We start from the raw sequence: 55993 nt of genomic DNA on the forward strand, positions 1-55993 counted from the left end.
TTCTAAGGACGCCTCAAGCGCGAGGAGTTGTTTGAACGTCTTAGGACTCGCCTTGTAGCTTTCCTGCCACTCCTCGGCTCCTGAGATGGCAGCGCGCAGTTGTTCGCGGGCGCTAAGCAGCTCTTGACGTGTTGCCATATAGCCGCCTCGTTATTGACGCGTGTACTTCCTTGGCCTTTTCGAGATCGGCCTTAGCGTCGTCGGTCTTGGTAGATTCGGCCGGTTTGTCTGCCTCCAGCTCTTCAATCTCATCCTCAGTCAGCTCGGACCAGCCGATCATCTTGCGCGTACTGTTCTCATCGTTGGCGTGTGGATGTAGCACACCTGCGTCAACAAACTTTTTAATCGCTTCACTCAGGACAGGAATGTTGTCGTCACTGATGTTGCCGACACGGAGCGTTGGATACTCACGGTCAGTGAAGTTGAGATCAACAAGGGTTCGAACCACAGTGTTCTGCAGCACCTGCACGACACGTCGAGCGACTGATTGAACCGCAAGCTCAAACAGCCGGCTATGGTCCTCGCTAGTGGAACGAGTGCCGCTGCCACCTGATGCACCGATCTCTAGGAATTGAGCCAAGACGTTCTTCATGATCTGGCGGTCGTGGTGGTTGATCGACGGTTCTACGTCCTTGAGTGAGTTTGCCTTCATATCGAGGAACTGAACGAGCCAGCCTTCTGGATGCTCGATGTAGGACTCTTCATTGGCGCGGAGATTGCGAACCAAGGTGCGCATCTTCTTCTTGTCGGCTTCAGTTGCACCTATGGGCGTAGTGACATCGATGATGCCCAGTGCATGACGTTCATGGCCGACGGCATCGATACGGTACAGCTTGTCCTTGATGTACCAGTGTTTGTACGCAGCGCGAAGCAGGGAGATTCCCTCATAGTTGTCACCCTCTTGCTTGTGAGTGAAGCGGACTAGTTTCTCTGCTGGGATGGAGAAGGTGTGCCCAGTGTTGTCCTGCTGCTGGATGCCGGGCTTGCCCTCAGTGGTTTCCCACTTCTGGATGGTCGTCTGCTTGCGGTAGCCCAGCTTCGCCAGGGCGATGCGGAGCGTGCCGTTGATCTCACGCGGTTCAAAGACCATCTCATGCACGTCATGGCCGAAGTCGAGGAAGGTAAGGGCTTCACCCAGGAACTGGTCCCAGTCCACAATGTGAAAGAGGCAGTCTTTGACGAACTCGGCGACTTCCTTGTCGGCGTCATCGTCGGAGGCTGGATCAACCTCGTAGTCTGCGCTCAGGACTGGAAGCTTCACCGCATTCAGTGCGGCATTCACTGTGGCATCGCTTCGTCGCATCTGGTCGTAGGCGTCAATCGCCTTCTTGCCCGTCAGCTTTGGGTTGTACTCTTCCCCTGTGATAATGCCACTAGTAATAGAAACTCCAGAATTTCCTATTTCTTTTGTTTGAAGTTTCTTTGTATCCATCTACTACTAAAAGTACGACAATTAGAAGTTTTCGTCTAGCAATCCAGACGTTATTGATTCATAGTCGTCATCGTCATATGAATCGATAGGTGGCGGCGTGTTATTGTAGAAGCACATAATGAGGGCATCAGCATTGTCCGGTGATCGGTATCCGCGCTTCTTGTAGTCAGCTTTGCCTTCTACACCGCGGCGCCCTTTGGAATCCATCTTCCACTGCCGAGTGGATAGCTCCATTAGCAGGTCGTCGTTCATCTCAATGTGGATAGTATCGATGACACTCGCTAAGTAGAACCAGGCTTCGCTGATGAGGTTCGGATACTTATCTGGGTCAGACGCCTTCGCACCAAAGTTGATCGGCATGACGCGGTAGCCTCTGCGCATCATCTCGTCAGTTACTCCCCCACCGACGCCAGTGTCATCCACCTTGATCAGAACCGACTTGTCGTAGTCGACGAACAGTTCGAGCTTGTCGGAGACTTCTGTCGTCCTCAACTTGGTGTAGGACTTCGTGGCGATGTCATTGAGCCCTTTGCGCATCTTGAACACCGTGCGGTCATCCCCCATGCGGGCAACGTCAACACCGACTTCAATCGCACCCTCTGAGCTCACACTTCGTTCCATGGCTTCAAGGATTGCGGTGCGGCTGAGAATTGCCGTGTCAGCCTGGGTAACTGGTTCGCCGAGCCAGACATGCGCGTAGAGGTCCAGGCTTGCTGCTTTGTCTGCTTCCATCTCTTCCAGAAGCTCAGCCGGCAACAGTCCTGCACGTTCAAGAACGTCGTAGTTGACCTTGCGGACATAGGTTCTGGGGCGGTCTGCCTTCACGTAGCGGACATAGACAGGATCGAGCTCATTCTGACGGTTGAACGTGTAGATCAGCTGACTGCCTGGCTTACGCACCGTCGGGATCAAGACCTTCAAGCTGGCTTCGCTGATGCTCTGGGCTTCTTCCACCCAGGCAATATCGATGCCTTCTGTGGACTTCACCTCAGTTGAGTTATGCCGTAGTCCCTTGAAGAAGAACTCGGTACCGGTGATGGTGTTGCGAATTGACTTCTCAGTGATCTCGTAGTCAGTAAAGCCATTGTTGTAGATGATGTCGGACAGCAGCTTGTGCACGGAATCAGCGATGGTGTTCTGCAGCTCACGGGTACACAGGATACGCAGCTTCTTCTGCCGTCCACGAAGGATAAGTGCCAGGGCGACATGCTGAGACTTGCCAGAGCCGCGGCCACCGTAGAAGACGATGTTGCGCCACTCTTCATTGAACAGCTCCTCATACTCTTCGAGGAACTTAATCCTTACTTGGTTGGTCCCCACTTCGGACGATCTCCACAAGCGCCTGCATAGGCTTACCGTCAGTCGTGTGGTCTATCTCCTGACGTTCCTTCCAACCCCAGTTGTTCTTGAGGCTGAAGGAGGCGCCTGAGGCACTCTTTGAGTAGAGGGCATTCTCTGCCCATTCGTGGCAACGCTCGTAAGCAAGCATCACCGGGTCAGAAAACCGGTCGCCGTTCTTGTACTGGACGAGCGTCTCGCGAGTGATACCTAGTGCCCTGGCGAGACCTGAAACGGTGTACGGCTTCTGCTCTGTCATTACCTTGCGCTGGGCAAAGATGGTCTCGCCGCGCTCGTTGATACCCGACTCCACCAGGCGTGACTCAAGATGTGGATCACACGCATCGAAGTACGAGTCGATCGCTACTTGAAGCTCATCAACGGTCTTGAACTTGAGCGGTCGTCCGCCCTTGTTCTTCTCTGCTGGTTGTTCCGGTGAGTCAGTGTCTGCCATATGTGCCCCTATTTATGCACAAACGCGTCGAATTTAAAAGAGGCAACCAAGTCCGTATAGGGTCAGCTTCATGCAATTCACCGACAGTTACGCCAATACGAGGGTAGTTCCACAACATATTGCTAGGCGCTACGCGTGGATGGAGACCGGCAATGCCGCCGCCATACTCAACGCCGTTGCTCGTGATGAGTACAACGAGTTCCTCGATGTACTTGAAAACTTCTACCTATCGCCGAACTCATGGCTTGTAGCAGGCGGCAACAAAGGGGACATTGCACAGGATTTGGACGACCGGTTCCGGGCTTTGGGCTGGAAGGAGACTCGGATTGATACGGAGATAAGGGGCTACTTCCTGACAGACATCAGCGGCCCCAAGGACAATCAGACTGCCCACATAGAGGAAGCGCCAGTCATCTTCAGCGAGGGTTTCAAAGTCGACAACCGTAAAGGCCGGATGATCGTCGACATCGAGTGGAACGCAAAAGACGGCAACTTGGATCGTGACCTGGCTGCGTACCGCTCCTGGTACGAATATGGCCTCATCGACGGCGCCGTCATCATCACCAAGGATCGTCACTCACTGCTCGAATTGGCACGGCACGTATGGGGCGAGTATCAGGCATCTATCGGAGGGAACCCTAGGACAAGGCTGCCGATCGACTTGAGCAGTTCTACAACGACTTCGTTCGATAAAGCTGCAATCAGACTTCAGCGGCGAGAGGCTGGCAACTGCCCGGTGCTCATCGTGGGAGTCTCGTCCGCCACTTGGGATGGGACGGCTTTCACCCTGCATCCCCAAGACGTCGAAGTGCTGGTTAGAGAAGCGAGGGCCGGCCAGACGACCGAGGATGAAGAAGAGCTGAGCTAGGTTCGCCTCTACTCTTGCGTGGTCGTCCGAGCTTTGTCGGCGGTCACTACTAGAGTCATCGACATGGACTTGACCTACTCATTCAAAGACGTCTTCTCGCAAGACATACTCGACCGATATACGTTCCTCGAGACCCGCAACGCAGCGGCCGTCTTCAAGGCCAGCAACCCTGATCACTTTAAGGAGTTGGCTGAAGTCCTCAGCGACTTCAAGCTGTACGACGCGGACATCATCATCCCTGGCGGTAACCGCGGCAAGATCGCTTACCGGTTGGACAAGCACTTCGAAGAGCTCGGGTGGAGAGCCGTACGCGTTACAACGGAGTCAAAGCTCCTGGGCCAGATGAAAGCCAGCATGAACGCGAAGACCTACGACGTTGAGTTCATGAACACCAGTGTGGTCAACCCCGGCTTTGAAGTGGACAACATGAAGGATCGCGTGGCCATTGATGTTGAGTGGAACGCCAAGGACGGCAACCTGGATCGTGACTTGGCGGCTTACCGTTCCCTGTATGACATGGGCCTCATTGACGTAACGACTCTGATCACTCGTGATCACGCAGGTATCCGACGATTGGCAGGCGAAGATCTGGAGAGCCCCGACTCGTACCGTCGCCTGGGAACGAGTACCACCACGAATATGGCCAAGCTGGAAGACCGTATGACGCGTGGTGACTCGGGTGGTTGCCCGCTCCTCGGCATCGGCATGACTCAAACGACGTGGGCAGGCAAGGGCGTACCTCGCCCTGGCGAAGAGCACACCACGGTCGACGAACTCTATGAGGCGTATCTCAAAGCCAAAGCAGAGCGAGAAAAGGCCAAGGGTGGTAAGGCTGAGCTGAGTGACGAGGAGATCGACGAGGTACTCGAGTCGGTCGAAGAAGAGCACACGAACAACGACTAGAATTGCCTGATCATGACTAACACCCCCCGCCCTGCCCCCCTGCGTGCTGACGTCTCTCCGACGCCATTCACCCCCCTGCCTACAGTTGAGGGAGGTTTCCAGACGGTCCTTGCCGATCCGCCCTGGCGCTTCACGAACCGCACCGGCAAAGTAGCTCCTGAACACCGCCGACTCGATCGCTACGACACCATGTCTTTTGACGAGATCATGGCGCTTCCTGTTGGCGAGACCATGTCGAAGAACGCGCACCTCTACCTGTGGGTTCCGAATGCACTGCTGCCTGAAGGACTCGAAGTCATGAAGGCTTGGGGCTTCCGGTATGTCAGCAACGTCATTTGGGCCAAGCGTCGTAAAGACGGCGGCCCGGATGGTCGCGGCGTGGGCTTCTACTTCCGCAACGTCACCGAGATTCTGCTGTTCGGTGTTCGTGGCTCCATGCGTACGCTGCCGCCGGCTCGCAGCCAGGTAAACATGATTGAGACGCGCAAGCGCGAACACTCTCGTAAGCCTGATGAACAGTACGACTTCATTGAGAGCTGCTCGCCTGGTCCGCGCCTGGAGATGTTTGCTCGCTACCCTCGTGATGGTTGGCACGTCTGGGGTAATGAAGCCCAATCAGAAGACGAGGTCCGCGGTAAGGTCCACAAGGGCTATGAAGGCGGCGCCATCGAGCGTCCTGTTGTCGTCTATGAAGAGTCTGACGACTACGAGATCGCCGAGATCGAAGAATTAGTTCGCCAGTAATAAAAGTGAAAGCCATGTCGGAGAGTCACATTCCGGCATGGCTTTTCTTTTGCGCGTGTAATGTCGCCCCTTGTAGATAGACTGCGGCCATATCTTCATCAGACATTGGGGGCAGCACAATGACGTACCAGCAACCTGACATGCAGCAGGCAGCACCGAAGCGCAAAGGCGGGCTCTGGTGGAAAATAGTTATTGCGGTGGTAGGCATTCTGGCAATTGGCGCCGCAGTCGTCGGCTCTATCGCACTTAGTTCAATGAACGCCGCAGCGGAAGCCAGTGCATCGGCATCAGTCAGCGCCGCAGCCAGTCGGTCGGCAGAAGCATCGCAGAAGGCGGCTAAGGCGAAAGCCGAGGCTGACCTGGATCGCTCGATCAAAGACCTCGCGACTGCCATGGATAAGTCCCTCAAGGATGCCGCAAAAGCTGATCGGGTAGCTATGGAGAAAGGCGACTGGACCTACGTCTCTGACTACCTGTACTACGCCATGCCAACCGAACGCTATACGTGTCCCGGACGCAATGCCTGCGCGTCCATGGTTGTCACCACTACCAAGCAGCCTGACGGCTGTCCCAGGGGATTGAGTGTAAACGTCAGCTTCTTATCGTCCACCGGAGTATCCGTCTATAACGCCGTTCGGACAACGGGAGCGCTTCACTATGAAGAACAGGCGCAACTGGACTTCACCGATCTATCTGGTAATGGGAAGACCATACGCGTTGATTCGATGCGCTGCTACTAGCGAAGCGTCGTCCCGAAGTGTCCAACCACGTAATCGCAGTTGTCCCGGTCATTGTGTTGTAGACCGAACCCTGCGTCTGCGTAATCAGCCACGAGCACTGCTTGATGAGTTGGACTGGCGATCCAGGCTGTCACAACCGTATCTGCTGAGTCGTAGCACTTAGCTAGGTTCTCTCCAGCTGTCTGGTAGTCGTAGCCGGCCCCTTGAATGAAATCCCAGGGTGTCTGGCCGTCAGGTGCTATGTGGCTCCAGTACTGGGATGTCACTAAGTCGTGAGCCTTAGCCTGTGAAGAGCTGTTGAGCTTGTCGTTCAGGACTAGCGGTGACAGGTGCTTGGTTGATCGGTACTCGTTCACCGCTGCGAGGATGCCAGGGACACGCTCTGTGGGCCGTATGGATGTGGTTACGGACGAGGCCGCTTCATTGCCGGGACTTTCCAATGAACGGACCGCATGGCCCACTACGAAGCTCCAGGCTGCTATTAGGGCTATCAATAGAATCAAACCAATTGTATTTTTACGCATCACCTTCTCTTTCCTTATTAGTTTCCTATGATCTAAGAGGGCTCTCGCATGGCCCTCTTAGATCTTCTATTTGCATTCCCAGAGCTTGCTCGCCCCGTCTCTGAACATCCCAGCAGTTACGTTGGCATTTGCCGTCGCGTCAAAGACGCTTGCCCCTGGGTAGCCGTACTTGGCAGCTCGTGCCGGCCAGTAGCCAGACAGGTGTTGGAAGAGACCGCTAGGGTTGCCGTTCTCGCTATACCCGTAGTTGATGGCAGCAGGATTCATCGTGGACTCACACATGGCGATACTGACGAAGTGGTTCTCATCCAGGCCGAACTTACGAGCTGCTTCACGAACGATCTCTTCGACACTGCCTGTGGCTTGCGGTGGGGCCGGCTGTGGCTGTTCTGCCACGATTACCGGCTCATCAACCGTCTTTGGTTCTGGTGCTTCAACTGGAAGCTCTGGCGTTGCTACCGTCGTTATTGGAACAGCGCTGGTAGCGACTACTGCTCGACTGTTTTTGAAACCAATGTCATGTCCTGGACGACTGCTGCGCGAGCCTCGCTATGGATGTTCGTGTACAGGAACCAGTTAGCGACGGTGACGACTACCAATGTCGTGAAGAACGTCAGTGCGATCGTCAGGATGAACGTGGTTCGGTTCACTGTCTTAGGTACTGGGACGTCTTGTGGTTTTGGTGCTGCTTCTTTGCTTGTCATGATTTTTCTTACCCTTGCCCATAGTGGGCGTTATATATGTTTGTTTGGCTTATAGAGCCAGTTCCGAGCAGGTAAGGGTGGGCATCACCTACTCAGAACTGGACCTACAGGTTCATACAGTTACATGGCTGCTAGTAGTAAGACTGTGAATCACTCTCCTACTGGCTAGTTGCTGTAATCACTTCACAGGGTAAATTGACTTAGAGTCATAGATTACGTTTACGCCCCTACTACTAGCTGACTACACAAGCAGATAACTCGTCGCCCCTTCATACCGTCGTAGGAAAAGCGTTATCGTTGCACTGGACACTCATGTAGCCGTGTTGAACATATAAGGCAGGGATTTGCCGAGCTGGAGCGCCAGCCATTGTCTCCAATTTATTTATGGCTATCATTTTGGTACTCGTATAGTCACCCTGCATGGAGATACTTGAAGGCACCGAAGTCTCTATCCGAAGAGAGAGTCCCACTGGTGATACTCCTTACCAACGTCCTAAGCGTCTACCTATTCCGCCACTTATATGTCCATGTAACTGTATGAATTGTGAATGTTCTCAGTTCAACCGCTTCGTTCCATAAGCTTACGACGATGATACGAGCTACGACTTATTTCTCTAACTCGCTCGCGATTGCGATTAGCCCAAGCAGTGTTGCGTATTCGTTTACATTCTTTGCAGTTTCGAGATCCCGGCTTGTAGGATGCGTACCCTACAATGCTCAGATCATGCCCGTTGTTACAGTGGGTTCCATACACGTTAGCGCCCTTGCCTCTGTTTAGATTCTCTGCGTTGGTAACCGGTTCAAGATGATCAACATTGATACAGATCCGATTGCCGCACAGATGATCCAGAACTAGACCGTCCGGTATATCTCCCACTAGGGCTATATACATCTCGCGGTGAAGCAGTCTGAGCTTCCATACCCCGTCTATCTTCACATTTCGCCTTGCATATCCTTTTGTAGAAGGAGGTGAGGCGGATAACATACAGTCTTTATCCATGTATGACATTATGAAGCTATTCGACATAAATGTAAACGATATTCTTTCATGCGCACTCGTCAGAGGCTCTAAGGATTCTTACCATGCCCGGTGAGCGGTATTGCGCCGCCAGCTTTCGCTTTATCCAGCATCCCCTGAAGGGTGCGCATGAATGGTTGAATTGTTTATGTGCTAGTTCTTATTGAACTGCTTATAGTTAAACACACATCGTCATAATAAGCAATACTATTTTTACGTAAAGCTGTGGATAACTAGCGCTCTATAGGGGTCATATCACGAAAGATTCTTTTGCTTATTCAGACGCCTCAATCCGCATACGGTCTACAAAGCGACTAAACAGCTCTACGATGATCCGATCTGAATCTTCATATAGGCGATCAACATAAGCTTCGAGCCGGGAATTATCCGCAGGCTCGTGCTCGCTCATTCCACCTGGTCCCGCATCATGATCTCGAAGGTGAGCCGGCCCAGGATCTTCTGCACGTCGCCCTGGGCGCGAGGGGTAAGGTTGCCTGCTTGCTCCAGCTGCGCGAAGTACAAAGCCCTATTGAAGAGCGCCTCATCGTCCATCGTGGTGTAGTCACCTGTTGATTGAAGTTCGCCGTAGATAGAACGCATTTCACTCATTTGTCCTGATAATGCGCTTTTGGGTGGTGGTCGTCAATAGCTATCGTCTTGTAGTGCCCTTTATCCAGTACCAAAAACGGTGATACCAAGAGTGATGATAACCGATCCAGTTGTTGCGCTCATCACCATGTGGAGCTACATCGCCACATAGGTCACACGTTGGCTCACTCATAGTTGTTCAACCTTGCCGTCACTCCAAATAACTTTTGTGCCGTAGTCAGGATGAGCGTATATATGGACGTTGCATAAAGACTCCCACTTGTCCCACCAAACCATTGAACCTGTCTCTGTAAGCCATCGTTGAGCCGTGGAACCATCAGAGAACACGCATGCTTCAAACTGCGGCTCGTCAGCATTGTTATAGTTGCTCTTTTCGAGGTCAGCCTTCAACTGCTGCGCTTCTGTCCTATACACCACACACGTTCTTATTGCTTCATCCATATCACCTTCCTTCCATTGACTGCTGTTATTATGCTCAGATACTTAGTCGGCTTCTTACCATAGGGCCCCCCTTCCCTAGCTCTAGGGGTAGTGGGCTGACTGGCGCTTTACAACTGGTACCTATGACCTTTTGGCTTCCCAACCTACTCAGTGATACCGCCGAACTACTTGTGAGCACCGCATAGACCAGGTTGACGTGATAGGGGGCAATGTATCAGAGCCTGGGTTTAGCGCTACTAGCAAGTTCATTCATGGAGTTTTTATACATGATCTCCGAACAATTCTCTGTAAAAGTATTTACACAATCGACGTAATGGTTCATAATCAAGGCCAGCAAGAAGCGTGTATCACCCACTAGAAATAGTGGGTATTCCTTTGTCTGAAATCCCTAGTCTAACTGTATGGCTCTACTCGCATCGCAAGAAGCGTGTAAAGCTGTTCACCATTATGAAGCGTCGCGCCTATAAGTCAATAAAAAAGTGAACAATCTTACAAAAACACACTAGGCAAAAAGATAGCCATCCAGCATAATACGGGGCAATGGGCACACCTACACAAAAACCACTCTCGCTATTCCGGACCATACAAGTACCAGTTCTAGTCATGCCGCGTCCTAAGTCCTCAATCCTGGCCGACCTAAAAGAAAACGCTAAACGCAAAATCTATCTGCCCCGCCCGAAAGTTTAGTGTTACAATCAGGGCAGATTACTAGCTTGGGTCAACTCGCTGATAATCTCGCACCTTCTATGGATGCGGCAGCGATGCCGCTGGGATCTCCTCCCACTCAGTTACAACAACACAACCAACACACTCCACACAAAAGAAGCCGCCCATCTTGGGCGGCTTTACTTATGTGCTTAGTTGGTGAGGCTTATCCACATACCGAGAGTGCTGGCCAGGGCAATGAACGACCAGGAGTTGAGTATGTGTTCATCTTTGCGGCGGTAGCTACGCGCAGGGCGACTCACACGGCCACGCGGCTTATTGCGGAGTGGTGACAAGTCGATGATCTCGCCGGTTCGCGTTTCTGTTAGGCCTACTGAAGTGCTAACAAGCATGCAACGAGTCCTCACCGTCTATAGGGACATACTTCAAATTGAGACACGCGAAGTCCCCATGAAGTGCCAAAGCGTACTGATCCCGCATCCACGCAGCTTCCAGCTCCGTTGGGAAGTATCCGATATTTATCTGATAACCAGATACCTTGATCCTGGCGATCCATCGACTCGTGATCGGATAGTAGGCCACGCCCACATAGCGAGAGGAAGAACCCGAACGACTGCCCCGGTTCCACATATTCTGCTGATTGGTTGCTGGCCTCAGATTGGCACGACGATTATCAAGTTTGTCGCCGTTGATGTGATCTACCTGTTCCGATGACAAGAGTACCCTTCCGACCATGCGCTGAACGATGATTCTATGCATCGATCGGAGTTTTGATTCGGGCGTCGACTTTATCCATACGCTGCGCTGCGCGTATCCCCCTTTTACGTACCACTTGTAATACGACAGATCATAGTCTTGCCGATCAACTTTGATAATAGATTCGTCGTCTATATATATCACCATGTTCTAGAGTTTCCGTTTAGTTTGATATGAGCAGTTTGGAGACTTGCTCGGGTCGGATAGATCCTAGCTACGGAATGTTACTTTTGGAGATTTGCCCTCGCCGTTTTCGGTTAGCCCTACATCTATAGTCATCCAGTTACCGTTTATGAAATAGCCGCCGTGCATACTTGCATTTGCATCTATCTTGAAGTTTGCGTCGTGGGCTTGATACTGAGTCGTGTAGTGGTCTGTTACTTTCAATACCACTTCTGGGTCTGTATCAATACGGGCCTGGATTGTTTGAAGGTTTGCAACTAGTTCTGAAAGTTTCATCTTAGACCTCCTCCCAGTTCTTCATGAAGCCATCTCGGTCGATCCATTTGCTCATCTCGCCGTTTCTTTTAGCGATGCAAGTTATATGGATTTTAGTTGCTCCTTCGATGCCAAGGTCTTTTGCTGGGTAGCAAGGGTAGGTCTGTCCTTCTGCAAGTCCCTTGTTGTTATGCCCTGTGATTGTCCAGATTACATTGCTACCTTTGCGCTGTACTTTCTTGCCGGTTGTAAGTTCAATTGTCTTCATGTGATTGATTCCTTGCTTATCTTTATGTCCGTATTATGCGCCAATTAGCGCTAATAAGCAACACTTTAGTATAAGAAAGGGTTGTGATTATGACAGCAGTAGCTGTGGAAAACTCTCTTGCCTTTGGACCCTGAACAGTTCCTTAGCCTCTTCAGGTCCGTTATTGATCAGCCAGGTCAGTTCTTTCAGTCGCTCATCATCGGACACCAGGAAGAGCACACGCGGGTAGACGGTCATGTCTGCCTCGGTTGCATGTTGGTAAGCGTGCCAGTAACGGGCGAGCTTTTCCTTCAGCTGCTTCTGGCGTTCTGTGCCCATATCTATCTCGATCCACAGACTGATGCTCATCCGCTTGCTAGGGATGCCGAGCTCAACGTAGAGGTCAGGTCGCAGATCAGCGCCCGCGATAACGCGCCACGTGTCAGGCTCCGTTGCCATCCCGATCACTTCAATAGTTCCCTCACGTTCCAGCCGCTTGAGTCCAATGAACGCATCAGCTATAGCGAGCGTGTGATAGTGAACCGCCCTATACGGGTAGCCAGCATCCCGACCCACGTACTTCCGCCCCTGCGTTCCGAGCTGGTAGACGAAGTGACCGGAGCCGGCCCCCGTGCCACCTATGAGCCGGCGCTCAATCCTGGAGAGGTGTCGCGACTTGAGGAGTCTATTCAGTGCACGACTAGGACGAGTGGGGCTAGAACCATCATGAAAAAGAAGTTCCGAAATTTGCCCGGAAGTGAGCTGTCCGAAGCGGGAAACGGCTTGGACAATTTGGCGGTCGCGATCGGTCGCAAACATGCTCTCAGTGTATACGTGAGTAGTACGCGCGCCTAGGACGAAGTTTGCGCAGGTCAGCTGCCGTTTTGGCGGTAGCGACTTCCACATCACGTGCACATCCAAAACCACACCACGGATAGTGCGGCCTATTTATACACAGGCACGGGCAAAAATAGTATTGACTATTAAATGCTTCTGGCTCATAGTGATGCACAGCGAAAGCAAGCCAAACAATTACTAGGGCTTATGCGACTAGCTGCAAGAGATCATTACTAACGAAAGGGTAAGTATTCATCATCATAAAGGATTCACATCATGGTAAAACCAATCACGTTCAAACAACCACCAAAGGTCAAAGGCCGAACAATGGTCCCGCTGCAACTCAAGGTTGATCCAATCGATAAGGTCATCATCCAAGAGTTCGCAGCTCGTATGACCGAGACATCAGGCATCAAAGTCGCAGCAAGCAACGTCCTGATCACGACCTTCTACCAACGATGGCCGGAGGAACGCAAAAGAAAACTAACTCTCGAGAAGGAGGCGATACATGGCCGAAAGTACATCGACGGCATCACTAGAAAGTAGTACTCCTACTCCCCCATCAACGACGATGGAGATCCCAGCCGACATAGCGAAGGCGCTCGTCGCTCTCCAGGCAGAAGTGCAAGGGCTTGGCAAAACCGCTAAGAACGACCACTTCAAGAACACGTACGCGCCTTTAGACGAGGTAATGGACGCAGCGCTGCCACTCCTCACGAAGAACAAGCTGTCGCTCATGCAGTGGCCTATCACGGTAGGAACCGAACACTTCCTGCACAGCGTCCTGGCTCACGAGAGCGGCGTTTCGATGCAAAGCGACATCAAGCTCCTTCTCGTAAAGCAAGACCCCCAGGGACTTGGCTCAGCACTGACCTACACGAGGCGACAGTCGGTTATGGCTATTCTGGGGCTCTCCGCTAAGGATGAAGACGATGACGGCAATAAGGCAAGCAATCACCTTCCACCACCTACCCAGGAACACTTAGACGAGATCGCTGCTATATGCAAGAGCCTCAAGTTCCCTGAAGAAGAAGTTGATAGAAAGCTCCGCGGCCTACGAACCGACGATCAAGCAGTCATTGCATTAGACGATCTGGATAAGATCATGGCCGGGCGAGCTGCCGCTGTAAGGGCGCGGAAAGCTGCTGACAACGCGCAGACTATCCCCGTTGGCGATGAACCATCTCACGTATCAACGGAAGCAATAGCAAAGCGTCTTCAGGCGCTACAGCTCAGAGACAACGCCACCATACGTCAATTCATCAAAGTGCATACAGGCAAAACGCTTATCGGGGCATGTAAGGCGGATGATCTCGCCAAACTAGATGAGGTATTAGCTCGCGTCGAAAGTGGCGAGGAAAAGCTCCCCGGTGACTGGTACGGATCGACAGATCATGAGCAGATTGTCCAGGAGGACGTCGCATGACCCCTCGTGAACGCGCTCAGGAAACGCTCTACATGATTACAAGGGATATGAGCACGGAGCGTTTGCGAGAAATCGCCGCTCCCCTGTCAGCCGACGTAGGTGAAGCAGCTAAAGACTTCGCTCTGGAGTTCCTGCCTGGCGTGGCCCAGCAGTTCATAGACGAGATGACGACTACCAACGTCAGCGTCCCATACGAGCTGTTGGCCATCGCCAAGGGGCGAGAGCTGGCGGAAAACGAAATAACTAATGAGGTGACAACCTCGGAGAACCACTAAATGTCCAAACGAACACGGCTCAATAAAACAAAGTTCTACGCGATCAACCGCGATCTAAAACTTCCAGGCAGCAAGGTGAAAGCCGTTGCCGCTGTCCACGCAGTTAGCGAAGAGAGTGTCCGCACCGTCAAACGTGCCAAGACGTGGCCCCGCTTCGAAGCAATGAAGAAGCTAAAGAATGAACAGCGCCGGCCAGCCGCACCTAGTGCTCCTCTAGAGGCAGTGCAAGTCCACTCAGGTCTAGGCGAACCGATGCGGCAACTGGATAAGATCACTCAAGCACCAGAGAACCAGATCCGGCCTGTGCCTTCTGAAGAGGTCAAGATTGTGACGGTCGGTGAATGGGAAGCCCTCAACCGCAAGCTTGGGCGTCTCTACCAACTGCTTGAGCAGAAGCAGCGCAAACCGCTCCTAAGTATCCTTGGGAGGCGAAAGTAATGGCGGGCACGATTGCCGGGGGAAGAAAGGCTGCAGCAAAGAACCTAGCCAACGACCCCGACTTCTACAGGCGCATCGGCGCTAAGGGTGGTCAGAATGGCCGTACTGGCGGATTTGCCGCTAATCCTGATCTAGCACGCATCGCAGGCGCGAAGGGTGGCCGTATCAGCAAGCGGGAGAAAGTGGCTGAAGTATGATCGCCGTGGATTACCGAGAGACGCTAGTCACCTACCTCAATAGCGATTCGATTGAAAGTGCAGCCAAGAACCTGAACATCACGATTGCAAGCTTGAAGCAGCGCATCAACGTACTGCGGAAGGCTGGCGTAAATGTCCCTAAGAAGACTCGTAAGGCAGCGCTAACCCCACTTGACGTTGCTCAGCTTAATTCGCTTGTGAAGAAGCACCTAAGGGACTCTGCCTAATACGGCAAAAAGCGGCACAGTCGAACGCCTAGGCACCTGGACGTTCGACTGCGAAAAACGCACCTCGAAAAATTGGTTGGGTCCGACAACATATATTTTACGACCCAACCATCAGGGGTGAGCCCAGAAAGCTAGCCAGACCATCACCAGCCCAGAAGTCAATGAACAGGGGTAGGGGTCTAGCGAAGTAACAGAATCATGGTGATGTATCTAGACAAGACGTGTATCTCATGTTGTAACTAGGAAACGCCCAAATTGATACATTTTCGCCGCTCATGCCGTCTGCTGGAACTTATATAAGTGATTTACAACCAGCAGGCGGCTTGGGTTACGACCCACAACATAAGGACGGTTAGCCGTCAAGGAAACACAGTCACATGAACTCAAGACCTAAGATAAGTAGGAGGCAGGTATTTAATAGCTTCATGGTCGGATCGCTGGCTCAGGGCGGTAGGAAGAACCTGGATGAAGACGCTCCAAGCAAACGTGCATGGTTCGGTACCAGACGACCGCTTTTCAAGTTCTTCAGAAATCGCCAATGGAAAGAAGCAAAGCGACTCAGGTCTAAGTATGGCAATACTACGTACCGTAGTCGGAGTTCCAAGTCATGAGCGAGTCACTTACCCAGACCGCTCGCATCCTCAAGCTCTTGAAGACTAACGGCGAAGCTACGAACGGACAGCTCAACAAGATTTGCTTCCGCTACGGTGCCAGGATTCATGATCTACGGGCAGAAGGCTGGAACATCCTCAGTATCCGCGAGAAGGACGGCCTCTGGCGTTTCGTTCTACAAGGGCACCGGGATGACAAGTGAGCGATACCCCGACCTAACAGGCGGCGCTTGCACTGAGCTGGCCCCTGGCATTGCTGAGAAGTACTTTGAAGCCAACGCCCACACAGAGTCCTTCCTAGCTAAGACAGCCAAAGCTATCTGCGCCCGATGTGTCATCCAGCCCCAGTGCCTAGAAGCGGCACTCAAGCGTTCATATCCAGAGCGCGGTGTCGTCGGTGGTATGTCGGCTAGTTCAATCCGAGCTGCTAAAGAGTGGGACGCCTACGACAAAGGTCTGAGAGGCAATCCACCTAAGCAATCACGGCCAGAGATGCCCAACTACTACCAGTCGTCGCCGGCCAGCGAGTTCGCCACAGAGCTACGTCGCCAGGAAGAGCTGACCTTTGAGGAACGCGTCTATGGAGTCTTCCTCGATGTGAAGAGTGGCAAGTACGAGAAATTGAATCAAGCCATTGCAGAGATCGCCCTGATCCACAGCCAGATCGTCGAGAACATGACGTCATGAGCGAACGACTGACCTTAGACAGATCATTGTACGAGTGCTGGAAGTCAATGAAGAAGCGCTGTTACAACGAGAATTGCAAGAGCTTCAAGAACTATGGGGCCAGAGGAATATGGGTATGCCAAGGTTGGCGGAACTCATACGCGAGCTTTCTTGAGGACATGGGCGGACGTCCCCAAGGCATGTCTATAGATCGACTAAACAACGATAGCGGATACACATGCGGACACTGTGACGAATGTATTAACGAAGGTTGGAGTAAAAACCTCAGATGGGCCACCCGATTAGAGCAATCCCATAACAGCACCGCATCACGTCTACTCACCTTCCAGGGCATCACTAGGACCGTTGGCGAGTGGAACAAAGAGTGTGGATTTAGTGACGGACTCATCTCTCACCGATTGGGACGCGGGTGGACTGTCGAGCAAGCCATCACGACACCGCGTTACCGCACCAACAGATATTTGCTTAAGCGCAGTATGGGGACACGCTGATGTCCGAGCGTTTACAGCATCCCCCACACTGGGAACAAGTACTAGAGACGGCGCTCAACCTCCCAGGGCGTGCAGGAGAGACGTACAGCCGCTTCCGCACACTTAGTCTTGGCAACCAGGCACTCCTGTTGATGCAGGGCGTCATAGAGCCCGTACACACCTTCAAGGGCTGGCCCGACTTGAACCGCCACGTGAAGAAGGGCAGCAAGGCCAAATCCATCTACGTGCCGATGTTCCGTAGACAAGAAAATGAAAGCGGAGACGAAGAGCGCCGGCTATCCGGATTCAAGCTGGTCAACTGCATGTTCGCCGTCTCCGACACCGAGGGTGACGATCTACCGGAGTACGAAGCGCCAACGTGGAGCAAGGAGCGGGCTTTAGGGTCACTGGCTATCAGTGAAATCGCCTACGAGAGCATCAACGGCAATGCCCAGGGCTACTCACACGGCCGCGAGTTCGCCGTCAATCCCGTTGCTGTCTACCCGTTCAAGACGATGCAGCACGAGCTGTCGCATATCGTGCACGGCCACACCACTGAAGAACGGCTGCAAGAGTACCGAGTCCACCGTGGGCTGTACGAGTTCGAGGCTGAGGGATCTGCCTACCTGATCATGAACGAGCTGGGCGCCACAGATCAGTTCGACGCTGACGAGAGCCGTCACTACATCCAGTCCTGGCTACGGGATCAGCAACCGGACGAGAAAAGCATCCGCAGCGTCTTTAGTACGGCGGACAAGATCATCAAGGTCGGAAGGCCAACCGAAACTAAGGAAGGAGATGAAGCATGAGCAAGCGAATAATGATTGGCTCTAGGGTCCGACACGACTTCAGCAAAACGACTGGCGTAGTTACTGGCTACCGACGTGATCCAAAAGGCTATAACTATGAAGTTCAATGGGACGATCGAGGCTCCAAGATTGATTGGTACAAGCGCCAAGTACTGGAGCTGATATGAACCAACCCAATAACGCAGTACAGGAAGAACTAAAGAAGAAAATAGTCGGCACATTACTCTTTCATACTGGATGGGATGATTTAAGTACAGAAAGTCCTGAAGTTCGAGATTGGTTGCAACTCATCGAAGCGGAAACCTCACGACGAGAGCAGGAGGCGGTTAAGCGATTTGCCGATGACATATACCCTGATGTGACAAGTGCCTTTATGTTGAATGAAAATCATAGCACCAACTCACTTTTGAAGACAGTCGAAGCTGCATTGAACGCAAACCTGCCCAAACACCAGTCACTACAAGAGAGGAGCAACCAAGATGAATAAAGATGTTTTTGTACCATATACACTACAGAAGATTGGTATTTATCCATACCCAGAGTTTGTCAAACTGTTCACTGACTTTTTTGAGAATCGCGCAACTAAAGAACAGCTTGATGAAGTCGAAAAGCATATTAGTGCCACCAAAAGTAGGAACAAAGTTACAAAAGCATACGAAGCCTATCAATCACTGCAAGAGAGGAATAAATAAAATGGCTATGATTTGTGAAAACTGCGGGATGCTAACCGAGCCGTACAATGATGGTGGCTGTGAGTTTGGCGGACATTCAGTGCTGCAAGAGAGGAAAGACTAGATGAGCGATCAGGTACTATTCACCGTCATGGCAGTACTCTCTTTCGCAAGCATCGGGGTGGCTTTGTGGGCTATGCAGGATAACGGAGGGCGGCGGCGATGACCCCTCCCGAAGTTCCCTACGAAATATTAGAAGTTCCAATAAAGACCTTGAATAAATAGCAGATTGCTTCATAATGTGCGGCAGAAGATGAACAGTTTACAGAAGCTAAGAATTTACTACGAATGGCAAGAGTCAGACGATCACCACGATGCGTCTAAAGCCCGTATCAAAGCGAAGAAGAAAATGAGTAGCAAGTTGCCCGACTAAGTTCGCTTAGGACCAACGCGTTAGACCGAGTACCAATTCTGCTGGTACGGCAACCTTACCCTCGCACCTTGCACGCTCATCTCTACTGCCGGTGCGGTCATGGCGGCAGCTACGAATCCCCAGTATGTCCTAGAGACATCGACCCAACGGAGATGAGCAACAGAATTTATTAAAGGAGGTGATGCGTGAGTGTCTCAAGCGAAAAAGGAAAGACCTTAGAGAACGAAGTAGCCAAGCTACTCAAGAAGAAGCTCGGCGCACGAGTATCCAGGGACAAGCGCAGCGGCGCTGGCTCCCACCAGAAGATGGACCTCAATGACTACTTCCAGGACACTCCACTAGACATCGAGTGCAAGAATCACAAGGCGATCAAGATAAAGGAGTGGTTCAGGCAGGCAGTAGCCGGCTCCGGTATCGGCCGCATTCCAACCGTCGTGTTTACATCCGATGATGAAGTGCTTGCAACCGTCCGCTTCAGTGACCTAGTAGACCTCGTAGCTGAGACACAGCAGCATCGCGTAGAGATCAAACGCCTCAAAGAACCCGTACTCATGACAGGTGCGGGAGCGATCATCACCCCAGCCGACATCAAAGCCGGCCCGGCCCGTGACCAGTGGACCGAGTGTCGCGGCGGCAACATGGTGAGCCCTGGCGAGAAGAAGTGTCTGGTCAAGACCTGCACCGTTTGCCAGAACAAGAAGGTAAAGAAGGTCAAAAAGTAAGCCCAATCGTGGGTAGAAATCTGTGGCTAACACTGGCTGCAGAAACCGCCCATGATTGGAAGTGATGAGCGTGATCCACGCGATACTCGTTCCCGCAGATGAGGAACGCCCACTCTATGAAGTAGCCATCGACAGCCTCACTGGTATGCAAGCTGCTGTTGGCGGACTCATTGAAGTGCTGGACATCGACCGTCCCGAAGCCACCCTCATCCTCAACGAGGAAGGCAAGCTGCTGGGGCTACCTATGAACCGTCGAGCAACCTTGCTGCTTTGGGTCCACCTCACCCGCTGGCGAGGTCACGATGCCCTGGCTGGTGACGTTCTCATTGTCGGCAGGCCCGACGATGACGGCAATATGCAGGACGTGCCACGCGAGCTGGTAGACCTGCTCTTCAAGACCAAGGAGTACAAATACGAAGTCACCACGTTCGATAGCCTGACGACCTGGAGCGGAAACCAGCGTCGCTATGATGACTGGGTGTCTGCCTACAACGACGGTTTGGCACTGGCTTCAAGGTGGTTCGCCGTCAACGATGTGCGTGTTGTCTCTGCCTGAATCATGGGATGGCCGCTACTGACGTAGCGGCCGTCTCAATCCTATACATAATCGAAATTGCTGTAGGCGTGATCCCCGAATAATGAAAGCGCCCACTGGTCGTAGTGCCACGCAGCCTCATCTGCGCTCACAAACGTCCCTATGCGGATATTCCTATCATTACAACTTATGGATGCAGCATATTTGCCGTTCATCTCCTTGCAAACACCTTTGAATCCAGACTTATTTCCCTTCCGAGGACCTGAATTATGGAGATTCATCGCGTGGGTGACTACGCGTAAGTTGATTCTTCGATTGTCGGATTGCTTCCTATTTATATGATCGACTATCTCTGAAGGGTTGAGTTCTCGCCCCAAGCAAGTCTCCATAATGGTTCGGTGCATTAGAATGCGTGCCTTACCTGCTCCCTGACGCACAGCGTAACCCTGCCTATCAACTGTCCAGTTGTATTTCGAGAGATAACTGTCCCGTGGATCTACTGCAATCAATACCCCCTTAGCGGTGTCTATGAATCCCTTCACGTCCCGTCGTACATACCTCGGCCTATTTGTTCCGCGCCGGTGTCCACAAGTCGCACATATATCTGACATGAATCCTCCTTCCCGATAGGAGGCCATTGCTTTATAATAGAGCTATGACCCCGAATGCACTCGGGGTTTTTTAGTTGTATTGCTATTATCTCATTTATCGTCATATGTTAAAAGACCCCGCATCTCAGAGATTTACTCAATCTGAGATGCGGGGTCGCTTTGATGGTGATTTCTCACCGTAGATGTGGATCACCTCCAGGTCAGGAAGCCTTCGGCGTGAAACCGTTCCGTCGTCCTCGAATCGAATCGGCTTTCGCCAGAACGTCCGCTGACACTACCTTGTCGAAATCAGCCTTCGAGACGATGATCTCTTCGCTGGTTCCATCAGGTTGCCGCAGCTCAAGTTCAACTACGTTGGTCACTCGCTTGAGGCCAGCCAGTTCTTCAGCTTTCGCGTCGAACAACTTACCTTCGCTACGTACAACGACAGTCACCACCTGATCGTCCTCGACGATTTCGCCGCTGATGTCGCTGGTGCGGATCGACTTGTAACCCATATCTATCACCCCCTCATAGGGATAGGTGCTAGTAATCACTGGTTGCGATTACTTCTGCCGATGAGTATGAGGGAATGCTATTTATTGTCAATACGAGAATTGATATACTAGACAAGAATGAAGAAGTTTGATCTCGGCGCTTACATAAAGAAGTCCACTAAAACCAGTGGCGTTTCATTGAAAGTATCTAAAGCTGCAACACTTCTTGCTATTAGAACCCTGATGACAATGAAATCCTAGGATCACAAGTGCGTTGGATCTTCGTCTGGCTCGTCACTCATCGTCAGTAAGTATTCAAAGTTCACGGGATGCGCAACTGCTTTCGCCGCATCTGACAAGGCACGCTTCACCTCGTCGGGTAGCAAGTCAGCCGAATAGACGACATAGTTGCGCGAATCTACCCTCTCGACGTGAACACGGTTGTTGAAACCACGAGCAATGAGGCTGCTGTTGGCGACAGCTTCCAGCTTGGCGCGTAGACCAGCCGTCTGTTCTGAGAACGAGCCATAGGCGAGGGTGGATTTCCGATCCAGCACTTCATCCAGGCTGTCGATAGTAGTACTAGCTGCCGCCCGCTGCTCTTCGGCGATCTTGAGAACCGTCTGATGTATGTCTTCCAGCTTTCTGTCAACATCACTCATCCGCGCTTTGTATGCATAGTTGTTCTTAGCGATGCGGTCAATGATGGTCTCCATCTTCGGCCACTGCGTAAGAAACGACTCCTCCAGGACGGCGGCGTTGATGGGCGTTGCTCGCGCTTTATTGAGCGATTCAATGAGCTTGCGGACCTCTGCCTGCCGAGTCGAACGATGCGTGATGATCCTCGAGTGGAAGTTCCTGAGAGGGCTCTGTACGTCCGACATCTCCAAATCGATGAGCAGCGGAACTACGCGGGATTCGTGATTAATGGACTTCCAAAGAGCTCCTGCTTCGTAGTTGATCCATGGTTTCGCCTGGTTCTCGGCGGTGGTGCAGATGATCCCATACTTCGTCTGGTCAAGCTGCCGGTGGATGTCCTGCATCGACATCGTGCCTGAATCGATGTCCGCGTCACTCACCCACGGGGCAAGGTCATGTATCACGAACGGTAGCCAGTCACGGAGCTCCAACGCGAAATCTTTCGCCTTTTCACCAGACCAACTAATAAAGACCTTCAAGACCCACCCCATGCTCGCTCTGAATACTCAGGTAAGAGTACCAACGAGTCAGCTCTAGTTCTGCCTGATCTATGGCGAAGCCGCAGAGTGGATCGTAACTGCAGATGGGCTCTTCTCCGCACGTCTCGACACTCTCGGCTCCCCCGCTGTCAGGTGTCACCGTTGACCGCTCGGTGTGGTGTGCCATAGATTTGACGCCTCGTCGAGGAACAGCACCCCGCGGTGGGCCCGGGATGCGGCCCCGGGCCTCGGCAGCCCTGAACCACCTCCGATGATAGCCGCCGGAGTGGCCGTGTGATGCGGGTTCTCGTACGGGGGCCTGCGCACAAGCTGCAGCGACGCCGAGGTCAGCGAGCAGAGCGAATGGATGGCCGTCACTTCCATGGCCTCGGCGTCACCGAGGTCCGGCAGGAGCCCGGGCAGCCGTTCGGCCAGCATCGTTTTTCCCGCACCCGGAGGTCCTGTCAGCAGCAGGTGGTGGGCGCCGGCGGCGGCGACTTCCAGTGCCCGCCGGGCGTCCCCCTGCCCGGAGACGTCGCGCATGTCCGGCGGCGAACAGGGCAACGTCTCAGCTCCGTCCCCCGGTTCGCCCAGGTCAGGGGCGGGGTCGAAGTCGAGCGCCAGATCCCGCGGATCGGCGCCAAAATCGAAGGCCAGCCGGGCCAGCGTGGTGTACCCCTGCACCCGGGCGCCGGGCACGAGTCCGGCTTCAGCGGCGTTGGCCTGCGCCACGACGACGTCGGGGTAGCCGGCCCGCACCGCGGCCATCACGGCGGGGAGGACCCCGCGGACCGGCCGCAGCCTGCCGTCCAACCCCAGTTCGGCGATGAAGACTGTCCGCCCGGCGGACCGGACATCGTTGGAGGCCCGCAGTACGGCCATGGCGATGGCCAGATCGAAGCCGGAGCCTCGTTTGGGCAACGACGCCGGGATGAGGTTGGCCGTGATCTTCCGGCGGCTCAGTGGAATACCGGAGTTCTGGGCGGCCGAGCGGATCCTTTCCTTGGCCTCGTTGAGCGAAGCGTCGGGCAGCCCCAGGATGATGAACGCCGGCAAGGTCTGTCCGATGTCGGCCTCCACTTCGACGATGTAGCCGTTCAGCCCCACGAGGGCCACCGCGTAGGTCCGCCCGAGCGCCACCTACCCCACCCCTTTGAGGTGTTCCACGGCGGGGATGCGGACGCCGTCGTCGAGCACGGCAATCACATCGACCCGGCGCAGCGGCATTCGGAGTTCATGGGCACGGCACCACGCGGAGGCCAGCCGGTGCAGCCGGGCCAGCTTGTCCGCACCGACGGCTTCGAACGGATGCCCGTACGCGAGGGACTTGCGTGTCTTGACTTCGGCGATGACCAGCGTGTCGCCGTCGAGCGCGACGATGTCGATTTCACCCTCGGAACACCGCCAGTTGCGGTCCACGATCCGCAGGCCCTGGGCTTTGAGGTAAACGGCCGCGAGTTCCTCGCCGCGCCGGCCAAGCATGTCTTTTGCTCTCATAAAACCAGCGTGCGCCGCGGCAAGGGGTTGGCACAGGTGTCCAGGACGCTATGTGGGTATCCCTATCCGGGCCGGCCGGCAGGGATCCATTCCACCCGAGATTGTCGTGGCCCCGTCGTAGGCTTCAGATGCCGGCACCCACCAGGCCGCCGGCGAACATCATCAGCTGTTCCCGACCAGGAGGACGAACATGACCATGAATTCAGCCTGCGAGCCGTGGTGCGACGAGCACAACGGCGCGGCAGGTGAGTGCCTGACCCTGCGCTGCCTTTACTCCCGCGGGAAGGAACAACCGCTGCAGTCCCCTTCCGCGGAGTTGACCGCCTTGGCCGCGCCGACCAAGGCGCTGCCTGGCTTCCCGGACCGGGTCAACACGATTTTCATCGAAGTGAGCTACATCCCCGCTGAGGAGGAACGCCCGGAGATGGTCCTACGCTTTCGGGACATCAGCAGGGACGCGGACTCAGCCACTCTCAGCACAACAGCCGCCGGCCTGCGGCAGCTGCACGCCAACCTTGGGGTCTTTCTCCGGGACCTCGAATAGCCGGCCCGGGGTTCGCCGGGTCAGTTTCCGAGATCCCCGGCCTTGGGCAGGGCGAGTTCCTCGCTGCGCGGCAGTTCTTCGACGTTGACGTCCTTGAAGGTGATCACGCGGACGCTCTTGACGAAGCGGGCGGAGCGGTAGACGTCCCAGACCCAGGCGTCCTGCAGCGTCAGGTCGAAATAGACCTCGCCGTCGGCGCTGCGGGCCTGCAGGTCAACGTGGTTGGCCAGATAGAAACGCCGCTCGGTCTCGACCACATAGCTGAACAGCCCGACAACATCGCGGTATTCGCGGTAGAGCTGCAGCTCCATGTCGGTCTCATAGTTTTCAAGGTCCTCGGCACTCATGGTTCCATCTTGCACCATCCGGCGAGCCCCGTGCGCCACAGCCGTCCCTGGCGCCGCTGCCGTCCGGGCGCGAACGGTGCTGACCTCAGTCAGCGAGCAGCTGCCAGCTCACGCGGTGATACGGCGTGGGCCCGGCGGCGCGGAGCGCCTCCTTGTGCATGGCGGTGCCGTAGCCCTTGTTTTCGTCCCAGCCGAAGGCGGGGTATTGGTGGTGCAGCTCGCGCATCATGCCGTCGCGCTCCACCTTGGCAAGGATGGACGCCGCGGCGACGCTCAGGCATTGCATGTCGGCTTTGACCAGCGTGTGCACCGGCGCGTCGCAGCCGGGCTCAGCCGGGCCGTCGTCGAACAGGGACGGCTGGGTTTCGGGCGAAAGCCAGTTGTGGCTGCCGTCCAGCAGCACGACGTCCGGGATCACCCCGGCGGCGAGGACGCCGAGCCAGGCGCGGGTTCCGGCGAGCCGGAGCGCGGCGATGATGCCGAGGGCGTCGATCTCATTCGCGGAGGCATGCCCGACGGCGGAGGCCACGCTCCAGCTCCGGACCAGCGGCACCAGACGTTCTCGGTCCGCCACTCTGAGCAGCTTGCTGTCCCGCACATCGGCGAGCAGCTTCTGCTGCTGGAGGTCCACGACGGCGATTCCCACGCTGACGGGCCCTGCGAGGGCGCCGCGGCCCACCTCGTCGACGCCGGCAAGCAACCGGGCGCCGGAGCTGCGGAAGCGCCGTTCGTAGTCGAGCGTGGGGGCCTCGGACATGACGTGGTCCGCTACTTTCCGGCCGGGGCGGGCACGTCGCGGAAGACGTCCGGGTAGTTGTCGAGCGCGGTGATGCGGTTCAGCGGCCAGGCAATGACGGCGGCCTTGCCCTCGATGTCGACGATGTCGACGAAGCCGCCGTTGCTGTCCGTGTGGGCGCGCGAATCGGCGGAATGGTTCCGGTTGTCTCCCATGACCCAGACCTTCCCTTCGGGGACCACGATGTCGAATTCGCGGATCTGGGGCACTTCGGCGGGGTTGATGTAGGGCTCGTCCACGGCTGTGCCGTTGATGAGGAGCCGGCCGCCGGCGTCGCAGCAGGCCACACGGTCCCCCGGCAGGCCCACGACGCGCTTGACGAGGTGCTGCTCCGAGGTGTCCGGGAGCAGGCCAATAAACGTCAGCCCGTCCTGTACCCAGGTGAAGGGACCCGCTTCCTTCTCCGCCGCGGGAACCAGCCAGCCCTTGGTGTCCCGGAACACCACGACGTCGCCGTGTTCGAGGGCGAACGGCTCCGGGACCAGGAGGTTCACGAAGATGCGGTCGTTCACGTCCAGGGTGCTGACCATGGACTCCGAGGGGATGAAGAAGGCCCGGAACAGGAAGGTTTTGATCAGGAAGGACAGCACGATGGCCACCAGCACCACGGTGGCCACTTCCTTCGCCCAAAGGAACAACGGGCTGTGCCGCTCCCGGGACTTCGCCCGGCGCGCACGCTTAGACGCCGTTCCCGCATGGGCCGCACCGCCTGCGGGACCGCGATCCGCGCGCGCGTCCGGCACAGCCGGGTGCTCCGCGGCGGGGGCCGCTGGGGAGGAAACCCGGGGCTGGTCCTGCCCCTGCGGATCTGGAGTCCGGGATCCGGTCTCGGGCATTTACTGTCCGTTCTTTGCTGTTGTTATGGCGGCCTCCGCGGGCCGTCCTACTGCTGTAAATCTATCAACCGGCCAGATGATCTGGACGGGTCTGCCGATCACCCGGTCCAGCGGCACCATGCCTCCGCCGGGGGCGCCGAGAAGACTGCGGGAGTCAGCTGACTGTGCGCGGTGGTCCCCCATCAGCCAGAGCCGCCCGGCAGGCACGATCACGCTGAATTTCAGCTCGCTCGGGGCGTCACCCTCAAAGAGATAGGGTTCCGCAACTTGCTGGCCGTTGACTGTGAGTCCGCCGCCGGCGTCGCAGCAGACCACGTGGTCACCGGGGAGCCCGATGACGCGTTTGATGTAGGTGGTCTCGCCGCCGGAGAGTCCGACCCAGTGCCCGACGCCGCCGAGGAAGTCCACGACGGGACCGTTGCCGCTGTCCAGCGGGGCGAACGAGCCGCGGCCGTCGAAGACCACAATGTCGCCGCGGCCCACCGGCTCGGCCCCGAAGTCCGTGCGCGAGACGAGGATCCTGTCCCCCTCGCGGAACATCGGCTCCATGGAGGCGGAGGGGATGTAGTAGACATCAAGCCACATTGAGCGGACCAGGCCGCTGATGAGCACAGCCAGCACCAGTGCCGGGAACACAAAACGCCAGCCGAGTTTCCTGGGCTGGCGTTTTGTGTGTTCCATGATCCGTATCCTCTGACGCTTTTCTCAACTGAACAGCGCTGTTGCGGATGCTCCGGCGCTGGCCGGACACGGTCCGTGGACCCGCGGTGGAAGCCTGCGGCGGAAGGCTGTGGTTGACGTCGGAAAGGACTACTTCTTGGTCTGGAAGTCGCGCTTTTCCTTGATCTTCGCAGCCTTGCCGCGCAGATCGCGCATGTAGTACAGCTTCGCGCGGCGCACGTCACCCTTGGAGACGAGCTCGATCTTGTCGATGATCGGGGAGTGCACCGGGAAGGTACGCTCCACGCCAACGCCGAAGGAGACCTTGCGGATGGTGAAGGTTTCGCGCAGGCCATCGCCGTGGCGGCCCAGGACGAAGCCCTGGAAGACCTGGACGCGGGAGTTCTTGCCTTCGATGATGTTCACGTGAACCTTGAGGGTGTCACCCGCGCGGAAGACGGGAACATCGGTGCGCAGCGAGGCTGCGTCTACTGAATCGAGGATATGCATTGATTCACTCCTGGTGAACGCCACAGGTCCTTCACGTGGGGTCACGGCGGCCAAGCCCGGGTGCAAATGCCGCCCGGAAATTCCCGCCGAAAATTTGTGAATCCGGATCCGTCAGGAATTGACGGGGCCGGGGTGCCGCGCTGTTGGTGACGCTCCCCCTGTGGCAGGTTCGCACCCAGCAGGCACAAGCACTAATTTTGCCACATCCGGGGCCGTCCAGCCAATCCGGTCAGGCGGAATCCCCGCCGGAGTCCGCGCGGCGCTTGAGATGGCCGTCGACGATGTCGTAGCCGAGGTCCGCGAAGGCGGTGCGGTCCGCGCGGGGCAGCTTGGCGGCATCGAAGTGCTCCAGCAGGTCCGGGCGGCGTTCATCGGTGCGCCGGTACTGCTCGTGCCGGCGCCACTGGGCGATCTTGCCGTGGTTGCCGCTGAGCAGTACCGCGGGGACCTCGCGGTCCCGCCAGCTGGAGGGCTTGGTGTAGACGGGGTACTCCAGCAGTCCGTCCGAGTGCGACTCCTCCACGAGGGACTCGGGGTTGCCCACGACGCCGGGCAGCAGGCGCCCGATGGCCTCGACCATCGCCAGCACCGCCACTTCTCCGCCATTGAGGACGTAGTCGCCCAGGCTCATGGGCCGCACCGTGAAGTGCTCGGCCGCCCATTCCATCACGCGCTCATCGATGCCCTCGTAGCGGCCGCAGGCAAACACCAGCCGCTCTTCCCCGGCGAGTTCCTGGGCGGCGGCCTGGCTGAACCGCTCCCCCGCGGGTGACGGCACAATCAGGACCGGTTTGGCCGCGCCGCTGGGGCGGTCCGCCGCGACGGCGGCCAGGGCCTGGGCCCAGGGCTCGGGTTTCATGACCATGCCGGCGCCGCCGCCATAAGGTGTGTCATCGACGGTCCGGTGGCGGTCGCTGGTGAAGTCCCGGAGATCGTGGACGTTGAGCTCCAGCAGCCCGTCCTGGCGCGCCTTGCCAATCAGCGACAGTTCCAGCGGCGCCAGATAGTCGGGGAAGATGCTGACGACGTCGACCCTCATTTAGGCCTTGTCCCCGGTGTCGGCGCGGGCTTCGGGCGTGGCCTCGTCCTCGACGTTGACCTCGAAGAGTCCCGGCGGTGGGGTGACCAGGATGTAGCCTTCCCCGACGTTGACCTCGGGGACGATCTGCTCGACGAAGGGGATCAGGACTTCCTTGCCGTCCGTGGCGGTGACGACCAGCAGGTCCTGGACCGGGAGGGTGCGGAGGCCGGAAACCTTGCCCACCACCTGGTCACCGACGCGGACTTCAAGGCCCTCGAGCTCGTGCTCGTACCAGCCCTCGTCGTCGTCGTCGGCGTCGAGTTCCTCGGTTTCGATGAACAGCTTGGCTCCGCGAACGGTCTCCGCCTCGTTGCGGGTCTCGATCTCCTCGAAGGCGAGCAGCAGGATGTCCTTGTTCCAGCGGGCACTGATGATGGTGAGCGGGCCCGCCGAGGCAGGCTCCACCACGAACTGGGTCCCCGGGACGAAGCGGTCGCCGGGCGCATCGGTGAGCACCTGGACAGTCACTTCGCCGCGGATGCCGTGGGGCTTGCCGATTCGTGCCACCTGGAGCTGCATCTGTTCCTCTGTTCGGGGTTGGTGTTGAGTGGGGCTGCGGGAGAAAACAGTCCGGCCCCTCCACCATTATCTGGTGAAGGGGCCGGACTCAAGACAAGTTTTGCTGGAAGCGTTACCGGCGGCGGTCGGTGTCGACGACGTCGACCCTGACCGGCTCCCCGTCCGCCAGGGCCGCCACCACAGTGCGCAAAGCGCGTGCGGTGCGGCCCTGACGGCCGATCACCCGTCCGAGGTCGTCCTGATGAACGCGCACCTCGAGGGTGTCCCCGCGGCGGTTGTTCTTCGCACTGACCTTGACATCATCAGGACTGTCAACGATCCCGCGGACGAGGTGTTCGAGCGCTTCTGGCAACAATTTACTCAGCCTCGGTGGTCTCTGCTGCAGCGTCGGCGGGAGCCTCGGCTGCATCGTCCTTCTTGGCCTTCTTGGTGATGGCTTCCGGGATAATCACGGAACCCTTTTCCGGGGCAACGAAGGCAGCCTTGGGAGCCTTGGTCTTCAAGGTGCCCTCCTGGCCCGGGAGACCCTTGAACTTCTGCCAGTCACCGGTGATCTTGAGGATCGCGGCAACCTGCTCGGACGGCTGTGCGCCGACACCGAGCCAGTACTGGGCACGGTCCGCGTCGACCTCGATGTACGAGGGCTCTTCGGTCGGGTGGTACTTGCCGATCTCTTCGATGGCACGGCCGTCACGCTTGGAGCGTGCGTCCATGACGACGATGCGGTAGTACGGTGCGCGCATCTTGCCAAAGCGCTTAAGGCGAATCTTTACGGCCACTTTTGTGGTCACTCCTGTTTCTGAAACGGGGTCGAGCCCGGCGTTCTGCACCCGTGGGGCGGGCCGTACTAGGGGGTTCTAAAAGGACAAGATCCGGACGCGGAGAGAGGGGCCACGCAGATCGAGTACCTGTTTATTGTGCCAGATCAGCGGCGGGAATTCGACTTGACACCCACAACCGGTCGATTTGGGGGCTGACGCGGGTCAGGAAGTCCAGACGTAGAGGCCTGATTTGCTGGCGGGGTCGACCTCTGCGGCCAGTTCGGCGAGCTGCCGGACGTAGCGGGCGGCCTGCTCCGCACCGAAGGGCATGTCCTCTTCGGCGGCCCAGCTTTCGGCGACGTCGTCCAGGACGTTGCCCTCACCCTCGGTCTCATAGCTGAGCAGCTCGGCCAGCGCACGGACCATCGCCGGCGGCACGCCGAGCAGGGAGTCGCTGGCGACGTCCACCATGGCGAGCTCGTAGTCGGCCCCGGAGGCGTGGACGGCAGTGCCGGCCAGGTCGCCCAGGCGCTCGACTTCGAAGTCGGTGATGTCCGCCATCCGGACGGCACCGGAGGCCGCGGTGGCCCCGCCGTCGAGGGCCGCAGCTCGCTTGAGGGCTTCATCGTGGGTGGAAACAAAGACTTCGGTGAATCCCATGGAGCTCGTCCTTAGCTGTCCGGCGGCGCTGGGCCGCTGTTTCTTGGCGTCGCTTCAGCCTAGCTGCTTGCGCCCGGCCGCGCCCCGACCGGACATGCCCTCCCCTGGCCGAGACCGATGGACATGAAGCCACCATGTCCATTCCTGACCGCCACCGGTGGACGTGCCCCACCGTACTGTCAGCGAAACCTGGACTTGCCCCACCGTGCTGTCAGCGATAAGTGGACATGCCCCACCGCACTGTTACCGAAGAATGGACATGCCCTCCGCTGACCTGCGCCAATGGACATAGGGGCATTATGTCCATTGGCTGCCGCCAGCGCGGGGCATGTCCACGGGGCTGGTAGCTGCGGCCGGGGGGCGCCGGGGGGCGCCGGGGGGCGCCGGGGGGCGCCGGGCACAGTGGGCACTCAGCGGACGGCGACGCGGATGCGGTTGCGCCACGGGTCCTCGAAGCGCAGTTCGGCGCCGGTGTGGTGGGACTGGACCCCGGCGGTCCTGAGGCGGTCGGCGAGGGCTCCGACGTCGTCTCCTGCCGGGACTTCGATCAGCACCTCGCCAAGGCCCAGGGTGTCGCGGCGGGGGCCGGCGCCGCGGCTGTTCCAGACGTTCATGGCCATGTGGTGGTGGTAGCCGCCGGCCGAGACGAACAGTGCCTGTCCGTGCCAGCCCGCCGTCTTTTCGAATCCGAGCGTCCCGACGTAGAAGTCCTGCGCGGACTGGACGTCGCCGACCTGCAGGTGGACATGCCCGACGCCGGCCTCGGCCCCGCGCTGGCCGGTCACGGAATCCTCGGTGAGGTGCTGCTCGAGGTAGCGCTGCGGCGGCAGGGCCAGGCTGTCCATCACCACGGTCGTGCCGTCCCAGGACCAGGCCTCGCGGGGACGGTCCCAGTAGAGCTCGATGCCGTTGCCCTCCGGATCGGTGAAATAGAAGGCTTCGCTCACGAGGTGGTCCGCGCTGCCGCTGAAGGACTACGGCTCGTACTGCGCCGCGCTGGCGACCGTGGCGGCCAGGGAGGGCTGGTCTGCGAACAGCAGGGCCGTGTGGAAGAGTCCGGCCTCGCCGCGGGACGGGACGCCCAGCCCGGGCGCCGGCGCGAGGTGGACCAGCGGCTTCTGCCGGCGGCCGAGGTAGAGTCCGCCGTCCTGCTCGGCCACGACGTCAAGGCCCAGGGCGCGCTGGTAGTAGTCCGTCATGACCTTCATGTCGCCGACCTTGAGCATCACGGTGCCCATGGTGAGTTCAGCGGGAAGAAGGTCCCGGGTGCTGGTTTCTGCAGTCATGTGATCGCTCCGGTGCTTCGGTGGCCACCGACCGTCGATGACCCTTCATAAAGCTAAATTACTTGAAGCTTCAATTTATTCCCCATGGGGCCGGCTGGTTCCGGCGGACCAGCTCGCCGCGCAGAACGATGTGCCGGAGCTCCCGCAGGGCGGCCAGGTTGCCGCGCGGGTCCCCGGCGCAGACCAGGACCTCGGCGCTGGCGCCTTCGGTGATACCGTCCGCCCCGAGCCAGGTCCGGGCGGCCCAGGCGCCGGCATCGAGGGCCGCTGAGGCGGGGAGCCCGGCGGCGTGCAGCGCCTGGAGCTCGTCAACGATGCGCCCGTGTTGGATCACGCTGCCGGCGTCCGTCCCGGCGTAGATCGAGACGCCGGCTTCGAAGGCCGCCAGCACACGTTCTGCCCGGCCCTCCCAGAGGGACCGCATGTGCGCCGCGTACCGGGGGAACTTGGCCTGAGCCTGCGCCGCGATGTCCGGGAACGTGGCGATGTTGATGAGTGTGGGGACTATCGGCACGCCCTGTTCGACGAAACGCGGCAGGTGCCTGGGGAGCAGGCCCGTGGCGTGCTCGACGCAGTCGATGCCGGCGTCATGCATGTCATCGAGCGTGTCCTCGGCGAAGCAGTGTGCCGTGACGCGGGCGCCTTCGTCGTGGGCGGCGGCGACGGCGTCTTTCAGCGTCCCGGCCGGGAAGCTGGCCGCGAGGTCGCCGGCGTCGCGGTCGATCCAGTCCCCGACGAGCTTGACCCAGCCGTCTCCGGCTCGGGCCTGTTTGCGCGCTGCCTCGACCAGGTCCTCGGGTTCCACCTCGACGGCGAAGCCCCGGAGGTACCGCCGAGTCCTCGCGATGTGCCGGCCCGAGCGGATGATGCGGGGCATGTCGGTGCGCTGCTGGAGCCAGCGGGTGTCGCGGACGGCACCGGCGTCGCGGACGAGCAGGGTTCCGGCGTCGCGGTCGGTCCGGGCCTGTTCTTCGGCCAGCGGCTCGGTCACGTCCCCGCCGGGGCCGAGGCCGATGTGGCAGTGCGCGTCGACGAGCCCGGGGATGACCCAGCCGTCCAGCACGAGGTCCGGCGCGGCGGCCGGTCGGTCGAAGGTCAGCAGCCCGTCCACGGACCAGAGCCCTCGGCGTTCCTGGTCCGCCGTGGTGAGGATGGGGCCGCTGAACTCGATGATGCTGGTCATGGCTTCAAGCCTAAACGGCGGACCGGTTCCGGAGGGCCGGCGGCTAGGACTGGGTGCTAAGACGCTCGGGTGTGCTGCTGCCGGCCGACGTCGGCGATGAACGCCCGGATGACCCGGTTTCCCTCCGCCGAATCCTGGGGCCGGTGCCCGCCCGGCGCGGTGCGGTGAACGGCACCGGTCTCCCGCAGGTAGCCCGCAATTTCTTCATAGAGCGGTTCCCAGCCGCCGGTCAGGACCAGGGTGGGGACCCCGGGGACGATCTGCAGCGGGGCTTCCCAGGGCGGAGCCTGCAGGCGCAGGCGGCGCGCCTCCCGCTGGTCTTCCGGGCTGGGGGCGCCGAGGGTCGCCTGGGCAGGTGTGTGGGCGGCGAACACCCGACGGACGAATTCGCGGTGGAAATCCTCGTCGCTCAGGTGGTGGCGCACCTCGAAGAGCGGCTGCATCAGGGCGCGGTGCGCCGCCGTCGCTGGGAGCTCCGCGGTGAGCGAGAGGCAGGCCGGCTCCACCAGGGTCAGCGACTGCACCAGGTCCGGGCGTTCGACGGCGGCCATCATCGCGGCGATGGCTCCCTGCGAGTGGGCGACGACGTGGCCGCCGGCATCGCCGCGGCCGTCGTCGGCCAGCGCACGAAGGACGATGGAGGTGTCCGCGGCGAAGTCCGTTTCCAGGGGCCCGGCGGCGGGGTCATACCCGTGGCGGCGTAGAAACAGCGCGTCGTAGTCCAGCGCCATTCCGTGCTGTTTCGGCCACGCGGCAGCACCGAAGCTGCCCGCCCCGTGGACGAAGACTATGCGCGGCTTGTACATGGTCTCACCCTATGACACCGGCCCGGCACCGGGCCGGCGTCAGCCCGGTCTGCAAACTCTATTTGCCGCCGCCGAGGAACTTGTCGAAGCCCTTGGGCAGGTTCAGCTGGGAGGGATCAAAGTCGCCGCCCTGCTGGCCGAACGCGGCACCGGTCGGGAGGGCCTTGGCGCCCTCGGCCCGCCGCGCCTGGGCTTCCTTGAGCTCCTGCGCGGCCTTGGCCGGGTTGCCGGAACGGGCCTTCTTCTTGGGTGCGCTCTTGGCGCCCTTGCGGGCCCCGCCGCCGCCCATGCCCGGCATCCCCGGCATCCCGGGCATGCCGCCGCCGGCAGCCATCTTCTTCATCATCTTCTGGGCCTGCATAAAACGTTCCAGCAGGCCGTTGACCTCGGAGACGTGAACACCGGAGCCGCGGGCAATCCGGGCCCGGCGGGAACCGTTGATGATTTTCGGGGCGACGCGTTCGTGCGGCGTCATGGACCGCACGATCGCCTCGACGCGGTCGATCTCACGCTCGTCGAACTGCTCAAGCTGCTGCCGGATGTTCTGCGCCCCGGGCATCATCATGAGCATCTTCTTCATGGACCCCATGTTGCGGATCTGCTGCATCTGGGCGAGGAAGTCATCGAGCGTGAAGTCTTCCTGGTCGGCGAACTTCTGCGCCATCCGTGCGGCTTCGTCCTTGTCCCAGGACTTCTCCGCCTGCTCGATCAGGGTGAGCACGTCACCGAGGTCGAGGATGCGTGAGGCCATCCGGTCCGGGTGGAAGAGCTCGAAGTCGTCCAGGCCTTCGCCGGTGGAAGCGAACATCACGGGCTTGCCGGTGACCGAGGAGACGGACAGCGCGGCGCCGCCGCGCATGTCGCCGTCGAGCTTGGAGAGCACGATGCCGGTGAAGTTGACGCCTTCGTCGAAGGCCATCGCCGTGTTGACGGCGTCCTGTCCGATCATGGCGTCGACCACAAACAGCACTTCGTTCGGAACGATGGCGCGGCGGATCTGGCGCGCCTGTTCCATCATCTCGGCGTCCACGCCGGTCCGGCCGGCGGTGTCAACGATCACGACGTCGTGCAGGGTGCGGCGCGCTTCCTCGACGCCGGCACGGGCGACCGAGACCGGGTCGCCGGCCGGGTGGTCCAGTTCGGTGGAAGTGGCTCCCGGGTGCGGGGCGAAGACGGGCACGCCGGCGCGCTTGCCGACCACCTGGAGCTGCGTCACGGCGTTGGGACGCTGCAGGTCGCAGGCCACCAGGAGGGGGCTGTGGCCCTGCGCCTTGAGGTACTTGGACAGCTTGCCGGCCAGGGTGGTTTTGCCGGCACCCTGGAGGCCGGCGAGCATGATGATAGTGGGCCCGGTCTTCGCGAGGCGGATGCGGCGGGTCTCGCCGCCGAGGATCTCGACGAGTTCCTCGTTGACGATCTTCACGATCTGCTGGCCGGGGTTCAGGGCGGCCGAGACTTCGGCGCCGAGGGCACGCTCGCGCACACGGGCCGTGAATTCGCGGACCACGGGCACGGCAACGTCGGCGTCCAGGAGGGCACGCCGGATTTCGCGGACGGTGGCGTCAACGTCCGCCTCGGTCAGGCGGCCCTTGCCACGGAGATTCTTGAAGGTTGCTGTCAACCGGTCAGAGAGTGAATTGAACACGGGCCGTGCACTTCTTTCAGTGGATCTACAAATGGCGGCCGGTCCGGCACGCCAGCGTCGCGACTGATGTTCGCCGGAACGAACTGCCTCGACAACGGGACTCGACTATCTAGGGTACCAAGACGCGCCTTCAAGATGGCATGCTGACTTACGTGACCAGCCAAACAACCGTAAAAACCCTGCTCATCCTCGGCGCCTCGGGCGACCTCACCGGCAGGCTCCTGCTGCCTGGCCTGGCCCGGCTCGTGTCCCGGGGGCGCGCCGACGGCCTGACCCTGGTGGGCGCCGGCTCGGATGCCTGGACCCCCGGGCAGTGGCTGGAGCGCATCGAGGAGTCCTTCGCCGATGCCAACTCCCAGGCCGAGGCCTACGGCCGGCGGGAGCTGAATCGGATCCGCGACACCACCGCCTACCACCAGCTCGACGTCACGGCCGACGGGCAGCTGGCCGGCCTGCTGGCCCGGCTGGAGGGGCCCGTGGCCATCTACTTCGCGCTGCCGCCGCGGGTCAGCCAGCTGGCCTGCGAGGCGCTGGCCCCCGGCGAGGTGCCGGCCGGGACCCGGCTGGTCATGGAGAAACCGTTCGGTTCCGGCGAGGAGTCCGCCCGGCACCTGAATGAAACCCTGTCCGCCCTGGTCCCGGAGGACCACATCCACCGGGTGGACCATTTCCTGGGCAAGGCGACGGTGCTGAACATCCTGGGGCTGCGCTTCGCCAACACCTTCCTGGAACCGGTGTGGAACCGCGAGCACATCGAAAAGGTCGAGATTGTCTTTGACGAGGACCTCGCGCTGGAGGGGCGGGCCCGTTACTACGACGGCGCCGGCGCGCTCCGCGACATGATCCAGAGCCACCTGTTGCAGATCATGGCCCTGATGGCGATCGAACCGCCGGCCTCGGTGGATGAGCGGGACCTCCGCGACGCCGTGGCCACGGTGCTGCGGGCCAGCAGCATCAAGGCACCCTACGCCGGGAGCACACGGCGCGCCAGGTACACGGCGGGATCGCTCGACGGCCGGACGGTCCCGGACTACGCCGGCGAGGACGGCGTCGAACCGGCCCGGGGCACTGAAACGCTCGCCGAGGTGGAAGTGCAGATCGACAACTGGCGCTGGCAGGGCGTCCCCTTCATCCTTCGCTCCGGAAAGGCCCTGGGCATCAAACGCAAGGAGGCCGTGGTGACCTTCCGCCCGGTACCGCACCTGCCCAGGGGATTCACCGGGGTGGACTCCCCCAACCAGCTGCGGATCGGCTTCGGTCCCGACACCCTGCAGTTCGACGTCGATGTGAACGGCCCCGGCGATGTCCTCAGCCTGGACCGCGCCACCCTCGAGGCCGAGCTCAGCGCGTCCGAGCTGCTGCCGTACGGGGAGGTCCTGGAGGGTGTCCTGACCGGCGATCCCCTGCTCTCCGTGCGCGCCGACACCGCGGAGGACTGCTGGCGGATCCTGGAGCCCGTGCTCAGGGCCTGGGCCCGGGACAGCGCACCGCTGGAGGAGTACGCCGCCGGGAGCGCCGGGCCGGAAGGCTGGCGGGCATGACCGGCGTCTGCTGAGGCGGCAAAGGCGCACAAAAGCGGGCCGGGTACCTTTTCAGGTTCCCGGCCCGCCTTGTTGACTGAAGCTGGCTAGATAGCCGCCGAGCCGCGTTCTCCGGTGCGGACCCGCACCGCTTCGAACACATCCATCGTCCAGACCTTGCCGTCGCCGGCCCGGCCGGTGTTCGAGCTGGCGATGATGACATCAAGGATGTCGTCCGCCTGTTCGTCGGTGGCCAGGACCTCTACCCGGATTTTGGGCAGCAGGTCCACGTTGTACTCGGCGCCGCGGTACACCTCGGTGTAGCCCCGTTGCCGGCCGTAGCCGCTGGCCGCGCTGACGGTGAGGCCCTGCACTCCGTAGGCTTCCAGGCCCTCGCGGATGGTGTCGAGCTTTTCGGGCCGGACGATTGCTGTGATCAGTTTCATGCCTCCACACTTTCCTTACCTGCTGCTGCGGTCTTCTTGCCGTTGGACGTGGCGTCCACCGGCCCGGCGGACGGGGCCGCCACGGCTTCGCTCTGGGCCTTGCCGGTGATGAGTTCGTGCAGCGGGGTGAAGCTTCCACCGTGGCCGCCGACGCCGAATTCGTAGGCGGTTTCGGCGTGCAGGCTGAGGTCCACGCCCACGACTTCCTGCTCCTGGGAGACCCGGAAGCCCATGGTCTTGTGGATCGCCAAGGCGATGAGTGCGGTCATCACTGCCGAGTAGGCGATGGCGATACCGGCCGCCGCGAGCTGGGCCCACAGCTGGGTGAGGCCGCCGCCGTAGAACAGGCCGCCGCCGACACCGTCGGCCGGGAGCGCGATGAAGCCCAGAGCCACGGTGCCGATGATGCCCGAGACGAGGTGGACACCGACGACGTCGAGCGAGTCGTCGAAGCCCCAGCGGAACTTGAGGCCGACGGCCAGGGCGGAAGCGGCACCGGCGATCAGGCCGAGGCCCAGGGCGCCGACCGGGCTGACGTTGGCGCAGGCCGGGGTGATGGCGACGAGGCCGGCCACCACACCGGAGGCGGCACCGAGCGAGGTCGGGTGACCGTCGCGGATCCGCTCCGTGATGAGCCAGCCGAGCATTGCCGCGGCCGGGGCCGCCAGGGTGTTGACCCAGATCAGGCCGCCCTGTTCTGCTGTGGTCGCTGCGCCGCCGTTGAAGCCGAACCAGCCGAACCACAGGATCGCGGCACCGAGCATCACGAACGGGATGTTGTGCGGGCGGTGGTTGGGGTCCTTGCCGAAGCCCTTGCGGTTGCCGATGATCAGGACGAGGATCAGCGCGGCAACACCGGCGTTGATGTGGACAACCGTGCCGCCGGCGAAGTCGATCGCCGGGCCGAGGGCCTGGCCGATGGCCCCTTCCGGGCCGAACAGCCCGCCGCCCCAGACCATGTAGGCCAGCGGGCAGTACACCAGGGTGACCCAGACCGGCACGAAGACCGTCCAGGCGCCGAACTTGGCGCGGTCAGCGATCGCGCCGCTGATCAGGGCGACGGTGATGATGGCGAAGGTGGCGGCGTAGCCGACCTTGATGAGCCCGTCAGGGGTGTCGATGCCCTCCAGCCCGAAGGTGGCGAACGGGTTGCCCACCATCTGCATGAAGCCCTCGCCGGAGCTCATCGATGCTCCCCAGAGCACCCAGACCACACCGACCATGCCGATGGAGATGAAGCTCATCATCATCATGTTCAGTGCGGCCTTGGCGCGCGTCATGCCGCCGTAGAAAAATGCGAGTCCTGGTGTCATGAACAGCACGAGTGCCGCTGCCACCATCAGCCATACGTGACCTGCGGTAAGTTCCATGGTGCACGTCCTCCTTGCTTGGATGCGATCTAGAAGTTGTTCTGCGGAGTTCTCCGCGTGCCTCAACGCTGTTTGCGTTCTAAGAAGATTTTGTCGAAGGCGTGTTTCGCCGGCAGAGGATTTAGATTGCCGGGTTGTTACAAGAACCTCCCGGAAGTAAATGGTGCAATTCCTTCTTGTTACGGTTATGTTTCACGCGTTCCAACATCGCCCTTCTCCCACATCTGTCCCGCCCGCATCGCCAGGAAGCCACCGCCATGAGTAAGACCCCCCGCCCCGCGGGATCCCCGCCGCGGGCCGGTACCCGGACCCACGGCAAGCCGGTGCTGCCCCGGGACATCAAGGTGATGTTGGTGGCGGCCTTCCTCATCGCCCTCGGCTTCGGTCTCGTGGCACCGGTCCTCCCCCAGTTCGCCACCACTTTCGACGTCGGCGCGACGGCGGCGGCCGTGATCGTGAGCATTTTCGCGTTCATGCGGCTCGTGTTCGCTCCCGCGGGAGGCGCGCTGATTGTGCGGCTCGGGGAACGGCCCGTCTACGTGGCCGGGCTGTTGATTGTCGCGGCGTCGACGGCGGCTTGTGCCTTCGCCCAGGACTACTGGCAGCTGCTGGTTTTCCGCGGCCTCGGCGGGGCTGGCTCGGTGATGTTCACGGTGGCATCGATGGCCCTGGTGGTCCGGCTGGCCCCCGCGGAGAGCCGCGGACGGGTCTCCGGGGCCTATGCCTCGGCGTTCCTCATCGGCAACGTGTGCGGTCCGGTCGTGGGCGGGCTGCTGGCCGGCTTCGGCCTGCGGGTGCCGTTCCTTGTCTACGCCGCCGCCCTGGTTCTGGCGGCCCTCGTGGTGCAGACCCAGCTCAGCCACGTGCCCGCGGCCTCCCGCCCGGACGGGAAAACGGCGCCGGCGATGGAGCTGCGCGAGGCGCTGCGGGACAGCGCGTACCGGGCAGGGCTGTTCTCCAGCTTCGCCAACGGCTGGGCGACCTTTGGGGTGCGGATGGCCACGGTGCCGCTCTTCGCCGTCGCCGCCCTGAACGCTGGGCCCGAATCGGCGGGCTGGGCACTGGCCATGTTCGCCGCGGCCAACGCAGCGGCCTTGACCTTCTCCGGCAGACTAGCGGACAGCCTGGGCCGGAAACCCATGATGGTCTCAGGACTGCTGGTCACCGGAACCGCAACGGCAGCCATCGGCTTCACACACGAGCTGCTCTGGTTCCTGGTGGCCACCGCTGTCGCCGGCATCGGTTCAGGGCTGCTCGGTCCCGCGCAGCAGGCAGCCATGGCCGACGTGATTGGCAACGAGCGCTCCGGCGGGCGGGTTCTTGCCATCTTTCAGATGACCGCCGACAGCGGGGCGATCATCGGACCGGTCCTGGCCGGGCTCCTCGCAGACCGGCTCGGCTACGGCTGGGCGTTCGGCGTCACCGGCGGCGTCCTCGTAGCTGCCGCCGCGGGCTGGCTGCTGGCCCGGGAGACATTCCACCGGCCGGAGATCCGCAGCGCCTGACCCTTACGCGGTTAAATCCCACTGGCTCGCGGCTGCTGCCGTCATCAGTGATGAAACGGCGGCACCGGCGAGCCAGCGGGGCGGGACGGGCTAGTTCAGGATGGCGTCGACGAAGCTTTCGGCGTCGAACGGGGCGAGGTCGTCCGCCCCTTCGCCGAGGCCGATCAGCTTGACCGGGACGCCGAGCGACTTCTGGATGGCCACCACGATGCCGCCCTTGGCCGTGCCGTCCAGCTTGGTCAGGACGATGCCGGTGATGTTCACGACCTCGGCGAAGACCCTTGCCTGGTTCAGGCCGTTCTGCCCCGTCGTGGCGTCGAGCACCAGAAGCACCTCGTCCACCTCGGCGAGCTTCTCAATGACACGCTTGACCTTGCTGAGCTCGTCCATCAGGCCCACCTTGTTCTGCAGCCGCCCGGCAGTGTCAATCATCACGACGTCGACTTCCTGGTCGATGCCGGCCTTGACTGCTTCATAGGCGACCGACGCCGGGTCCGCTCCGTCGACGTCGGACTTCACCGTGGCGACGCCGACGCGCTGGCCCCAGGTGGCCAGCTGCTCGGCGGCAGCGGCACGGAAGGTGTCCGCCGCACCCAGCAGCACATCCTTGTCCTCGGCGACGAGCACGCGGGCGAGCTTGCCCACCGTGGTGGTCTTGCCGACGCCGTTGACCCCCACCACCAGCACGACGGCGGGTTTGTCCGCGTGCCGGTCGACCCGCAGGCTGCGGTCCATCGTCGGGTCGACCATCTTGATGAGTTCCTCGCGGAGCAGGGCTTTGACCTGCTCCGGGGAGCGGGTGCCGAGCACCTTGACGCGTTCACGGAGCGCGTCCACGAGCTGCAGGGTCGGCTCGGTGCCGAGGTCGGCGAGCAGGAGGGTTTCCTCCACTTCGTCCCAGACGTTTTCGTCAATTTTGTCGGCGGACAGCAGCGCCAACAGGCCCTTGCCGAGGATGTTGTTAGACCGGACGAGGCGTTCGCGCAGGCGGATCAGGCGGCCGGCCACCGGCAGCGGAGTTTCAACCGGAATGGTTTCCAGGCCGGCCACGTCATCCGGGACTTCAACTGTTGCCGGCCCCTCGACGCCGGCGGACTCCGGTGCCGTGCGTTCGCGCACCGGTGCCGGGCGGTCCTCGAGGAGTGTTCCGCCGCCGGCACCGGGGGCCACAGGATCGTTCTCGTCCCGCTTTCCGGGGTAGTTGGTGATGTTCTTCCGGGTCTTCATCAGGACCGGAATGAGTGCACCGAGGACCACCAGGGCGGCGAGAATGGGCAGAAGAATGGAGAGGATGTCGTTCACTCCCCTAGCTTCTCACAAACCGGAATGCCGGCGCGGAGCCCTAAAAATGCTGCGGACGCCCCTCAGACCTGGGCGCCGAGGCGCTGGCTGATGACTGTGGAAACGCCGTCACCGCGCATGGTGACGCCGTACAGCGCGTCGGCGACTTCCATGGTGCGTTTCTGGTGCGTGATGATGATGAGCTGGCTGGATTCGCGCAACTCCTCGAAGATGGTGATGAGCCGGCCAAGGTTGGTGTCGTCCAGTGCTGCTTCCACCTCGTCCATCACATAGAACGGTGAGGGCCGGGCCTTGAAGATGGCGACGAGCAGGGCCACCGCGGTCAGCGACCGCTCTCCGCCCGAGAGCAGCGAGAGCCGCTTGATCTTCTTGCCGGCCGGGCGCGCCTCGACCTCGATGCCGGTGGTGAGCATGTCCGTGGGGTCGGTGAGGACCAGCCGTCCCTCGCCGCCGGGGAACAGCCGCGCGAAGATCCGGACGAACTGCGCCGAGGTGTCCTCGAACGCCTCGGCGAAGACCCTTTGGACGCGTTCATCGACTTCCTTGATGATGTCCAGCAGGTCCTTGCGGCTGGATTTGAGGTCTTCGAGCTGGGTGCTGAGGAACTGGTGGCGTTCCTCAAGGGCCGCGAATTCCTCCAGCGCCAGGGGGTTGACCCGGCCCAGGGCCGACAGGTCCCGCTCGGCCCGCTTGAGCCGTTTCTCCTGCTCCTCGCGGACGAAGGGTTTGCCGGGCACGATCCCGCGGCCGTCCTCATCCACCGGGGCCCGCAGGGCAGCCCATTTGTCCGCCGATTCCGCGGCGGGCACGGGAACCGGCCGGTCCGGTCCGAAATCTGCGACCAGCTGGTCCGCGGTCAGTCCCAGCTCCTCGACGCCCCTGAGCTCCAGGGCTTCGATCCGGAGGCGCTGCTGGGCGCGGGCCAGTTCGTCCCGGTGGACGGAGTCGGTCAGTTCGGCAAGTTCACGGGCGAGGGCATCGTTGCTGCTGCGCAGGGCGGCCAGCTCGCGGTCCATCTGTTCCTTGCGTTCCTCGGCGCCGTCCCGCTCCTGCCGGGCGAGTTCCACGGACACGTCGAGGAAGCCGACCACCTGGGCGACGGCGGCGGAGACGGCCGCGGCGCGTTTGGCCTGGAGCCTGCGGCGGCGGGCCCGTTCGGCCGCCTCCTCGCGGGCGCGCCGCTCCGAAGCGGCGGCCCGTTCCAGCGACGACGCCCGGTTGCGGGTGGCCGAGAGCTGTTCCTCGGCGCTGCGCAGGCCGAGCCGGGCCTCCATTTCGGCGCTGCGGGCCTGGGACGCGGCCAGCGCGAGGGCGTCCCGGTGTTCCGGGGAGGGTTCCTCCTCCGCCGGCGCTTCCTGTACAGCGGCGAGCCGCTCCGCCACAGCCTCCAGCGCAACCTGTTCGAGGACGATGTTGGCCTCGGCCTTGGCCAGGGAGGCGGCGAGCCGCTCGCTTTCGCCGACGGCGGAGCGCAGCACGGAGTTCAGGTGCCCCAGGCGTTCGGCGACGGCCGCCAGCCGGGCATCCGAATCGTGGAGTTTCTCCAGGGCAGCATCGGCACGGTCCTGAGCCGCGGCGCGCCGGGCCCGGGCGGCGGCGAGAGCGAAACGCTGCCGTTCCAGCCCGGCGGTCACCGCGGCCAGCCGGGCTGAAGCGTCGTCTACGGCAGCCTGCACTTCGATCAGCGAGGGTGCCTTCGCGGAGCCGCCACTGACGGTCAGCGCGGTCAGGACGTCGCCGGCCCGGGTCACGGCGGTCAGTTCAGGGCGCGCCGCCACCAGATCGGCCGCAGCATTGAGGTCCTCGACGACGGCGATGCCCGCCAGCAGCCCGGACAGCGGCAGCCGGGCAGCGGTGTCCCCGGTACCGCATGCCGTGACGAGCTGCGAGGCCCACCGGGCGCCAGCGGGGAGTTCCCCGCCGGCAGCGGGCCGGGCGCCGGCTTCGGTGGCATCGGCGGCGGCGAACAGCAGGGCGGCCCGGCCGGCGTCGTCGTCCTTCAGCCGCTGCACGGCGGTGGCCGCGGACTCACTGTCCTGCACCACGATGGCGTCGGCGGACGCGCCCAGGGCCGCCGCAAGGGCGGCTTCGAAGCCGGATTCCACCTTGATCATGGAGGCGAAGGCGCCGAGCACCCCGGGTATTCCTGCGCCGAGGACGTGGTCCGAGCCGTCCTTGCGGTTGAGCCCGAGCTGGAGGGCGTCGCGGCGGGCCAGGAGGGCGCCGCGTTCCCGTTCGCCGTCGCGTTCTGCCGCCGTGAGCGCGTCGATCTCGGCGACGATGGCGTCGAGGGCGGCGCTGGCGTCCTCGTAGTCGGCGTCCAGGGTCTCCTCGCCGTCCTCAACGCCGGCAACCTGGGATTCGAGGGCAGTGAACTCGCTGAGCGCGTGCCGGCGGCGTTCCTCCCCGGCCTTGAGGGATTCCCGGAGCCGGCCGAGTTCCGCCTGGGCGGATTCGACCCGGGAGCGTGCGGCACCCACCTGTCCGGCCAGTCTGGCCAGGCCTTCGCGGCGGTCCGCGGCGGCGCGGAGCAGTGTCGCGAGCCGCTTGTCCTCTGCGGCGGCGGCGTTTTCGGCGTCCTGTTTGGCGGCGGTGGCGGCGTCCAGGGCGCCGCGGCGGTCCGCGATCTGGCATTCCAGCCCGGCTTGTTCCTCCCGGACGCGGGCTGCCTGCCGGTCCAGCTGCTCGGGGTCGCGGCCGGAATCGGGCACGTTGTCGGAGGCGCCGAGCAGCCGGCGGCGTTCCTCGGCCAGCGAACCCAGCGCGCGCAGCCGGTCCCGTCCGGCGGAGACCTGGTACCAGGTGTCGCGGGCGGCGTTGAGCCTGGGCGTGGCTTCGGCGGCGAGTTGCTCGAGTTGGGCCTGCCGCTGCCTGCCGAGTTCGAGTTCCTGCCCGGCGGCGCCGCGGCGGGCCTTGAGCGCACTCTCGTCCGCAACATCCTGCGCCAGGGCCCCCTGGAGCTGGACCAGGTCGTCCGCGAGGAGTCGGGAACGCGCGTCACGGACCTCAAACTGGACGGTCTGGGCCCGGCGTGCAACTTCGGCCTGTTTGCCGAGCGGGGTGAGCTGCCGGCGGATTTCACCGGTGAGGTCGCTGAGCCGGGCGAGGTTGGCCTGCATGGCCTCGAGTTTGCGGACCGTCTTTTCCTTGCGGCGGCGGTGCTTAAGGATGCCGGCCGCTTCCTCGATGAAGCCACGCCGGTCCTCCGGTGTGGCGTGGAGGACCTTGTCCAGCTGCCCCTGCCCAACGATCACGTGCATTTCGCGGCCCAGCCCGGAATCGGAGAGGAGTTCCTGGATGTCCAGGAGCCGGCAGCCGGCGCCGTTGATGGCGTACTCCGAGCCGCCGGCGCGGAACAGCGTCCGGGAAATAGTGACCTCGCTGTACTCGATCGGCAGGGCACCGTCGCTGTTGTCAATGGTGAGGGAGACGTGGGCGCGGCCCAGCGGCGGGCGCCCGGACGTGCCCGCGAAAATCACGTCCTCCATCTTGCCGCCGCGCAGGGTCTTGGCGCCCTGTTCGCCCATCACCCAGGCCAGGGCGTCCACGACGTTGGACTTGCCCGAACCGTTGGGGCCGACCACGGCGGTGACGCCTGGTTCGAATTCGAAAGTCGTCGCCGAAGCGAAAGACTTGAATCCCCGGACGGTCAGGCTCTTGAGGTGCAAGGTGGTTCGGATCTCCTGCTCGGCGGACTGGGCACGCGGTGGGGCGAAAGCGTAATTTGGGCGGACGCGGATGTTCCGGGACGGACACGGATACATACAATCTACTGCGGGGCGGGAACAATTCCGCGCAGAACCGGCGCGGGACCCTCGGGTGCGGCAGCCGGATCTGCAGGAACCGATCCGCGCCGGGCATAGTTAAGCCCTTGGGCTTGGGCTTGGGCTTGAAGGGGCGGGTAACCGCCGGGCGTAGGACAGATACGAACAGAGGCCTGATGTGACAGGGAATGCAACATTCCGGCACCGCAACACCGCGTTGCTTTCAGTGAGCAGCGTCGAAGCTCCGAGGATCGTCAGTTCCACGGACTTCGACCGCAGGCTGGAGGTGACGCTGCGGCGGCTGCAGTTCCCCCCGAAGCTGCTGGAACGGGTCACCGGCGTCACACACCGGCGCTGGTGGGCCCCCGGGACGACGTTCGACGACGCCGCCGTCGAGGCGGGCGCCAAGGCCCTGGCCGAGTCGGGCATCGAGGCGTCCGAGGTGGGCCTGCTGATCAACACCTCCGTCACGCGGCGCAATCTGGAACCTTCCGTCGCGGTGAAGATCCATCACGGGCTCGGCCTGCCCTCGTCGGCCATAAACTTCGACCTGGCCAACGCCTGCCTCGGCTTCGTCAACGGCATGACCCTGGCGGCCAACATGATCGACTCCGGCCATATCAAGTACGCGGTGATCGTCAACGGCGAGGACGCCCAGGCCACGCAGGAGGCCACGCTGGCCCGGCTGCAGCGGCCCGAGACGTCCCGCGAGGACTTCAACCGCGAGTTCGCCACCCTGACCCTCGGCTCCGGCGCCGCCGCTGCCGTGCTGGGACCGGCGGACCAGCACCCGGGGGCGCACCGGATCCTCGGCGGCGTGATGCGCGCCGGCACCGAGCACCACGAACTGTGTGTGGGCGGCATCGACGGCATGGCCACGGACACCAAGGGACTGCTGGAAGGCGGCCTGCAGCTGGTGGTCGACGCCTGGCATGAGGCGCAGCCGGAGTGGGACTGGGCCTCGATGGACCGTTATGTCACACACCAGGTGAGTACTGCCTATACCCAGGCGATCATCGACGCCGTCGACCTGGACCCGGACAAGGTGCCGATCACGTTCCCGCACTGGGGCAATGTGGGCCCGGCTTCCCTGCCGATGACCCTCGCGGCCGAAGCGCAGAGCCTCGGAGCCGGCGACCGGGTGCTGTGCATGGGCGTCGGATCCGGCCTCAACACCGCGATGGTGGAAATCGTTTGGTAGCCGCCGGCTGGCCCGGCGTGGACGCCGAGTGGTCCCGTGAAATCGATGTGGTGTCCACCTCCGCCGTGGACGGGACCGGCGCCGTGCGCCGCTGGCATCTGCTCGACAACGGCGCCCAGCTCACCCGCCGGGGCCTGACGCCGGCCGGGACGCTGCTGTGCGTGCACGGCAACCCGACCTGGTCCTACCTGTGGCGGACCCTGCTGGCCGCCGGGTCCGACCCGGCCCGGCCCTGGCGCGTGGTGGCGGTCGACCAGCTGGACATGGGCTTCTCCGAACGCACCGGCACGTTCCGGCGCCTGGCGGACCGGATCAACGACCTGGGCGACCTTACCGCCGCGCTCGGGCTGGACGGCCCGGTCGTCACCGTCGGCCACGACTGGGGCGGGGTGATCAGCCTCGGCTGGGCGCTGGCGCATCCGGAGCAACTCGCCGGAGTGGTGCTGACCAACACCGCCGTCCACCAGCCCGCCGGCTCCCGGATCCCGCCCGCGCTGCGGCTTGCCCTGCACCCCGCGGTGCACCGGTGGGGAACGACGACGTCGGACGCCTTCCTGCGGGTGACGCACTCCCTCGCCCGTCCGCCGCTGCCCGCGGACGTCCGCGGCGCCTACATGGCCCCCTACCGCGGCGGCGCCGGCCGCCGCGCCGGCGTGGGGAACTTCGTCGCGGACATTCCCGCCGGCCCATCCCATCCCAGCTTTCCCGCCCTCACCGGCGTCGCCGAGGGGCTGCGCACGCTGCACGTTCCCGCCCTGATGCTCTGGGGACCGCAGGACCCGATCTTTTCCGACCGGTACCTCAAGGACCTGCTCAGCCGGCTGCCGTCCGCGACGGTGCACCGCTTCGAGGGCGCCGGACACCTGGTCGCGGAGGACCGCGACATCGCCGCTCCCGTGTTCGAGTGGCTGGCCGGGCACGGCCCGCAGAGCGGACCGGCCGGCACCGACGCTGACGCCCGCGCCGGTACCCGGACCGGTCCCCCGGCCAACCCGCCCGCCGCGGGAGCGCCGGAACCGGCGCAGACGCCGCCGCTGTGGGCGCCGCTCACCGCGCTGGCGGCCGGACCCGGCTGCGGGGACACCGCCGTGGCGGAAATGGCCGCGGACGGCAGCGTCGCCCGCTCCCTCAGCTGGCTTGAGCTGGAGTCCAGTGTCGCCGCCCTCGCGGCGGGACTGCAGGACGCCGGTGTCCGTCAGGGCAGCCGGGTGAGCCTGATGGTCCCGCCCGGCGTGGACCTGACCGTGGTGCTGTACGCCTGCCTGCGGCTCGGCGCGGTGGTGGTCGTGGCCGACGCCGGCCTGGGCACCCGGGGACTGAGCCGCGCCGTCCGGGGCGCCACCCCGGATTTCCTGATCGGCGTCGACAGGGCCCTCGCCGCCGCAGCGGTGCTCGGCTGGCCCGGCCGGCGGATCAGTGGGCAGGACCTGCCGGCCGCCCTGCGCCGGCTGCTCACCGTCGAAACGTCCCTGTCGGGCCTCACCCGGCGGGGCAGGCTCTCCGCCGGTCCGACGCCGCCTCCGGAGGCCCCCGACCCGGACGCCCCCGCCGCGGTGCTCTTCACCTCCGGATCCACCGGCCCCGCCAAGGGCGTGCTCTACACCCACCGGCGGCTGGCGGCGATGCGGGACACCGTGGCCGCGACGCTCGGAATCCGCCCGGGCGCACGCCTGGTGGCGGGATTTGCGCCCTTCGCCCTGCTGGGACCGGCGCTGGGCGCCGTCTCGGTGACGCCCGCCATGGACGTGACGGCGCCCCGCACCCTGACAGCCCGCGCACTGGCGGACGCGGCCGCGGCCATCGACGCGACCGTGGTCTTCGCCTCCCCCGCGGCGCTGCGCAACGTCCTCGCGACCCGGGCCGGCCTGGACCGCGCCGGGCACGAGGCCCTGGGCCGCGTGAAGCTGCTGCTCTCCGCCGGCGCGCCGGTCCCCGCGTCCCTCCTGGCCGACGTGCAGCGGCTGCTGCCCCTGGCCGCGCTGCACACCCCGTACGGGATGACCGAGGCGCTGCCCGTCACCGACATCAGCCTAGAGCAGATCCGCGCCGCCGCGGCCGACGCCGCCGGGACCATGCCGGGCGCCGGCAACGGCGTGTGCGTGGGCCGGCCGGTGCACGGCGCCCGGGTGGCCGTCATCCCGCTGGCCGCGGACGGCACCGCCCCCGGGAACGACCCCGTCACCGCCGCGGGAGTCACCGGCGAGATCCTCGTCAGCGCCCCGCACGTGAAGGAAACCTACGACCGGCTGTGGCTGACCCAGCGCGAAAGCGCCCGCACCGCCGGCTGGCACCGCACCGGCGACGTCGGGCACTTCGACGCCGCCGGCCGGCTTTGGGTGGAAGGACGCCTCGGGCACGTCGTCACGGCTCCGGGGGGCGTGGTCACGCCCGTGGGCGCCGAGCAGGCCATTGAACGCATCGACGACGTCGGGCTGGCCGCGGTCGTCGGGGTCGGACCGTCCGGGACGCAGGCCGTCGTCGCGGTCGTCGAGACTGTTCCGCCCGCCCGCCGGGCCGGGCCGGCCGCGCCGCAGCTCGCCCGCCGGGTCCGCGAGGCGGCCCGGCAGGCGGGCGCCGGCGTCTCCGCCGTGCTCGTCGTCCCCGCCCAGCCGACCGACATCCGCCACAACGCCAAAATCGACCGGACGCGCCTGTCCCGGTGGGCGGCGGCGGTGCTGGCCGGCGGCCGGGCGGGCACGCCGTGAGGGTCCTGGTCACCGGTGCCAGCGGCCTGCTGGGCGGGGAAGTGGCCCGGCAGCTGGTGCGCCAGGGCCATACCGTCACCACTTTCCAGCGCCGGCCCGCCGGCGTCGACGGCGCCGAGGACGTCACCGGGTCCATCACCGACGACGGCGCGGTCCGCCGCGCCGTCGCCGGCGCCGAGGGCATCATCCACCTGGCGGCGAAGGTCTCCTTCACCGGCCGGGCCGCGGACTTCGACGCGGTGAACGTGGACGGCACCCGCCGGCTGCCGCTGCTGGACGCCGGCGCGGCGCTGATCGACACCACCTATGTCGACAACGCCGCTGCCGCGATTGTCGCCGGGCTGCACCGCATGGGGCACATCGCCGGGCGGGCGCTGGTGGTCAGCAACGGCGAACCCCGCCCGGTCGGGGAACTGCTGGCGGGGATCTGCGCTGCCGCCGGCGTCCGGGCGCCGTCGTGGGCGGTGCCGGGCAGGCTCGCACGGGCGGCAGGATCCGTGGTGGAGCAGGTCTGGACGCGGACCGGCCGGTCCGGGGAGCCACCCATGACCCGGTTCCTCGCCGAGCAGCTGTCCACCGCGCACTGGTTCGACCAGCGCGAGACCCGCGCTCTCCTGGACTGGACACCCGCCGTATCACTGGACGACGGCCTGGCGAGGCTGGCCCTGCACTACGGGTCCTACCAGCGTCCGTTCCGCGGCCGGGGCTGGCAGACCGGGCACGAGTAGGACGAACGGTTCATGAACTGCTCGCGCCGCATCACGCTGGCCAGGCCGGCAGCGGCGCAGCGTTTGCATTCCTTGCCCTCGCGGCCGTAGGCGTTAAGCGAGCGGTCGAAGTAGCCGGAGGCGCCGTTGACGTTGACATAGAGCGAGTCGAAGCTGGTGCCGCCGGCCGCCAGGGCCTCGGTCATGACCTCGCGGGCGGCGTCGAGGACACGTCCGGCCTCCGCCCGCCGGAGCGTGTCGGTGGGCCGGGCGAAGTGCAGCCGCGCCTTCCAGAGGGCCTCGTCGGCGTAGATGTTGCCGATTCCCGAGACCAGGCCCTGGTCCAGCAGCGCGCGTTTGAGGCCGGTCTTGCGGGCCCGCAGACGCCGGTAGAACTCCTCGAAGGAAAAGTACGGGTCCAGCGGGTCGCGGGCGATGTGCGCGGCCTCCTCGGCGATCAGCGGCAGCGGCGTTTCCGCGAGTCCGCCGGGACCGCCGTCGGCCGTGGGGATCAGGGACGTGAGGAAGAGCCCGCCGAAAATCCGCTGGTCCACGAACCGGAGCTGTTCCGGCATGCCGTCAGCGGCGCTGAGCTGCAACCGCACCTTCAAATGCTTCTCGTCCGCAACGGAGGAGTCCTGCATCAGCAGTTGCCCGGACATGCCCAGGTGCGCCATCAGGGCCACGGCTGGGACAGGAGTTCCGGCGGCGGGCCCGCTGGGGCCGCCGCCGGGACCAGCGGCGGGCGTGTCCGCCAGCGGCAGCCAGAGGAACTTTCCCCGGCGGACCACGTCCAGGACGCGGGCGCCCTCGAGGTTGCCGGCGAAGTCCTCCGGGCCGAGCGCGTGCCGGCGGACGGAGCGCGGATCCACCACCTCAACGCCGGTGATGGTCCGGCCCCGGACCCAGCTAACCAGGCCGCGGCGGACCACTTCGACCTCGGGCAGTTCAGGCACGGTACGTGCCTAGGTGCCGGTCTGGGACTGCAGCTGCTGCGCTGCGGGCTCCACGGGTGCTACTGCTTCGGGCGCGGCAGCGGACGGCGCGGAGAGCCTGCGCCAGGCGTCCGCGGCAGCTTCCTGCTCGGCTTCCTTTTTGGAGTTGCCCGATCCGGTGCCGTAGTCGGTCCCGCCGATCCGCAGGATGGCCTCAAACGTCCGGGCGTGGTCCGGCCCGGAGCCTTCCACGGCGTAGTTGATGGTCCCGAGCTGCCGGCTGGCCGCCAGCTCCTGGATGGAAGTCTTCCAGTCGGTGCCGGCGCCGAGCGCGGCAGCGTCCTTGAGCAGCGGCCCGATCAGGCGCATGACCAGCTGGCGCGCCGTTTCAATGTCATTGGAGACATAGGTGGCGCCGATCAGCGCCTCCATCGTGTCCGCAAGGATGGATGCCTTGTTTTTTCCCTCGGTGAGTTTTTCGCCCTGCCCGAGGTAAATATAGTCACCAAGGCCGATGCTCCGCCCGATGCCCGCCAGGGCCCGGGTGCTGACGACGGCGGAGCGGCGCTTGGCCAGGTCCCCTTCCGGCAGCGTGGGGTTGTCACGGTACAGCGCGTCGGTCACCGAGAACCCCAGAATGGAGTCGCCCAGGAACTCGAGCCGTTCGTTGGTGGGGATGCCGCCGTTTTCGTAGGCGTAGGACCGGTGTGTGAGCGCAAGACGAAGCGTCCCGGCGTCAATAGTGACACCGAGACGCTTCAGAAGCTCTTCAGTTGAAGACATCATATTCAGCCAGTTGGCGGATTAGACGTCTGCGACCTTGCGGCCCTTGTATTCAAGGAACAGCGCGGTGCCAGCCGAGTCGGTAACGACCTTTGCCTGGTGCGGCAGGCTGTAGGTGACCTGGCCGTTCTCGACAGTCTTCACCAGGTGGGGGGCGGTTGCCTTCCACTGGGAGCGGCGGGCGCGGGTATTCGAGCGAGACATTTTCCGCTTCGGGACAGCCACGGCTAACTCATTTCTCTCTAGAAAAACACTTACAAATCAGTTTTGCCGGTCAGGCTTAGCCAAGTCAGCTAGGGCAGCCCAGCGAGGATCTACGATCTCGTGGTGATGCCCCGGCTCGTCTTCCAGGCGTACTCCACATTCGGAGCAAAGGCCCTGGCAGTCTTCCCGGCACACCGGCTGGAACGGCAGCATGGTTACAACTGCGTCCCGCAACACCGGCTCAAGATCGATCAGATCGTGCTCGACTCGACGTTGCTCTTCTTCGTCTTCTTCATCCGAGAACTCAGCGTCCTCGTAGAAGAAAAGTTCTTGCACATTGACCTCCAGGTCATACGCAAGGGGATCCAGGCATCGGCCGCATTCGCCAGTAACTTCGACGTTTGCGATTCCTGATACCAAAATTCCTTCGTGTACGGCCTCGAGCCGCAGATCCAGCTCGACATCCGAGCCTTCCTGCACGCCAATGAGGGCCACACCGAGATCGCCCGGTGCGGGTACATGTTCCGTCAGCGTCCGCATGCTTCCCGGACTGCGTCCGAGGTCCTTGACGTCGAACGCCAAGGGCGAACTAGCATCTCGTTTAATGAGAACTCCTGTTGAACATATGACCGACGTACTATCTTAGCCTGATCTTCCGGGCGGACTCAAACCGGGGCATGCCCGCGGTTTGAACCGCAAGCCGCTTGGATTCGGGCCGCGCAACCGGCAGCAGGCCGCCGAGTACCGATCAAGCTTACCCTCTGCGCGGCTGATCCCTGACCGGCTCGCCGGAGGTCAGCCGTTTCAGCACCGAGCGGGGCACGAAGTCGGACACATTCCCGCCCAGGGTGAACACTTCCTTGATCAGGGTCGAGGACAGATGGAGGTAGTGGCCCTCGGCGGGCAGGAAGACCGTTTCGACGCCGGTGAGCTGGCGGTTCATCGTCGCCATGGGCAGTTCGTAGTCAAAGTCGGAGGAGGATCGAAGCCCCTTGACGATGGCGTCCACGCCGCGCTGGCGGCAGTACTCGGCGAGGAGGCCCTCCCCCACCGGCTCCACCACGATGCCGCGCAGGGAGGCCAGGGTTTCCCGGGCCATGTCGATGCGTTCCTCGAGCGTGAAGCGGTATTTCTTGGCGTAGTTCGTGGAGACGCCCACGATGACCTCGTCAAAGAGGCCGGCCGCCCTGGCAATGACTTCCAGGTGGCCGTTGTGGATGGGGTCAAAGGAGCCAGGGCATACGGCGCGTCTCATGCTCCGAACCTACCGTACTGCTGCCGCCGGCCGGGATAGCATGGCTGAATGTCAGCATCAAGCATTCCTTTCACCGTGTCCGGAGGCGTGGTTCTCGTGACGGGAGCCGCCATGGGCATGGGCCGTCTCTACGCCCTGCGGGCGGCCCGCGAGGGCGCCGGCGTCGTGATTCTCTGGGACGTCGACGCCGACGGCCTGGCGAAGACCGCCGCCGAAGTGGCCGCGCTCGGCACACGCCCGGTCGTCCGCCAGGTGGATCTCGCCGACCGCACGGCCATTGCCGACGCCGCCGAGTCCTGCCGCGAGGAGGGCCCGCTGACGCTGCTGGTCAACAACGCCGGCATTGTCCGCGGCGCACTTTTCTGGGAGCACCGCCCGGAACAGGACATTGCCCTGACCATGGAGATCAACGCCCTGGCGCCGATGTACGTCACCCGCGCGTTCCTGCCGGGCATGATGGGCGACGCCGGCCGGCCGCGCCGGATCCTCAACATCGCCTCCGCTGCGGGCACCGTGTCCAACCCCAGGATGAGCGTCTACGCGGCGTCCAAATGGGCCGTGATCGGCTGGAGCGATTCGCTGCGGCTCGAACTCGAACAGCAGGGCTACGGCCACCTCGCCGTGACAACGTTCTGCCCCAGCTACATTTCCACCGGAATGTTCGACGGCGCATGCGGCCCGCTGCTGACGCCGCTGATGACGCCGGAGGACGCCGTGGACCGGGCCTGGCGTGCCACCGCCGCCGGACGGCCCCAGCTGATCGCCCCGGCCACCGCGCAGCTGGGGAAGGTGCTGCGCGGTGTGCTGCCGGTGCGTGTCTGGGACTTCGTGGGCGGGAAGGTCTTCGGGATCTACTCCACCATGGACAAGTTCACCGGCCGCGGCGAGAAGGCGGGCACCCGATGAGCTCCCCGAGGCAGTCACCGTGGCAGCGGACCGCGACCGGTGCCAACCTGCTCGCCCCCGACGGCACACTCGGCGTCACCATCTTCGAGGAAATGACCACCCTCGCCCTCCAGACGGGCGCCATCAACCTTGGCCAGGGCTTCCCGGACGAGGACGGCCCGGTGGAGATCAAGGCCGCCGCGCAGGCGGCCATCGCCGCCGGCGCCAACCAGTACGCCCCCGGCAAGGGCATCCTTGAGCTGCGCGAGTCGATCTCGCTCCACCAGGAGCGCTTCTACGGCCTGGAACCGGACCCGCAGACCGAGATCATCGTCACCACCGGCGCCACCGAGGCCATTGCCGCCTCGCTGCTCGCGCTCGTCGGGCCAGGCGATGAGGTCCTCACGTTCGAGCCGTTCTACGACTCCTACGGCGCCATCATCGGCCTCTCCGGCGCCCGGCACGTCACGGCCCCGCTGCTGGCCCCTGACTTCATGCCGGATCTGGAGGCCCTCGAAGCGGCGTTCAGCAGCCGCACCAAGGTGGTGCTGGTCAACAACCCGCACAATCCGACCGGTGCGGTGTTCCCCCGTGAGGTGCTGGAACGCGTCGTCGAACTCGCCGTCCGGCACGACGCCATCATCATCACCGATGAGGTCTACGAACACCTCACCTTCGGTGTCCGGCACATCCCGGTGGCCACCCTGCCGGGCGCCGCCGACCGCACCCTGACGATTTCCTCCGCGGGGAAGACGTTCTCCTTTACCGGCTGGAAGATCGGCTGGCTCAGCGGGCCGGAGCACCTGGTCTCCGCCGCCCGCACGGTCAAGCAGTTCCTGAGCTACAGCTCCGGCACCCCGTTCCAGAGCGCCATCGCGGCCGGGCTGGGCCTGCCGGATGAGTTCTATGCCGGCATCGCCGATACCCTCCAGCTCAAACGCGACATCCTCAGCGAGGGCCTGCGCGCCGCGGGCCTGGATGTGTTCACGCCGCAGGGGACGTACTTCGTCAACGTGGACACCGCGCCGCTGGGCATCTCGGATGCCGTCGACCTGGCCCGCCGGCTGCCCGCTCTGGTGGGCGTCGCGGCGATCCCGGTGCCGGTGTTCTGCCACCCGGAGGGCGCCGTTCGCACCCGGAGCCTGCTGCGCTTCGCGTTCTGCAAGCGGATCGATGTGCTGCAGGAAGCCGCCGAACGGCTTGCGACGCTCCGCGACCGGCTCTGATGGCGGACACGCCCCCCGCCGCGCGTTTCCTGCGCACCACCGGCCAGCACGCCACAATCGAGCCCGACGCCTTCACCGAGGGCGGCTTTGTGCTCAGCATCGGCGGGGCGGAACAGTCGCACGTCAACCTGGCGGACCCTTCGGACATCTTCTACGAGTACCTGCGCCGGATCGGCCATGTGGTGGATCTGGCGGCACCGTGGGCCGAACCGATCACCGCCCTCCATCTCGGCGCCGGGGCCCTGACCCTGGCGCGCTACATCCAGGCCACCCGCCCGGGCTCCGTGCAGTACGCGGTGGAGCTGGAACGGGAACTGCTGGACTTTGTGCTGCAGCAGCTCCCCCTGCCCGAAGGCACGCGGCTGCACCCGCTGATCGGCGACGCCCGCGACGCCCTCGCCGCGCTGCCCCCGGAACTGCGCTTCGACGTCGTGATCCTGGACATCTTCTCCGGGCCGGACGCCCCGGAACACATCGCCTGCACCGCGTTCTACTGCGAGGCCGCGGCCAAGCTCACTCCCCGCGGCGTGCTGATCGTCAACGTGGGCGACGAACCCGGGCTCACGCTG

General features: G+C 62.2%; 61 protein-coding genes and 2 pseudogenes (2 of these 63 running past the window's edge). 24 read left to right on the forward strand and 39 right to left on the reverse strand.

The features are described 5' to 3' along the window. The 4 genes in view from QK291_RS06850 to QK291_RS06865 are tightly spaced (at most 21 nt apart) and all read right to left on the reverse strand, a layout consistent with a single transcriptional unit that may run on beyond the window. Positions 1–138, reverse strand: the 5' end (the start) of a protein-coding gene (locus tag QK291_RS06850; RefSeq protein WP_282380311.1) for a hypothetical protein. The gene continues 672 nt to the left of window position 1, outside the view; only the first 138 of its 810 coding nucleotides appear in the window; its start codon is at positions 136–138; the stop codon falls past the left edge of the window. Then, positions 113–1432: a DUF935 family protein gene (locus QK291_RS06855; RefSeq protein WP_282380313.1), complete on the reverse strand. Its 1320-nt coding sequence runs from the start codon at positions 1430–1432 to the stop codon at positions 113–115. Before QK291_RS06855 ends, QK291_RS06850 begins: the two co-directional genes overlap by 26 nt. Positions 1433–1453: 21 nt before the next feature. Continuing rightward, positions 1454–2752, reverse strand: a complete 1299-nt coding sequence (locus QK291_RS06860; protein ID WP_282380315.1) for a PBSX family phage terminase large subunit — start codon at positions 2750–2752, stop codon at positions 1454–1456. Then, the gene (locus tag QK291_RS06865; protein ID WP_282380317.1) at positions 2727–3224 is read right to left on the reverse strand and encodes a terminase small subunit; all 498 of its coding nucleotides are present in this window, start codon (positions 3222–3224) and stop codon (positions 2727–2729) included. The genes QK291_RS06860 and QK291_RS06865 overlap by 26 nt, the downstream gene beginning before the upstream one ends. A 70-nt stretch (positions 3225–3294) precedes the next feature. Between QK291_RS06865 and QK291_RS06870 the strand changes: the two genes are divergently transcribed. The 4 genes from QK291_RS06870 (at position 3295) to QK291_RS06885 (ending at position 6479) form a co-directional block, all read left to right on the forward strand. Further along, positions 3295–4092 carry a BglII/BstYI family type II restriction endonuclease gene (locus QK291_RS06870; RefSeq protein ID WP_282380319.1) on the forward strand — a complete coding sequence of 266 codons (798 nt, stop codon included), beginning with the start codon at positions 3295–3297 and terminating at the stop codon, positions 4090–4092. A gap of 63 nt (positions 4093–4155) precedes the next feature. Further along, positions 4156–4995, forward strand: a complete 840-nt coding sequence (locus tag QK291_RS06875) for a BglII/BstYI family type II restriction endonuclease (RefSeq protein WP_282380321.1) — start codon at positions 4156–4158, stop codon at positions 4993–4995. Between the two features lie 12 nt (positions 4996–5007). Beyond that, positions 5008–5739, forward strand: a complete 732-nt coding sequence (locus QK291_RS06880; protein WP_282380323.1) for an MT-A70 family methyltransferase — start codon at positions 5008–5010, stop codon at positions 5737–5739. 140 nt (positions 5740–5879) lie between these two features. After that, positions 5880–6479, forward strand: coding sequence for a hypothetical protein (locus QK291_RS06885; RefSeq protein WP_282380325.1), 600 nt, complete (start codon positions 5880–5882; stop codon positions 6477–6479). A gap of 590 nt (positions 6480–7069) precedes the next feature. On the opposite strand, the gene QK291_RS06890 is transcribed toward QK291_RS06885, so the two are convergent. The 8 genes from QK291_RS06890 to QK291_RS06925 form a co-directional block, all read right to left on the reverse strand. Beyond that, entirely contained in the window at positions 7070–7399 is a 330-nt protein-coding gene (locus tag QK291_RS06890) for a transglycosylase SLT domain-containing protein (protein ID WP_282380326.1), read from the reverse strand. 92 nt (positions 7400–7491) lie between these two features. Then, positions 7492–7707, reverse strand: coding sequence for a hypothetical protein (locus tag QK291_RS06895; protein WP_282380327.1), 216 nt, complete (start codon positions 7705–7707; stop codon positions 7492–7494). Between the two features lie 1423 nt (positions 7708–9130). Next, a complete protein-coding gene (locus QK291_RS06900; RefSeq protein WP_282380329.1) occupies positions 9131–9325 on the reverse strand; it encodes a hypothetical protein in 195 nt (64 codons plus the stop codon). 177 nt (positions 9326–9502) lie between these two features. Continuing rightward, the gene (locus QK291_RS06905) at positions 9503–9775 is read right to left on the reverse strand and encodes a hypothetical protein (RefSeq protein ID WP_282380331.1); all 273 of its coding nucleotides are present in this window, start codon (positions 9773–9775) and stop codon (positions 9503–9505) included. A 1047-nt stretch (positions 9776–10822) separates the two neighbouring features. After that, positions 10823–11344 (reverse strand): HNH endonuclease, encoded by a 522-nt coding sequence (locus tag QK291_RS06910; RefSeq protein WP_282380333.1) that lies wholly within the window; start codon positions 11342–11344, stop codon positions 10823–10825. 63 nt (positions 11345–11407) lie between these two features. Then, positions 11408–11656, reverse strand: a complete 249-nt coding sequence (locus QK291_RS06915; protein ID WP_282380335.1) for a hypothetical protein — start codon at positions 11654–11656, stop codon at positions 11408–11410. Between the two features lies 1 nt (position 11657). Further along, positions 11658–11903, reverse strand: coding sequence for a hypothetical protein (locus QK291_RS06920; protein WP_282380337.1), 246 nt, complete (start codon positions 11901–11903; stop codon positions 11658–11660). Positions 11904–11990: 87 nt separating this feature from the next. Continuing rightward, a complete protein-coding gene (locus tag QK291_RS06925) occupies positions 11991–12701 on the reverse strand; it encodes a replication-relaxation family protein (protein ID WP_282380339.1) in 711 nt (236 codons plus the stop codon). A gap of 294 nt (positions 12702–12995) precedes the next feature. On the opposite strand from QK291_RS06925, the gene QK291_RS06930 reads away from it, so the two are divergent. The 11 genes from QK291_RS06930 to QK291_RS06980 all read left to right on the forward strand — a co-directional run bounded on the left by QK291_RS06930 (position 12996) and on the right by QK291_RS06980 (position 20241). Then, positions 12996–13265, forward strand: coding sequence for a hypothetical protein (locus QK291_RS06930; protein WP_282380341.1), 270 nt, complete (start codon positions 12996–12998; stop codon positions 13263–13265). Next, the gene (locus QK291_RS06935; RefSeq protein ID WP_282380342.1) at positions 13228–14145 is read left to right on the forward strand and encodes an ERF family protein; all 918 of its coding nucleotides are present in this window, start codon (positions 13228–13230) and stop codon (positions 14143–14145) included. Before QK291_RS06930 ends, QK291_RS06935 begins: the two co-directional genes overlap by 38 nt. Beyond that, positions 14142–14420 (forward strand): hypothetical protein, encoded by a 279-nt coding sequence (locus tag QK291_RS06940; protein WP_282380343.1) that lies wholly within the window; start codon positions 14142–14144, stop codon positions 14418–14420. The genes QK291_RS06935 and QK291_RS06940 overlap by 4 nt, the downstream gene beginning before the upstream one ends. Then, positions 14421–14858: a hypothetical protein gene (locus QK291_RS06945; protein WP_282380344.1), complete on the forward strand. Its 438-nt coding sequence runs from the start codon at positions 14421–14423 to the stop codon at positions 14856–14858. Further along, complete coding sequence (locus QK291_RS06950) at positions 14858–15055, forward strand: KGG domain-containing protein (RefSeq protein ID WP_282380346.1); 198 nt, start codon at positions 14858–14860, stop codon at positions 15053–15055. The genes QK291_RS06945 and QK291_RS06950 overlap by 1 nt, the downstream gene beginning before the upstream one ends. 946 nt (positions 15056–16001) lie before the next feature. After that, positions 16002–16580 (forward strand): WhiB family transcriptional regulator, encoded by a 579-nt coding sequence (locus QK291_RS06955; RefSeq protein WP_282380348.1) that lies wholly within the window; start codon positions 16002–16004, stop codon positions 16578–16580. Between the two features lie 490 nt (positions 16581–17070). Further along, the gene (locus tag QK291_RS06960) at positions 17071–17859 is read left to right on the forward strand and encodes an ArdC-like ssDNA-binding domain-containing protein (RefSeq protein ID WP_282380350.1); all 789 of its coding nucleotides are present in this window, start codon (positions 17071–17073) and stop codon (positions 17857–17859) included. Positions 17860–18022: 163 nt separating this feature from the next. Then, positions 18023–18346, forward strand: a complete 324-nt coding sequence (locus QK291_RS06965; RefSeq protein WP_282380352.1) for a hypothetical protein — start codon at positions 18023–18025, stop codon at positions 18344–18346. Next, a complete protein-coding gene (locus tag QK291_RS06970) occupies positions 18339–18551 on the forward strand; it encodes a hypothetical protein (RefSeq protein ID WP_282380353.1) in 213 nt (70 codons plus the stop codon). The genes QK291_RS06965 and QK291_RS06970 overlap by 8 nt, the downstream gene beginning before the upstream one ends. Before the next feature lie 597 nt (positions 18552–19148). Beyond that, positions 19149–19685, forward strand: coding sequence for a hypothetical protein (locus tag QK291_RS06975; RefSeq protein ID WP_282380354.1), 537 nt, complete (start codon positions 19149–19151; stop codon positions 19683–19685). A gap of 64 nt (positions 19686–19749) precedes the next feature. Further along, positions 19750–20241 carry a DUF3846 domain-containing protein gene (locus tag QK291_RS06980; protein WP_282380355.1) on the forward strand — a complete coding sequence of 164 codons (492 nt, stop codon included), beginning with the start codon at positions 19750–19752 and terminating at the stop codon, positions 20239–20241. A 790-nt stretch (positions 20242–21031) separates the two neighbouring features. On the opposite strand, the gene QK291_RS06985 is transcribed toward QK291_RS06980, so the two are convergent. The 4 genes and pseudogenes from QK291_RS06985 to QK291_RS07000 form a co-directional block, all read right to left on the reverse strand. Next, the gene (locus tag QK291_RS06985; RefSeq protein ID WP_282380357.1) at positions 21032–21367 is read right to left on the reverse strand and encodes a hypothetical protein; all 336 of its coding nucleotides are present in this window, start codon (positions 21365–21367) and stop codon (positions 21032–21034) included. 203 nt (positions 21368–21570) lie between these two features. Continuing rightward, positions 21571–22485 carry a toll/interleukin-1 receptor domain-containing protein gene (locus tag QK291_RS06990; protein WP_282380359.1) on the reverse strand — a complete coding sequence of 305 codons (915 nt, stop codon included), beginning with the start codon at positions 22483–22485 and terminating at the stop codon, positions 21571–21573. Between the two features lie 195 nt (positions 22486–22680). Beyond that, positions 22681–23625: pseudogene (locus tag QK291_RS06995) on the reverse strand (ATP-binding protein); the annotation flags it as partial. Further along, positions 23626–23982, reverse strand: coding sequence for a YraN family protein (locus QK291_RS07000; protein ID WP_282380361.1), 357 nt, complete (start codon positions 23980–23982; stop codon positions 23626–23628). Between the two features lie 190 nt (positions 23983–24172). Between QK291_RS07000 and QK291_RS07005 the strand changes: the two genes are divergently transcribed. After that, positions 24173–24526 (forward strand): hypothetical protein, encoded by a 354-nt coding sequence (locus tag QK291_RS07005; RefSeq protein WP_282380363.1) that lies wholly within the window; start codon positions 24173–24175, stop codon positions 24524–24526. Positions 24527–24546: 20 nt separating this feature from the next. Here QK291_RS07005 and QK291_RS07010 read toward each other — a convergent pair whose 3' ends face one another. From QK291_RS07010 to ffh, 14 genes and pseudogenes are all read right to left on the reverse strand, one after another. After that, positions 24547–24873, reverse strand: coding sequence for a DUF2469 domain-containing protein (locus tag QK291_RS07010; protein WP_069952106.1), 327 nt, complete (start codon positions 24871–24873; stop codon positions 24547–24549). 85 nt (positions 24874–24958) lie between these two features. Continuing rightward, the gene (locus tag QK291_RS07015) at positions 24959–25630 is read right to left on the reverse strand and encodes a ribonuclease HII (RefSeq protein WP_282380365.1); all 672 of its coding nucleotides are present in this window, start codon (positions 25628–25630) and stop codon (positions 24959–24961) included. 11 nt (positions 25631–25641) lie between these two features. Beyond that, a complete protein-coding gene (lepB, locus tag QK291_RS07020) occupies positions 25642–26505 on the reverse strand; it encodes a signal peptidase I (protein ID WP_282380366.1) in 864 nt (287 codons plus the stop codon). Beyond that, positions 26506–27186, reverse strand: coding sequence for a signal peptidase I (lepB, locus tag QK291_RS07025; RefSeq protein ID WP_282380367.1), 681 nt, complete (start codon positions 27184–27186; stop codon positions 26506–26508). A gap of 129 nt (positions 27187–27315) precedes the next feature. Beyond that, positions 27316–27675: a 50S ribosomal protein L19 gene (gene rplS, locus QK291_RS07030; protein WP_282380368.1), complete on the reverse strand. Its 360-nt coding sequence runs from the start codon at positions 27673–27675 to the stop codon at positions 27316–27318. A 229-nt stretch (positions 27676–27904) separates the two neighbouring features. Further along, positions 27905–28714: a tRNA (guanosine(37)-N1)-methyltransferase TrmD gene (gene trmD, locus QK291_RS07035; RefSeq protein WP_282380370.1), complete on the reverse strand. Its 810-nt coding sequence runs from the start codon at positions 28712–28714 to the stop codon at positions 27905–27907. Next, entirely contained in the window at positions 28715–29275 is a 561-nt protein-coding gene (gene rimM, locus QK291_RS07040; RefSeq protein ID WP_282380371.1) for a ribosome maturation factor RimM, read from the reverse strand. A 112-nt stretch (positions 29276–29387) separates the two neighbouring features. After that, positions 29388–29630: an RNA-binding protein gene (locus tag QK291_RS07045; protein ID WP_282380372.1), complete on the reverse strand. Its 243-nt coding sequence runs from the start codon at positions 29628–29630 to the stop codon at positions 29388–29390. A gap of 1 nt (position 29631) precedes the next feature. Beyond that, complete coding sequence (rpsP, locus tag QK291_RS07050; RefSeq protein WP_282380373.1) at positions 29632–30054, reverse strand: 30S ribosomal protein S16; 423 nt, start codon at positions 30052–30054, stop codon at positions 29632–29634. Between the two features lie 204 nt (positions 30055–30258). Continuing rightward, complete coding sequence (locus QK291_RS07055; protein ID WP_282380374.1) at positions 30259–30696, reverse strand: hypothetical protein; 438 nt, start codon at positions 30694–30696, stop codon at positions 30259–30261. 410 nt (positions 30697–31106) lie between these two features. Next, a pseudogene (locus tag QK291_RS07060) lies at positions 31107–31982 on the reverse strand (VOC family protein). 70 nt (positions 31983–32052) lie between these two features. Next, the gene (locus tag QK291_RS07065; protein ID WP_282380376.1) at positions 32053–33165 is read right to left on the reverse strand and encodes an amidohydrolase family protein; all 1113 of its coding nucleotides are present in this window, start codon (positions 33163–33165) and stop codon (positions 32053–32055) included. Between the two features lie 56 nt (positions 33166–33221). Further along, on the reverse strand, positions 33222–33971 hold the full coding sequence (locus QK291_RS07070; RefSeq protein WP_282380378.1) for an alpha/beta hydrolase: 750 nt from the start codon (positions 33969–33971) through the stop codon (positions 33222–33224). Between the two features lie 58 nt (positions 33972–34029). After that, positions 34030–35616, reverse strand: a complete 1587-nt coding sequence (ffh, locus tag QK291_RS07075; protein WP_282380379.1) for a signal recognition particle protein — start codon at positions 35614–35616, stop codon at positions 34030–34032. 152 nt (positions 35617–35768) lie between these two features. Between ffh and QK291_RS07080 the strand changes: the two genes are divergently transcribed. Then, positions 35769–37157 carry a glucose-6-phosphate dehydrogenase gene (locus QK291_RS07080; RefSeq protein ID WP_282380381.1) on the forward strand — a complete coding sequence of 463 codons (1389 nt, stop codon included), beginning with the start codon at positions 35769–35771 and terminating at the stop codon, positions 37155–37157. An 86-nt stretch (positions 37158–37243) separates the two neighbouring features. Here QK291_RS07080 and QK291_RS07085 read toward each other — a convergent pair whose 3' ends face one another. After that, complete coding sequence (locus QK291_RS07085) at positions 37244–37582, reverse strand: P-II family nitrogen regulator (protein WP_024366371.1); 339 nt, start codon at positions 37580–37582, stop codon at positions 37244–37246. Then, positions 37579–38952, reverse strand: a complete 1374-nt coding sequence (locus tag QK291_RS07090) for an ammonium transporter (RefSeq protein WP_282380384.1) — start codon at positions 38950–38952, stop codon at positions 37579–37581. The genes QK291_RS07085 and QK291_RS07090 overlap by 4 nt, the downstream gene beginning before the upstream one ends. Positions 38953–39209: 257 nt before the next feature. On the opposite strand from QK291_RS07090, the gene QK291_RS07095 reads away from it, so the two are divergent. Further along, positions 39210–40457 carry an MFS transporter gene (locus tag QK291_RS07095; protein ID WP_282380386.1) on the forward strand — a complete coding sequence of 416 codons (1248 nt, stop codon included), beginning with the start codon at positions 39210–39212 and terminating at the stop codon, positions 40455–40457. Positions 40458–40547: 90 nt separating this feature from the next. Here QK291_RS07095 and ftsY read toward each other — a convergent pair whose 3' ends face one another. Continuing rightward, a complete protein-coding gene (gene ftsY, locus QK291_RS07100) occupies positions 40548–41759 on the reverse strand; it encodes a signal recognition particle-docking protein FtsY (RefSeq protein WP_282380388.1) in 1212 nt (403 codons plus the stop codon). Between the two features lie 62 nt (positions 41760–41821). Continuing rightward, the gene (gene smc / locus QK291_RS07105) at positions 41822–45427 is read right to left on the reverse strand and encodes a chromosome segregation protein SMC (RefSeq protein ID WP_282380390.1); all 3606 of its coding nucleotides are present in this window, start codon (positions 45425–45427) and stop codon (positions 41822–41824) included. 274 nt (positions 45428–45701) lie between these two features. Here smc and QK291_RS07110 point away from each other — a divergent pair, with 274 nt between their 5' ends. From QK291_RS07110 to QK291_RS07120, 3 genes are read left to right on the forward strand one after another with little or no spacing between them, the layout of a single operon-like run. Further along, positions 45702–46724, forward strand: coding sequence for a 3-oxoacyl-ACP synthase III (locus tag QK291_RS07110; RefSeq protein ID WP_282380392.1), 1023 nt, complete (start codon positions 45702–45704; stop codon positions 46722–46724). After that, on the forward strand, positions 46718–49429 hold the full coding sequence (locus tag QK291_RS07115; RefSeq protein WP_282380394.1) for an alpha/beta fold hydrolase: 2712 nt from the start codon (positions 46718–46720) through the stop codon (positions 49427–49429). Before QK291_RS07110 ends, QK291_RS07115 begins: the two co-directional genes overlap by 7 nt. Beyond that, positions 49426–50157 (forward strand): NAD-dependent epimerase/dehydratase family protein, encoded by a 732-nt coding sequence (locus tag QK291_RS07120; protein ID WP_282380396.1) that lies wholly within the window; start codon positions 49426–49428, stop codon positions 50155–50157. Before QK291_RS07115 ends, QK291_RS07120 begins: the two co-directional genes overlap by 4 nt. Here QK291_RS07120 and mutM read toward each other — a convergent pair. The 5 genes from mutM to coaD form a co-directional block, all read right to left on the reverse strand. Next, positions 50109–51092 carry a bifunctional DNA-formamidopyrimidine glycosylase/DNA-(apurinic or apyrimidinic site) lyase gene (gene mutM, locus QK291_RS07125; protein WP_282380398.1) on the reverse strand — a complete coding sequence of 328 codons (984 nt, stop codon included), beginning with the start codon at positions 51090–51092 and terminating at the stop codon, positions 50109–50111. The genes QK291_RS07120 and mutM overlap by 49 nt on opposite strands. Positions 51093–51101: 9 nt before the next feature. Then, entirely contained in the window at positions 51102–51854 is a 753-nt protein-coding gene (rnc, locus tag QK291_RS07130) for a ribonuclease III (RefSeq protein WP_282380400.1), read from the reverse strand. Between the two features lie 21 nt (positions 51855–51875). After that, positions 51876–52079, reverse strand: coding sequence for a 50S ribosomal protein L32 (rpmF, locus tag QK291_RS07135; RefSeq protein WP_009356569.1), 204 nt, complete (start codon positions 52077–52079; stop codon positions 51876–51878). Between the two features lie 36 nt (positions 52080–52115). After that, entirely contained in the window at positions 52116–52640 is a 525-nt protein-coding gene (locus tag QK291_RS07140; RefSeq protein WP_282380402.1) for a DUF177 domain-containing protein, read from the reverse strand. 172 nt (positions 52641–52812) lie between these two features. After that, a complete protein-coding gene (gene coaD / locus QK291_RS07145; RefSeq protein ID WP_282380404.1) occupies positions 52813–53313 on the reverse strand; it encodes a pantetheine-phosphate adenylyltransferase in 501 nt (166 codons plus the stop codon). 48 nt (positions 53314–53361) lie between these two features. Here coaD and QK291_RS07150 point away from each other — a divergent pair, with 48 nt between their 5' ends. The 3 genes in view from QK291_RS07150 to QK291_RS07160 are tightly spaced (each overlapping or abutting the next) and all read left to right on the forward strand, a layout consistent with a single transcriptional unit that may run on beyond the window. Continuing rightward, positions 53362–54219: an SDR family NAD(P)-dependent oxidoreductase gene (locus QK291_RS07150; protein WP_282380406.1), complete on the forward strand. Its 858-nt coding sequence runs from the start codon at positions 53362–53364 to the stop codon at positions 54217–54219. Next, positions 54216–55424 carry an aminotransferase class I/II-fold pyridoxal phosphate-dependent enzyme gene (locus tag QK291_RS07155; RefSeq protein WP_282380408.1) on the forward strand — a complete coding sequence of 403 codons (1209 nt, stop codon included), beginning with the start codon at positions 54216–54218 and terminating at the stop codon, positions 55422–55424. Before QK291_RS07150 ends, QK291_RS07155 begins: the two co-directional genes overlap by 4 nt. After that, positions 55424–55993: the 5' portion of a fused MFS/spermidine synthase gene (locus QK291_RS07160; protein ID WP_282380410.1), read on the forward strand. Its footprint extends 222 nt past the window's final position; the window shows 570 of its 792 coding nt (coding positions 1–570); its start codon is at positions 55424–55426; its stop codon lies off the right edge, out of view. The genes QK291_RS07155 and QK291_RS07160 overlap by 1 nt, the downstream gene beginning before the upstream one ends.

This window comes from Arthrobacter sp. AL12, from assembly GCF_029960645.1.
In the GTDB taxonomy this organism is placed as follows: domain Bacteria; phylum Actinomycetota; class Actinomycetes; order Actinomycetales; family Micrococcaceae; genus Arthrobacter.

Bases quoted from the DNA above. Each gene is read 5' to 3' on its own strand.
- QK291_RS06970 (WP_282380353.1), top strand. From the start codon at position 18,339: ATGAATAAAGATGTTTTTGTACCATATACACTACAGAAGATTGGTATT.
- rimM (WP_282380371.1), bottom strand. From the start codon at position 29,275: ATGCAGCTCCAGGTGGCACGAATCGGCAAGCCCCACGGCATCCGCGGC.
- QK291_RS06865 (WP_282380317.1), bottom strand. From the start codon at position 3,224: ATGGCAGACACTGACTCACCGGAACAACCAGCAGAGAAGAACAAGGGC.
- QK291_RS06955 (WP_282380348.1), top strand. From the start codon at position 16,002: ATGATCTACGGGCAGAAGGCTGGAACATCCTCAGTATCCGCGAGAAGG.
- QK291_RS07005 (WP_282380363.1), top strand. From the start codon at position 24,173: ATGACCATGAATTCAGCCTGCGAGCCGTGGTGCGACGAGCACAACGGC.
- QK291_RS06935 (WP_282380342.1), top strand. From the start codon at position 13,228: ATGGCCGAAAGTACATCGACGGCATCACTAGAAAGTAGTACTCCTACT.
- QK291_RS06945 (WP_282380344.1), top strand. From the start codon at position 14,421: ATGTCCAAACGAACACGGCTCAATAAAACAAAGTTCTACGCGATCAAC.
- rplS (WP_282380368.1), bottom strand. From the start codon at position 27,675: ATGCATATCCTCGATTCAGTAGACGCAGCCTCGCTGCGCACCGATGTT.
- QK291_RS06900 (WP_282380329.1), bottom strand. From the start codon at position 9,325: ATGCGTTCTATCTACGGCGAACTTCAATCAACAGGTGACTACACCACG.
- QK291_RS07085 (WP_024366371.1), bottom strand. From the start codon at position 37,582: ATGAAACTGATCACAGCAATCGTCCGGCCCGAAAAGCTCGACACCATC.
- QK291_RS06875 (WP_282380321.1), top strand. From the start codon at position 4,156: ATGGACTTGACCTACTCATTCAAAGACGTCTTCTCGCAAGACATACTC.
- QK291_RS07150 (WP_282380406.1), top strand. From the start codon at position 53,362: ATGTCAGCATCAAGCATTCCTTTCACCGTGTCCGGAGGCGTGGTTCTC.
- QK291_RS06930 (WP_282380341.1), top strand. From the start codon at position 12,996: ATGGTAAAACCAATCACGTTCAAACAACCACCAAAGGTCAAAGGCCGA.
- QK291_RS06910 (WP_282380333.1), bottom strand. From the start codon at position 11,344: ATGGTGATATATATAGACGACGAATCTATTATCAAAGTTGATCGGCAA.
- QK291_RS07055 (WP_282380374.1), bottom strand. From the start codon at position 30,696: ATGGGATTCACCGAAGTCTTTGTTTCCACCCACGATGAAGCCCTCAAG.
- QK291_RS07155 (WP_282380408.1), top strand. From the start codon at position 54,216: ATGAGCTCCCCGAGGCAGTCACCGTGGCAGCGGACCGCGACCGGTGCC.
- QK291_RS07090 (WP_282380384.1), bottom strand. From the start codon at position 38,952: ATGGAACTTACCGCAGGTCACGTATGGCTGATGGTGGCAGCGGCACTC.
- lepB (WP_282380367.1), bottom strand. From the start codon at position 27,186: ATGGAACACACAAAACGCCAGCCCAGGAAACTCGGCTGGCGTTTTGTG.
- coaD (WP_282380404.1), bottom strand. From the start codon at position 53,313: ATGAGACGCGCCGTATGCCCTGGCTCCTTTGACCCCATCCACAACGGC.
- QK291_RS06870 (WP_282380319.1), top strand. From the start codon at position 3,295: ATGCAATTCACCGACAGTTACGCCAATACGAGGGTAGTTCCACAACAT.
- QK291_RS06960 (WP_282380350.1), top strand. From the start codon at position 17,071: ATGTCCGAGCGTTTACAGCATCCCCCACACTGGGAACAAGTACTAGAG.
- QK291_RS06925 (WP_282380339.1), bottom strand. From the start codon at position 12,701: ATGTTTGCGACCGATCGCGACCGCCAAATTGTCCAAGCCGTTTCCCGC.
- QK291_RS07065 (WP_282380376.1), bottom strand. From the start codon at position 33,165: ATGACCAGCATCATCGAGTTCAGCGGCCCCATCCTCACCACGGCGGAC.
- QK291_RS07000 (WP_282380361.1), bottom strand. From the start codon at position 23,982: ATGAGAGCAAAAGACATGCTTGGCCGGCGCGGCGAGGAACTCGCGGCC.
- QK291_RS06885 (WP_282380325.1), top strand. From the start codon at position 5,880: ATGCAGCAGGCAGCACCGAAGCGCAAAGGCGGGCTCTGGTGGAAAATA.
- QK291_RS07010 (WP_069952106.1), bottom strand. From the start codon at position 24,873: ATGAGTGCCGAGGACCTTGAAAACTATGAGACCGACATGGAGCTGCAG.
- QK291_RS06915 (WP_282380335.1), bottom strand. From the start codon at position 11,656: ATGAAACTTTCAGAACTAGTTGCAAACCTTCAAACAATCCAGGCCCGT.
- QK291_RS06940 (WP_282380343.1), top strand. From the start codon at position 14,142: ATGACCCCTCGTGAACGCGCTCAGGAAACGCTCTACATGATTACAAGG.
- trmD (WP_282380370.1), bottom strand. From the start codon at position 28,714: ATGAGGGTCGACGTCGTCAGCATCTTCCCCGACTATCTGGCGCCGCTG.
- lepB (WP_282380366.1), bottom strand. From the start codon at position 26,505: ATGCCCGAGACCGGATCCCGGACTCCAGATCCGCAGGGGCAGGACCAG.
- QK291_RS06980 (WP_282380355.1), top strand. From the start codon at position 19,750: ATGAGCGTGATCCACGCGATACTCGTTCCCGCAGATGAGGAACGCCCA.
- QK291_RS06920 (WP_282380337.1), bottom strand. From the start codon at position 11,903: ATGAAGACAATTGAACTTACAACCGGCAAGAAAGTACAGCGCAAAGGT.
- QK291_RS06855 (WP_282380313.1), bottom strand. From the start codon at position 1,432: ATGGATACAAAGAAACTTCAAACAAAAGAAATAGGAAATTCTGGAGTT.
- rnc (WP_282380400.1), bottom strand. From the start codon at position 51,854: ATGTCTTCAACTGAAGAGCTTCTGAAGCGTCTCGGTGTCACTATTGAC.
- QK291_RS07070 (WP_282380378.1), bottom strand. From the start codon at position 33,971: ATGTACAAGCCGCGCATAGTCTTCGTCCACGGGGCGGGCAGCTTCGGT.
- QK291_RS06950 (WP_282380346.1), top strand. From the start codon at position 14,858: ATGGCGGGCACGATTGCCGGGGGAAGAAAGGCTGCAGCAAAGAACCTA.
- QK291_RS07095 (WP_282380386.1), top strand. From the start codon at position 39,210: ATGAGTAAGACCCCCCGCCCCGCGGGATCCCCGCCGCGGGCCGGTACC.
- QK291_RS06880 (WP_282380323.1), top strand. From the start codon at position 5,008: ATGACTAACACCCCCCGCCCTGCCCCCCTGCGTGCTGACGTCTCTCCG.
- QK291_RS06905 (WP_282380331.1), bottom strand. From the start codon at position 9,775: ATGGATGAAGCAATAAGAACGTGTGTGGTGTATAGGACAGAAGCGCAG.
- QK291_RS06895 (WP_282380327.1), bottom strand. From the start codon at position 7,707: ATGACAAGCAAAGAAGCAGCACCAAAACCACAAGACGTCCCAGTACCT.
- QK291_RS06965 (WP_282380352.1), top strand. From the start codon at position 18,023: ATGAACCAACCCAATAACGCAGTACAGGAAGAACTAAAGAAGAAAATA.
- QK291_RS07015 (WP_282380365.1), bottom strand. From the start codon at position 25,630: ATGTCCGAGGCCCCCACGCTCGACTACGAACGGCGCTTCCGCAGCTCC.